Genomic DNA, 57,070 nt, shown 5'->3' with positions numbered 1-57,070 from the left:
TCGCCGAAGCCGGGCAACTGGTTCACCGGAACCGGCACGGCCAGTCGCAGCGCATCGGCGCTCAGCGGGCTGGCTTCGGCGGCAATGCCGGCCTCGGCCAGGGCCGCCATCATCTTGTCGCGCCCGCCCTGCTGACGGTTGGCACGCAGCCACAACGGCGCCGGCTGCAGGCTGGCAGCGAAGATCGCCTCGGCCTGTGCCGGCCAGTCGCGCTCGACAGCCTCGGCCAGCCACACCGGAAATGCGTCGCGTGCCGGTTGTTCGGGGAAACCCTCGCGCTGGGCACGGCGCAGGATCGCGTTGACCAGGCCCGCCTGGCGTTCACGGCCAAGTGCGCGCGCGGCATCGACCGTGGCCGACAGCGCCGCATGGGCGGGCAGTTCCAGCACATCCAGCTGGGCGAAGCCCACCATCAGCAGCGTGCGCAGGTCGGCATCGCGTGCAGACAGCGGCTTCTGCATCCATCCCTGCAGGGCGGCGTCATAGGTGCTGCGACGGCGCAGCACCGCAAAGCACAGCGCTTCAAGCAGCGCACGGTCGCGGGTGTCGGCCAGTTTGGGCAGCGCCCAGGCCAGCTCCGCCTTGAGCGAACGACCGCGGGTGAACACCTGCGCCAGCACGCGCGCCGCCAGCATGCGGGTGGCCGCGCCCGGTGCCGCCTTGGCGATGGAAAAATCGTTTGCCTTGCTCACCCGTCAAACCCCCACGCGCAGGTCACGGCGGGCATTGAGGTAGTCGGCGGCGGTGATCGCCTTGCCGCCTTCCCGCTGCAACACGCGCAGGCGCAACGCGCCCTGCCCGCAGGCGATGTCGATGCCCTCGCGGCCGGCGGCCAGCACCGTACCCGGCGCTTGGCCATGGGCCACATCCAGCGCCACGGCGCCATGGATGCGTACGCGCTCACCGGCCAGCAGTGCCTCGGCGATCGGCCACGGATTGAACGCACGCACCGTACGCGCCAGCGCTTCGGCGTCCTGCGCCCAGTCCAGCTTTGCCTCGGCCTTGTCCAGCTTGTGCGCGTAGGTCACACCCTGCTCCGGCTGCGGCCGCGCGATCGGCTTGATGCCGGCACGCAGCAGGCCCAGCCCATCGGACAGCACCTGCGCGCCGAGCTCGGCCAGCTTGTCGTGCAGTTGGCCACCGGTGTCGGTGGCGGCGATGGCCAGCTCCTGGTGCAGCAGCACCGGGCCCGTATCCAGGCCAGCTTCCATCTGCATCAGGCAGATGCCGGTCTTCTCGTCACCGGCCTGGATGGCACGCTGGATCGGTGCGGCGCCGCGCCAGCGTGGCAGCAGCGAACCATGCACGTTCCAGCAACCGTGGGTCGGGATGGTCAGCACCGCCTTGGGCAGGATCAGGCCATAGGCCACCACCACCATCAGGTCCGGCTGCAGGTCACGCAGCTGCTGCTGGGCCGCCTCGTCCTTCAGCGTTTCCGGCTGGTACACGGGGATGCCGCGGGCGACCGCTTCCAGCTTGACCGGCGAAGGCGCCAGCCCGCGGCCGCGACCGGCCGGGCGATCAGGCTGCGTATAGACAGCCACCACCTCGTGATGACGCGCGGCCGCGCGAAGCGACGACACCGCGAATTCCGGCGTACCGGCAAAGACAATCCTCATGGCAACCCCACTTGCAGGATGAAATCGTGCAGGAAAAAAAACGGCGCCGTCGGCCGGCGCCATGCAGCCCGCGCGTCACGCGCGGGCGCGGGCCACCCCGAAGGGTGGCCCACAACAGCCATCACGCCACGTGCTTGCGCTGTTTGGCCAGCTTCTTGCGGACCATCTCGCGCTTCAGCGGCGACAGGTAGTCGATGAACAGCTTGCCGTCCAGGTGATCCATCTCGTGCTGCACGCAGACCGCCAGCAGGCCGTCGGTGCTCAACTCCTGCGGCTGCCCCTGGCGGTCCAGGAACTTGACGGTGATGGTGTCGGCACGGGTCACGTCAGCGAAGATGCCGGGCACCGACAGGCAACCTTCCTGGTACACCTGGCCCCCGTCCTTGGCGACGATTTCCGGGTTGATGAAGACGCGCGGCTCGTTCTTTTCTTCGCTTACGTCGATGACCATGAAGCGCTGGTGCACGTCCACCTGGCTGGCGGCCAGGCCGATGCCGGGGGCGTCGTACATGGTCTCGAACATGTTGTCGAGCAGCTCCTGGAACGCCGGCGTGGTCACTTCGGCGGCATCGATCAACGCAGCCTTGGTACGCAGGCGCGGATCGGGGAACTCAAGGATGGGGAGTAAAGCCATGGCAGTTTCCGGGGTTGGGGCCGGGTTACGCCGGCATACGTCGCAGATTCTAGCTCCAACGCTTGCCTTGCGCCCCGGTTTCTGGACTATAGTGCGCGAACCTGTTGGGGAATCAGGGCTTCACACCTATGTTGCTTCGTTTTCGTACGGTCGTCGCCGCGGCGATGCTGACCGTGGCTGCCTATGCTACCGCCGTGGAAGTGAATGGCGGGCACCCGGACACCTATGTGGTCCGCAAAGGGGACACCCTGTGGGATATCGCAGGACGTTTCCTGCAGAAACCATGGCTGTGGCCGGAGATCTGGCAGGCCAATCCGCAGGTCGCCAATCCACACCTGATCTATCCCGGTGACGTCCTCAGCCTGGCCTACCTGGACCGTGTAACGGCCCAGCCCGGTCCGCGCCAGGAAGCCCCGGTGACCGGCGTGCCGCTGGCCCAGGTCGAGCCGTTCCTGAAGCAGCTCAGCGTGGTCGACAGCATCGAACAGCTGCCGTATGTGGTCGGCCTGGAAGACAACCGCCTGCGCGCCACCGGTGGGCAGACCGCCTATGTGCGCCTGGCCGACGCCCAGACCGGGCAGCGCTGGGCCGTGGTCCGCCCGACCGTGCGCTACGCCCAGCCCAAGCCCACCGAGGACCTGACCGCCAATGGCGATGTCACCCCGGGCAGCGGCAATCTTTGGAGAGCCTTCAGCGCGCCCAACCACCGCCGCGGCATTCTGGGTTACGAGCTGGCACAGGTCGGCACCGGCACCATCACCAAGGTGGCGGGCGGCAAGACCGAAGCGTCGACCCTGGCCCTGGACAACGCCAGCGGCGGCCGTGAAGTGCGTGCCGGCGACCGTCTGGTGCCGGTCGAGGCCACGCCGTACGACCTGCAGTTCTTCCCGCATGTGCCTGCAGCCGGCGTGGAAGGCATGGATGTGCGCGTACTGGCGGTCACCGACATGTTCAGCACCGGCGGTCCGCGCGATGTGATCGCGATTTCCGCTGGCCGCGCCCAGGGCGTGGACAACGGCACCGTGTTCTCGCTGTGGCGCCATGGCAGCCACGTGGCGCACCGGATGAAGTTCCCGGGGTCCTCGCGGATGGACGACTCGGTCAGCACGGGTGCCGGCCGGGTCAGCCTGCCGGATGAGTACGCCGCACATGCCATGGTCTTCCGCACCTTCGACAACGTCAGCTACGCGCTGGTGATGCAGGGCGTGAAGCCGGTACGTGTGGGCTACAGCGCGCTGCATCCGGACGCGAAATGATCCAGCGCCGGGCTCTGCCCGGGCTCGGCAGGGAGCGCCGGCCACATCGGCGGGCAACCTCCGGGATACCCTGACAGCAATACGCGAAGGCGCCCTAGGGCGCCTTCGTCGTGTGGGGCCGATAGTCGGGGGATGACTGAGAATGGACATGAAGCGCTGCTGCGCCTGTTGATCGCAGGGGGCTCCCTGGCACCCCGGCGCGCGCTGCTGCAGACCACCGGCAATGCGGAGGCCGCGTTGGCGCTGGGCATTGCAGGCTGGCGGGCCCACGGCTGCACGCCGGAACAATGCGCCGCGCTGGAGCGTCCCGACACCCGTGCCCTCGCGCTTGCGCAGCGCTGGCTGCAGCAGCCGGATCATCACCTGCTGGCCTGCAACGATCCTGCCTTTCCGCCCGTCCTGCTCGATGTACCCAATCCGCCCCTGGCGCTGTTCGCTGCGGGGGATCCGGCCATCGCCTGGCGCCCTGCGGTGGCCCTGGTCGGCAGTCGTTCACCCACCCCGGTCGGGCGTGCCCTCGCCGCCCGGTTTGCCACCTGTTTCGTCGAGGCCGGGCTGGCCGTCACCAGTGGGTTGGCGGCGGGCATCGATGCCGCCGCCCACCAGGCGGCGCTGGACGCAGGCGGTTGCACCGTCGCGGTGATCGGCACCGGCCCGGACCGTGCCTATCCCACCAGCCACGCCCGCCTGCAGGCCAGAATCGCGGCCGAAGGTGTGGTAGTCAGCGAATACCTGCCAGGCACGCCCGCACGGCCGGGCCACTTCCCCGCACGCAACCGGCTGGTGGCCGGGCTGGCCCTGGCCACGGTGGTGGTCGAGGCCGCGCAACGCTCGGGCGCCCTGATCACCGCCCGGCTGGCGGCCGAAGCGGGCCGCGAGGTCTGTGCGATACCCGGCTCGGTGCTCAATCCGCGCGCCGCCGGCTGCCACCGGCTCATCCGTGAAGGGGTTGCCCTGGTCGAACGCCCCGAGGAAGTGCTGGAACTGCTGGCCCCGGCGTTGCGCCACCAGCTTCCGGGCTTGCAAACCCGGCTTGCCACCCCCACTGAACAGGCAGCGCCGGCGGACCTGCCGGCATGCTGGGCGAACGACGCTGACTACCAGAGCTTGTGGCGGGCACTGGAGTACGACCCCATCAGTATGGATTCACTGATCACGCAGTGTGGATTGACGGCGTCGGAGGTGTCCTCCATGCTGCTGGCCATGGAACTTGCGGGGATCGTGGTGTGCGTACACGGCCGCTACTGTCGACGTCCCTAGTTTCTTCACCTCCACAGCGTCGCGCGACGCAGGCCGAGGGGCAATGAAAGAGAGCATCCTGGATGTACTGTTGTACCTGTTTGAACACTATTTCAGCGAAGATGCGGACCTGATCCGTGACCGCGACTCACTGCAGAATGGCCTGATCCAGGCCGGTTTCAGCCCCACTGAGATCAACAAGGCATTCGAATGGCTCGATGCCCTGGCAGCGCAGCGCCCAAGCGCGGCCCAGGCACGGGTCGATGGCCCGGTGCGCATCTATCACGGCCCGGAGCTGGACAAGCTTGATGTGGAATGCCGTGGTTTCCTGCTGTACCTGGAACAGCACGGCATCCTTGATGCCGGCCAGCGCGAGCTGGTGCTGGACCGGGCAATGGCCCTGGACCAGGACGAACTGGACCTGGACGACCTGAAGTGGGTGGTGCTGATGGTGCTGTTCAACCAGCCCGGCGCCGAGGCGGCCTACGCCTGGATGGAAACGCAGATGTTCGTGGACGAGCCAGAACCCCTGCACTGACCGTACACTTGGGGGCCGTGCGCATTCAGGAGCGTCCCCCGTGAGTGAGTGGTTCCATGCCGAAGGCAACCGCCAGCAAGGCCCGTTGCCCTCGGAACAGTTGATCGAGCTGTTCCGTAGCAACCAGATCACCCTGGACACCCTGGTCTGGCGCGACGGCCTGCCGCAATGGCAGCCGTTGCGCAATGTGGTCGACGAACTGGGCCTGATCGTGCCCGCTGTTGATGCCGCCGCCACTGTCGCTGTGGCGCCGCCACCTCCTGCCGCTCCTCTGCCGCCGACCCTGCCGCCTGCCTCGCCCTACGCGACCACGCCGATGGACGCTGCACCGGCCGCGAAGAAGGGCCTGTCCGGCTGCGCGTTGACCGCCATCATCGGCGGCGTTGCCCTGCTCGTGGTGGTGCCGATCCTGGCCATCCTCGCAGCTATCGCCCTGCCGGCCTACAACGACTACACCATCAAGGCCAAGGTCGCCGGCGCGATCACGGCGCTGCAGCCGCTGAAGGACAAGGTCCAGCATTTCGCCGATGACCAGGACCGTTGCCCGGGCGCCAACGACGCCGGCTTCCCGGCGGCGGACGAATTCGCAGGCCAGGGCCTGTCGGCCGTGCATATCGGCCGCTTCAACAATGGTCACTGCGGCATCGAAGCAACGCTGGCGGTTCCGGGCAAGAGCCAGGATGGCGACCTGCTGTGGCTCGAGTACGACCGTGACAGCGGACGCTGGGAATGCAGCGGCGAAAGCGACGACAAGTATCTGCCCACGCAATGCCACGGCTGAGCCGCGCATCGGGCAACCCACCAAGGACGACCCAACAGGGGACATGCAATGACTGAGTGGTACTACGCCGAAGGACAGCAACGCCAGGGCCCGTTGGAGGTCACCGAGATCCGCCAGCGTTTCCAGCGCGGCCAGTTGACCCTGGACACCCTGGTCTGGCGCGAAGGCATGGGACAGTGGGCACCGCTGCGGCAGATGGTGGACGAACTGGGGCTGCAGACCCTGGCCGATGCCAGCACCTCCACCGCCACTGGTGGCTTCGACCTGCGCAACGACTACGCCGCGATCGACAACGGCACCGCGCCCCTGCCCGGCACCGGCGCCCTCAGCAACTCGCCGTACAACGCGCCCGGCACAGCCGGCGGCGACTATTCGCAGCTGGTGCAGGGCGGCGAAGTGGTCTATGCCGGCTTCTGGAAGCGCTTCGCCGCTTACCTGATCGACTATTTCGTTCTGCTGATTCCCAGCGGCGTGGTCGGTGGCATCCTCGGCTTGGTGCTCGGCACCGGCATGGGGGCGGCCGGCAGCGGCGAAACAGCGGTGGAAGTGGTCAGCCAGCTGATCAGCGGTCTGGCTGGTCTGTTCATCGCTGCCGCCTACTACGGCTGGTTCCATGCCTCCCGTGGCGGCGCCACCCTCGGCAAGATGGCCATCGGCATCAAGGTCGTGCGCGGCAACGGTGATCGCCTGACCCTGGGTCGCAGCATCGGCCGCTACTTCGCCACCATCCTCAGTGGCCTGACCCTCTGCATCGGCTACCTGATGGCCGCCTTCACCGAGCGCAAGCAGGGTCTGCATGACCTCATCTGCGACACGGTGGTGGTCGACCGCTGGGCCTACACCGACCAGCCGCAGCTGCAGCGCCGCGAGCTGGGCACGGTGACCATCGTGATCCTGGTGCTGGGCGGCCTGCTGATGCTGGCCGGTTTCGCCGCAATCATCATCGCCGTCGGCGTCATCGCCAACATGGCGTCCTGATCGCGGATCGAGGGCCAATGCGCCGTCGCAGACGGCCATCCTCACGCCTCCCTGCTTGACAATGGCAGGCCGGGCGTGATTCCTCTAATAAGGTGAAACCTGAACGCCCGGCACAGTCCCGGGCGTTCAGTTTATTGATTTGCCCGTGGCCGCTTCACTAATGCGGCCGTTTGCTCCACCCTAGCGGCCCTTCCCCGCGGCTTACCCACAGACCCTGCTGCCATGCCCAAGCACCTGCTCATCGTTGAATCGCCGGCCAAAGCCAAGACGATCAACAAATACCTCGGCAAGGACTACACGGTCCTGGCCTCGTATGGGCACGTGCGTGACCTGATCCCGAAGGAAGGCGCGGTTGACCCGGACAACGGGTTCGCCATGCATTACGACGTGATCGAGAAGAACGAAAAGCATGTCGATGCAATCGCGAAGGCCGCAAAGGGCGCCGACGACATCCTGCTGGCGACCGATCCGGATCGCGAGGGTGAAGCGATCAGCTGGCATATCGCCGAGATCCTGAAAGAGCGCGGGCTGGTCGGGGACAAGCCGATGCAGCGCGTGGTGTTCACCGAGATCACGCCGCGCGCGATCAAGGAAGCCATCAGCCAGCCGCGCGAGATCGCCAGCGACCTGGTCGATGCCCAGCAGGCACGCCGCGCGCTGGACTACCTGGTGGGCTTCAACCTCTCCCCGGTGCTGTGGCGCAAGGTGCAGCGCGGCCTGTCCGCTGGCCGCGTGCAGAGCCCGGCGCTACGCATGATCGTCGAGCGCGAGGAAGAGATCGAAGCCTTCATCGCCCGCGAGTACTGGTCGATCGCCGCCGAGTGCGCGCATCCCTCACAGCACTTCAACGCCAAGCTGATCAAGCTGGACGGGCAGAAGTTCGAGCAGTTCACCGTCACCGACGGCGACACCGCCGAGGCCGCCCGCCTGCGCATCCAGCAGGCAGCACAGGGCGCCCTGCATGTCACCGACGTGGCCAGCAAGGAGCGCAAGCGTCGCCCCGCGCCGCCGTTCACCACCTCCACGCTGCAGCAGGAAGCCTCGCGCAAGCTCGGCTTCACCACCCGCAAGACCATGCAGGTCGCGCAGAAGCTGTACGAAGGCATGGACATCGGCGGCGAAGAAGGCACGGTCGGCCTGATCTCGTACATGCGTACCGACTCGGTGAACCTGTCGCAGGACGCGCTGGCCGAGATCCGCGACGTGATCGCCCGTGATTACGGCATCGCCTCGCTGCCCGACCAGCCCAATACCTACCAGACCAAGTCCAAGAACGCCCAGGAAGCGCACGAAGCGGTGCGTCCGACCTCGGCACTGCGTACCCCGGCCCAGGTCGCGCGGTTCCTGACCGACGACGAGCGCAAGCTGTACGAGCTGATCTGGAAGCGTGCAGTGGCCTGCCAGATGATTCCGGCCACGCTCAACACCGTCAGCGTGGATCTGTCGGCCGGCAGCGAACACGTGTTCCGCGCCAGCGGCACCACCGTGGTCGTGCCCGGCTTCCTGGCCGTGTACGAGGAAGGCAAGGACAGCAAGAGCGCCGAGGATGACGACGAAGGCCGCAAGCTGCCGGCGATGAAGCCGGGCGACCGCGTGCCGCTGGAACGCATCGTGGCCGACCAGCATTTCACCCAGCCGCCGCCGCGCTTCACCGAAGCGGCGCTGGTGAAGGCGCTGGAAGAGTACGGCATCGGCCGTCCTTCGACTTACGCCTCGATCATCCAGACCCTCCTGTTCCGCAAGTACGTGGAAATGGAAGGCCGCAGCTTCCGCCCGTCCGATGTCGGCCGTGCGGTGTCCAAGTTCCTGTCCAGCCACTTCACCCAGTACGTCGACTACGACTTCACCGCCAAGCTGGAAGACGAGCTCGATGCCGTCTCGCGTGGCGAGGAAGAGTGGATTCCGCTGATGTCGCGCTTCTGGGGCCCGTTCAAGGAACTGGTCGAAGACAAGAAGGAATCGGTCGACCGTGCCGAGGCCAGTGGCGCGCGCGAGCTCGGCACCGACCCCAAGACCGGCAAGCCGGTCAGCGTGCGTCTGGGCCGGTTCGGGCCTTACGCAGCCATCGGCAGCACGGCCGAGGATGCCGAGGACAAGCCCAAGTTCGCTTCGCTGCGGCCGGGCCAGTCGATGCACACCATTTCCCTGGAAGACGCGCTGGAGCTGTTCCTGATGCCGCGCGCGCTGGGTGAGGACAAGGGCGAGGACGTCAGCGTCGGCATCGGCCGCTTCGGCCCGTTCGCCAAGCGCGGCAGCACCTACGCCTCGCTGAAGAAGGAAGACGACCCGTACACCATCGACCTGGCCCGCGCCGTGTTCCTGATCGAAGAGAAGGAAGAAATCGCGCGCAACCGGATCATCAAGGAGTTCGAGGGCAGCGACATCCAGGTGCTGAACGGTCGTTTCGGCCCGTACATCAGCGACGGCAAGATGAACGGCAAGATTCCCAAGGATCGTGAGCCGGCATCGCTGACCCTGGCCGAAGTGCAGCAGTTGATGGAAGAAACCGGCAAGCCGGTGCGCAAGGGCTTCGGCGCCAAGAAGGCTGCCGCGAAGAAGGCCCCGGCCAAGAAAGCCGCAGTGAAGAAGGAAGCCGCGCCGAAGAAGGCCGCTGCCAAGAAGGCGCCGGCAAAGAAGGCAGCTGCGAAGAAGGCACCGGCGAAGAAGGCCGTGGCCAAGAAGGCACCGGCAAAGAAGGCGGTCAAGAAGGCTGCCAAGTAGATCCACGCCATGCGTGGATGAGGGCACTGGTAGTGCCGGCCGCTGGCCGGCCATTGCCACCCACCCCGAGGTTGCCGGCCAGCGGCCGGCACTACCGATAGGCGGCGCTCCACCCGTTGTGCACGCAGCGGGGGGATAATGAAGGCCCACGCCGGGCCCGGTCGCCGCCATGAAAGAACTCACACTGGACACCGCAGTCGCCACGCTCCGCAGTGGCGGAGTGATCGCCTACCCGACCGAAGCCGTCTGGGGGCTGGGGTGCGACCCTTCGCATGAGGCAGCGGTGCACCTGCTGCTGCGGCTGAAGCAGCGCCCGATCGAAAAAGGCATGATCCTGGTCGCTGCCGAACTGTCGCAGCTGCAGGGCTGGGTGCGCCTGCAGGCGCTGCCCGATGCACGCCAGCGCGCAGTGCTTGCCAGTTGGCCTGGCGCCAACACCTGGATCCTGCCCGCCGGCACCCGCGCCCCCGGCTGGATCACCGGCGAACACAGTGGTATCGCGGTGCGCATCAGCGCCCACCCGCTGGTCGCAGCACTGTGCCAGGCCTGGGGAGGCCCTCTGGTCTCCACCAGCGCCAACCTTGCCGGCGAGCCCCCCGCGCGCAGCCGCGAAGAGCTGGACCCGCGCCTGCTGCGCCTGCTCGACGGCATCCTCGATGGGCAGACCGGTGGGCTGGCCCAACCCACGCCGATCCGCGACGCGCTCAGTGGCAACGTACTGCGCTCCTGACAAGTCGATTGCGTCAGCGTTGCCGATCGCGCACGCTGCCCCCATGAGCCTGCTCCGCCCTGCCCTGTGCCTGGCCCTGCTGCTGCCGTTGCCGGCACTTGCCGCTGACGACGTGCGGGTCTACCGCTGCGTCGGCAGCAATGGTGCCGTCGCCCTGCAGGACAAGCCCTGCACGGCTGGCCGCCAGGAAGTGCGCGACCTGCAACGCCCACGCGACCCGCCGCCGCGGGTGGTCAGCACCGACGCCGCAGTGCCGTCACCGGCGCAGACACCGCCGATGCGCGAACGCGAGGTGCGCCATGTCTACGTCCAGCCGCCGCAGCCGATGTACGAATGCGTGAGTGAAGATGGCGATCGCTATACCAGCGACAACAACGAAGGGAATCCGCGCTGGGTGCCGCTGTGGACCACGGTCTGGTATCCGCATGGTCATCTTGGCGGCGGGCGACCCGGACCGCATCCAGGGCCACGCCCGGCCAGCAGTGGCACCACCATCGATGCCTCCATCGGTGGGGGACCGGTCTATCGTCCGCCGTCGGTGGGCGTCGGTGTCAACGTGCCTGCCGGCAACATCCTGGTCCGCGACACCTGCCACGCACTGCCCCCGCAGGAAGTGTGCGCACGCCTGCGTGATCGTCGCTGGGAACTGGACCGGCGTTACAACAGCGCGCTGCAGAGCGAGCGCACTGCGATCAGCAACGAGCAGCGCGGGATCGATGCACGGCTGGCGCAGGACTGCGGCGGCTGAGCCCGCGCTGGGGCCCCGCTTTGGTAGACGCCCACCTTGGTGGGCGCTGGCAGACAGCAGTGCCAACCAAGGTTGGCAGCTACCGGGGCATGTGAGCCTTGCTTTGGTAGACGCCCACCTTGGTGGGCGCTGGCAGACTGTGGTGCCAACGAAGGTTGGCAACTACCGGGGCACGGGCCACCGCTGTAGGCTGCTCGCATGAGAAGACTGATCTGGCTGGCCATGGGCCTGTTGCCCGGCAACGCGTTGGCCGATGACATGGTGATCTACCGCTGCATGGGCAGCAGCGATGTTCCTACGTTGCAACGCACCCCCTGCCCCGCTGGCACCCGTCAGGAAATCCAGCGTATCCCTGCGCCTGCGCCGACGGTACCGGGCGCACCGGTACAGAACAGCCCCGCTCCGACGCCTGCAGCGATACCGTCCGTGGACGTCGCCGCCGAGCCTGCAGCGAAGCAGCCACGTGAGGGCCGCACGATCATGGAAGCACGCATGGTCGAGGACGAAGGCGGAGACACCATCCTCGACAGCGCGATGCTGCACCATCGCGGTGATGGCCCTGTAGAGGACAAGGACGCGCCACCAAAACCTCCGTTGCCGGCGATCTTCCAGTGCGTTGACACGCAGGGCGGTTCTTACCTGCACGAGTACGAGGCCGCACCCGGTCGCTGCGAACTGTTGAACGTACAGGGCCTGGGCGGGGCAACACCGGTCAACGCCGCCAGTTGCGAGGTGATCAGTGACCGCTGCACTGAAGTGGAAGAAGCACAGCGCTGCGGCAGTTGGCAGCAACGCTTCCGCGATGCACGGGGTCGCGAGCGGTTCGCCGCACCGGAGAATCAGCAGACGGCGCGCGGCGAGCGCGAGCGCCTGCAGGTCGTGCTGGAAGCCAGCAATTGCCCGGTACCGCAGTGAGGGATCCACACAGCGCGCGGATCCCTCATCCGACTTGATCCGCCGCGATCAGAACCCGTAACGCAGGAAGCCGCCATCCACCGCGATGCATTCGCCAGTGACATAGCTCGACGCCGGCAGGCACAGGAAACCCACTGCCGAGGCCACTTCTTCCGGCTCACCGATGCGCCGCATCGGCGTACGTCCGATCACTTCCTCGTAGTAATCCGTATCGGACAGCGGGCCGGAGGTGCGACGGGTGCGGATGTACCACGGCGCCACCGCATTGACCCGGATGCCGTCCTCGGCCCACTCCACTGCGAGGTTGCGGGTCATCTGGTGCATCGCCGCCTTGGTCATGCCATAGACCACGCCACTGCGCACATGGGTCAGGCCGGACACGCTGCCGACGTTGACGATGGCCGATGACGCGTGGCGCGCGAGCAACGGATGCGCATAGCGCGACAGTTCGAACGCCGAGAACAGATTGGTCTCGAAAATGCCGCGCCACTCGTCTTCGGAGTACTCGGTGGCGGGCTTGGTGATGTTGCCACCGGCGTTGTTGACCAGGATGTGCAGGCCATCGGCGTGGTCCTCGACCCAGTCCAGGATCTGTCGGCGGTCTTCGTCATCGGACACATCGGCGGCCAATGCGTGGATCTGGTGCTGCGGATATACATCCAGCAGCTCATCGCGGGCGCTCTCCAGCATATCCAGGTCGCGGCCGACGATCATCAGATCGGCGCCGAAACCGGCCAGTTCATGCGCGATCGCCAGGCCGATACCGGCGCTGGCACCGGTGATCAGCGCCGTCTGCCCATCCAGGCGCCACCGTTGCTGGGTCATATGTCCTCCGGGGCCGCGCCCACTGTGTTTCGATGCGGCAAGGATACGCGCTCACGACCGCCCGCTGCCCGGGATGCGACACTGGCCGCACGCCCCTCGTGGAAAGCTGCCATGCGCCTCCTGATTCCCGTTGTGATGTCGGCCGCACTGCTGGCCGGGTGCCAGCGTCCCGCGCCGCCGAATCCGGAACGACCACCGGAACCGCAGGCAATGGCCAAAGCGATCAATCAGCCCCTGGACCGCGCCAAGGGCGTGCAGAAGACGATGGACGCGTCGGCCGAACGCGAGCGCAAGGCAGAGGCCGACGCGCAGTAGATGCCCGCATACAACAACGCCCGGCCAAGGCCGGGCGTTGTGCGTTCAGTAGATCCACGCCATGCGTGGATGGGACGTCAGAACCCGCAGAAGCAATACGCCAGCGACTTCACCGGTGCACCGTTGCCCTTCTCGCGCGCCGCATTTTCAACGAAGCGCAGCTGCGTATCGATTTCCGGCATCGTGCGCGCCAGCATCATCCGGCCCACGCCGGAATCAGCCAGCATCCAGGCACCGGCATGGCTGCCAGCAAAGCCGCTGACGAACTGCGCGAACGGCGTCGCCGCCTTCTCGATGTAACGCACACGGTACTTGTCGGTCGCACCCAGCTTGGCCCGACCGGCAGCATCAGCCACGGCGTCCTTCAGGCCACCGAAGGCATCGACCAGACCGCGCTCCTTGGCCTGCGCACCGCTCCAGACACGTCCGCGGGCCACTTCGTCGATCGCTTCGACCGGCTTCTTGCGGGCCTCGGCGACACGGCCGGTGAAATCGGCATAGCCCTTGTTGATCACCGACTGGATGACCTGGCCCACCGCCGGGTCCATCGGCCGGGTGACATCGAAGGCACCGGCAAAACGGGTGGTACCGACGCCATCGGTGTGCACGCCGAACTTGTCCAGCGCACGGCTGAAGTTCGGGATCATGCCGAAGATGCCGATCGAACCGGTGATGGTCGACGGATCGGCATAGATGCGATCGGCGTTCATGCTGATCCAGTAACCACCGGACGCAGCCAAGTCGCCCATGGACACCACCACCGGCTTGCCAGCAGCCTGCAGGGCCACCACTTCGCGACGGATCTGCTCGGAAGCGTAGACCTCGCCACCCGGAGAATCCACGCGCAGCACCACGGCCTTGACGTCGTCATCGTCGCGCGCCGCACGCAGCAGCGCCGAGGTCGATTCACCACCGATGCGGCCGGCCGGCAGATCGCCGCCGCTGATTTCACCGGAGGCCACAATCACGGCGACCTGCGGACGCGAATCAACCGGGTTGCGGCGCGCATCGAGCTGGGCCATGTAGGTGCCGAAATCGATGTTGCGGAAACCACCGTCGGCGTCTTCGTCGGCCACACCGCGCTCGATCATCAGATCCTCGAATTCCTCGCGGGTCTTCAGCGCGGTCACCAGCTTCTGCTGCAGGGCGAACTTGGCCAGGTCGCCACCAGCGGCAGCCACACCTTCAGGCAGGGTATCGATGCCGGCCGCCAGCTGTGCGGGATCCAGGCGGCGGGCCTTGGCGATATCGCCGAGGTAGCGCTGCCACACATCGTTCATCCAGAACAGATCGGCTTCCTTGGACGCCGGCGACGCCGCGTCGAGCACGTACGGCTCGGCGGCCGACTTGTACTCGCCCACCTTGAACAGGTGCACGTCCACGCCCAGCTTGTCCTGCAGGCCGGTGCGGAAGTACTGGCGGTAGCGGCCCAGGCCTTCCAGCACCACCGACCCCATCGGGTCCAGGTAGACCTCGTCAGCCTGTGCGGCCAGCAGATACTGCGACTGCCCCATGCTCTCGCTGAAGGCGACCAGCTGCTTGCCCGAGGCGCGCAGTTCCTGCAGCGCAGCGGACACTTCGCGCAGCGAGGCGAAACCGGACGGCTGCAGCTTGTCCAGTTCCAGCACCACGCGCTCGATCTTCTTGTCATCGCGCGCGTTCTCGATCACCCGGATCAGATCGCGCAGCTGCACTTCCTCGGCACCGTTGTCACCAACGGCCTTGGCCAGCGCGCGGCTGACCGGATCGGCGCTGTACTGCTCGACCAGGCGGCCTTCCGGCGCGATCACCAGGGTGGTGCGGTCCTGCAGCGCCTTGCTGGCGCCAGCGCCCATGCCCGCAGCGACGATGAACATCACCAGCACCAGCAGCAACAGGCCGAAGAACACCAGGTTGAGGATCAACCGGCGGGTGAAATTCATCACGTCCCACAGCCCGATGAAGAAGCTGGCGACAGGATTGCGGTTCGCCGGGGGCAGCGGCGGCACGGGTTGGTTCATGGAGCACTCCGGATGGCTTCTTGCCGTGGTACCAGCATAGCCGGTGCCGCGTGAGGCGGCATCGGACACAAGTCAGGGGATCGCCAGTCACGGTTGCCCATGACCGGGCGGGAATCAGGCCAGCGTGGACTGGCCCAGGCGTTTGCTGCTGCGGTTCAGGCGCCAGCCCATCAGGATGGCGGCGGCGGTCAGGCCGACGATCAGGCCGATCCACATGCCCTGCGGGCCCATGCCCAGGCCGAGGCCAAGCCCGGCACCCAGCGGCATGCCCAGGCCCCAATAGGCGAACATGGCAATGAACATCGGCACGCGGGTGTCCTTCAGTCCGCGCAGCGCGCCGGCCGACAACACCTGGATGCCATCGGGGAACTGGAAGGTGGCCGCGTACAGCAGCAGGGTCGAGGCCAGACCGGCCACGGCCAGATCATTGGTGTAGACGCCGACGATGGCATCGTGGCCGAACAGCAGCGCCGCCGCCGACAGCGTCTGCGTACCCATGACGATCGCGTAGCCTGCCCACACCGCACGGCGCACGCCGAAGCCATCGCCACGGCCAACCGCATGGCCGACACGCACGGTGGTCGCCTCGGCCACGCCCATCGGGATCATGAAGCACAGCTGCGCCACGTTGATCGCGATCTGGTGTGCGGCCGCTTCATTGGCGCCCAGGCGACCGATCAACAAGGCGGTGACGATGAACAGGCCACCTTCCATCAACACGGTGATGCCGATCGGCAGGCCGGTGCGCAGCAGGTCCCAGATCGCTGACCATCGCGGACCCTCGAAGTGCGAGAACAGCTGCAGGTGGGCAAAGCGCTTGGTGAACCACAGGTAGGTACCGAAGGCGATCGCCTGCAGCCACATCATCACCGCCGAGGCGATGCCCAGGCCTTCGGCGCCCATTTCCGGGAAGCCCAGCTTGCCGTTGGCCAGCACGTAGCCCATCGGCGCCAGCACCAGCAGGCCACCGAAACCGAGCAGCATGGTCGGCAACGTCCAATGCATGCCTTCACTGAGATAGCGCATGCAGAAGTACAGGGTCAGCGCCGGGCCACCCCAGCGCACCGCATGCAGGAACGCCGTTGCGCCGGGCACGATGTCCGGGGCGATGCCGAAGGCCGGCAGCAGCGGCGGCACCACGGTGAGGAAGGTGAACATGATCAGTCCCAGGCCCAACGCCAGCCACAGCGCCTGCCGGAACAGCGGGCCGATCTCGCGCTCACGGCCGGCGCCATGCAGCTGCGACACCGAAGCGGTGAGTGAGATCAGCGTACCGATCGGGATCAGCATCGGCAGCCACAGCAGCGCGGTGCCAATGGTCACTGCGGCCAGGGTGGATGTCGCATGGTGGCCGGCAATCACGTTGTCGACGAAGGAGATCAGACCGGTGGAGACGTGCCCGAGCACAAGCGGCAGGGCAAGCAGACCGGTGGCGCCGACTTCCTTGCTGAAGCGCGGCGTAGAGGTTGCAGTAGACATAAGGTGCTTGACGCGAACTACGGTTGCGCGCGAAGGGCACAGGCACCGGGTTGCGGCCGGCCATCTTACGCGTGCCGGGCGATCATTCCCATGACTGCCCCATAAAGGGGACGGAGGGGATTAAGTCGCATTCGGCACACTCGGGCCACAAACGACTTAATCCCCTCCGTCCCCTTTTCGCTTATTGGCCGGCCTGGCGCTTGAGCCAGGTGTCGCGTTCGGCGGCGGGGACGGTGAGGAATGCGCTGCGTACGCTGTCGCGTTCCTGTGGCGGCGTGCGCTGCGCGACCAGGGCCAACTGTGCCAACTGCGCAGGGCTCAGCTGGCGCAGCACGGCAAGGACCGCGTCGCGCTGTTGCGGCGGCACGAAACCGAACAGGCCGTGCAGCTTGGGGAATTCGGCGCCGAGTTGCGGGCCCAGTCGCCAGCCTTCGCGGAAGGCCTGGTCCTGTGCCAGGAACTGCGTGCGCAGGCGCTGCTGTTGATCGGCCGGCAACGCGGCGAAACGGCTGGCGGCCTGACGGATGCGTTCGCGCTCACCCTCTGGCAGGGCCCGCCACACGGCGTAGTCGCTGCGACGCTGGCGTTGCTGGGCGGGATCGAGTTGCGCGAATGCCGCCGCCGCGGTGGGCGCGACCGCCGACGGTGTTGCCGAGGGTGCGGGCAGCGGCACGTTCAACGATTGCGGCGCAGCGGCCAGCGACAGCGGCAAGGCCAGAAGCAGGCCGGCGAAGAGGAGCTTATTCATCGGCAGCAGAGGTTTCCAGCGCTGCGCCGACCGGTTCCGGGCGAGTCGGCTTGGGTTGTGACTCGTCCACCGGCAACGGGCCACCGGCAGCACTCCAGGCATGCATGTCGGCCTCGGCCAGCAGCGGGTAATCGCGGTCGGCCAGCATGGCGGCATCGTCACTGGCCTGCGCATCGCTGCCTGCAATGGGGCGGACATCGCTGGCGGGCAGCGCCTCGACGGTCACCGGCCCGGCCTCGCCCACCACGCCCTCGGGCAAGGGGCCATCGGCAGTCAACGCGCGGCCTTGCCAATGGCGCCAGCCCAGCGCAGCCATCAGCAGCACCGCCACGGTGATCAACAGGATCACCGGGCCACGCCAGCGCGGTTTCGCATTGGGGCGACGACGCTTGCCCGTGGCAGGCGCGCGTTCGTCACGCGGCGGCGCACGCCAACTGGACGCCGGCGCCTGGTTGTTGGCCGCTGGCGCGGACGGTTGCTGCAGTTGCTGCAGACGCTTGGCCGGCAGGTCGCGGATACGCAGTTGCACCTGTTCGGCCAACGTCCGCCATGCCGCGGCATCGGGCTGGCCATTGGCGTCGCGTGGGCAGGCCGCGGCCAGCAGGCGTTGGTAGCCCTCTTCGTCGACATCCAGAACGCGGGTGGCGATGCCCTCGTCCAGGCTGCCCCCCACCCGCAGCAGCAGGGCCAGCCGCGGCAAGGGTGCCATGTCGCCCAGCGCGGCCAGCGACGGCGGCCACTGGCCGGTGGTCGGCTCACGCAGCGCTTGGCGCTGGCCCAGCAGGGTCCAGAAGCGGCCGGGCCACTGCGCCATCGGCAGGTCGCTGGCGACGGCGGCGAAGGCGCGCATCACCGCCACCAGCGTTTGTTCGGCACGGGCGGGGTCGCCGCACTGCAGTTCGGCCACGACCAGGGCACGGCGTTCGACGCCACGCAGAAATGCCGACAGCGCGCCGGCCGCGGTCGAGGAAACAGGGGCGGGCACAGCCGTCATCGGTCACTCCAAAGGTCTGCCGGCATGATAGCGGCAGCCCATCGCTGCCCGGCAGGCTTGCGATTCCAGACACTTCATGCTGCAGGTTGTGCACAGCATCACGCCGGAACCGGGCGATTCCTTGGTGAATGGCTGAATTCACCCTGTTTCAGCAATGTTTCACACTTAAGTTATTGATTTTAATCTAATTTAAAGTGTGGCTATTTTTTGACCAACCCAAGCGTGAGGCCGTCGCCATCGGCCTCATGCGGCACCACGAGCCGCTAACGCACAGACTTATCCACAGAAGATGTGGATAAGACTGAATCTCCAATAGACACCGATATTTAGGTGACATTTATGATTCGCCAAAGGGCATGACAGTCGCATTTGCCGCTGCCATGCACCCTCGCAGGGGCCGTTACACTGACCCGATGCTCGTCCCCGATTCCGGCCCTGTCCCGACCCTGCAGGTCGCCCTGCCCGTCCCGCTGCCGCGCCTGTTCGATTACCTGCCGCCACCGGGCGAAGGCCCGACGGTGGCGGTCGGCTGCCGGCTGAAGGTCCCGTTCGGCAACCGCGAACTGATCGGCGTGGTGGCCGGCCACGGGCAATCCGAGGACAGCCAGGGTCTGCGCCAGGCACTGGCCTGGTGTGACGCGGCACCGCTGCTGCAGGGCGAGCTGTGGCAGAGCCTGCAGTGGCTGGCCCGCTATACCCACGCGCCCCTGGGCGAGGTGCTGAGCACCGCCCTGCCCGGCCCGCTGCGGCACGGCGAACCGCTGCCCGATACCCATCACTGGGGCTGGCAGCTGACACCGGAGGGCCACGCCCAGCGCGAAAAGCTGCGCGCCGGCAGCCGTCCACGGCAATTGGCCGAGCTGCTGGCCGACGCGGTGGTGGACGAAGATGTCCTGTCCGCGCGCATGCAGGACTGGCGGGTGGCCGCACGCAGCCTGGGCAAGCGTGACCTGGCCGAGCGCATCGCCCTGAGCGTGGCGCCGCAGCACGCTCAGCCCCTGCCCGGCCCCACCCTCAATCTGGAGCAGGCCGAGGCCGTGGCCGCGATCACCGCCGCCGACAGCTTCCAGGCCTTCCTGCTGGACGGGGTGACCGGCAGCGGTAAGACCGAGGTCTACCTGCAGGCGATCATCCATTGCCTGGCGCAGGGCAGGCAGGCCCTGGTGCTGGTGCCCGAGATCGGCCTGACCCCGCAGACCCTGGCACGCTTCCGCGGCCGTCTCGGCATTGCCGTGCACGCGCTGCACTCGGGGCTGACCGACAACGAGCGAGCGCGGGTCTGGGCTGCAGCCTCACGCGGCGAAGCACGGGTGATCGTGGGTACGCGTTCGGCGGTGTTCATCCCCCTGCCGCAGCCCGGCCTGCTGATCGTGGACGAAGAGCACGACGGCAGCTACAAGCAGCAGGACGGCATCCGCTACCACGCACGCGATTTCGCTCTGGTGCGGGCCAAGGCGCAGGGCGTTCCGGTACTGCTGGGCAGCGCCACCCCCTCATTGGAAACCCTGCACAACGCCTACGCCGGCCGCTATGCGCACCTGCGCCTGAAGCAGCGTGCCGGTGATGCCCGACCACCGCGCGTGCGCATCCTCGATGTCCGCAAGCGTCCGCTGCGCGATGGTCTTTCCGCCGACGTGCTGGCCGGCATCGGCGAGCACCTGCAGCGTGGCCAGCAGGTGCTGGTGTTCAAGAACCGGCGCGGCTATGCGCCGGTTCTGCTGTGCCACGACTGCGGCTGGACCGCGCCCTGCAACCGCTGCGACGCACCGATGACCGTGCATGGCGGTGGCCGTCGCCTGCAATGCCACCACTGCGGTGCGCGGCAGCCGGCACCACTGGCCTGCCCTGCCTGTGGCAGCCTGGCGCTGCAGCCGCAGGGCATCGGCACCGAGCGACTGGAAGAACACCTGGTCAGTGCCTTCGCCGATTTCCCGGTGGTGCGCATCGACCGCGGCACCACCGCACGGCGCGATGCGCTGGAGCAGCAGCTGGCCAAGCTGGGCAACGAGCCCGGCATCCTGGTCGGCACGCAGATCCTGGCCAAGGGCCACGACCTGCCCAAGCTGACGCTGGTAGTGGTGGTGGGCATCGACGAAGGCCTGTTCTCGGCCGATTTCCGCGCCAGCGAAAAACTGGCGCAGCAGCTGATCCAGGTGGCCGGCCGCGCCGGTCGCGCGCGCGATCCGGGCGAAGTGTGGTTGCAGACCCATCATCCCGGTCATCCGCTACTGGAGACGCTGGTGAACGGTGGCTACCACCCGTTCGCGCAGGCCGAACTGAACCAGCGCGAGGCGGCGGGTTTTCCACCGTTCGCGCACCTGGCGCTGATGCGCGCCGAAGCGCAGCAGCTGGAGCATGCCAATGCATTCCTGCTGGCCGCGCGGAAACTGCTGGGCGAGCAGAACGTGGTGGAGGCCTATGGGCCAATGCCCGCACCGATGCCACGCCGTGCCGGCTATCAGCGCACGCAGTTGTTGTTGTCGGCGGCGCAGCGGCCACCGCTGCATGGGGTGCTGGCACAGCTGGTACCGCAGCTGTACGCACTGCCGGAGGCACGCAAGGTGCGCTGGTCGCTGGATGTGGATCCGACAGATCTGTATTGATCTGGCAGAGCGCTGCCGAGCATGGCTCGGCACTACTGTAGAGCTCTGGATGGCTTGGGGTCGGATCCCTTTTCGCAGAACAGGGCTCTGACCCCGAACGTCGCCCCTTCGCCTACGTCATCGGTGACATCACGCCGCGCTGGTAGGCCGGACGCTCGCGCAGGCGCGCGTACCACTCGGCCAGGTGCGGCAGGTCCGGGCGCTGGATGGGCAGCTCGAACCACGCGTAGATCAACGAGCCCAGGGCGATGTCACCCATGGCGAATTTCTCGCCCGACAGCCACGGCTGCGTGGCCAAGGTCGCGTTGGGCAGGGCCAGGAAATCACCGGCGCGGACGATCGCCGCATTGATGCGCGCCTCATCGCGGTCAGCCGGCGCGGTGCGCATGATGCCCCAGATCAGTTCGGAGTACAGCGGCGCCATCCGCGAGGTGCTCCAGTCCATCCACTTTTCGGCCTGCGCACGCTCCATCGCGTCTTCCGCGTACAGCGTGCCCAGCGAATAGCGCGCACTGAGGTAGCGCACGATGGTGTTCGATTCCCACAGCGGCAAGCCGTGGTCTTCGATCACCGGCACCAGCCCGTTCGGGTTCATCGCCACGTACTCCGGCGACTGCGTTCCGCCGTGACTACCGCCCACCTCGATGGACTCGTACGGCAGGCCGATTTCCTCGGCACACCACAGCACCTTGCGGACGTTGCTGGAATTGCGGCGACCCCAGATCTTCAACATGCGGATTTCCTTGCTGGCAATGCGAGCGGCAACGATACGCCTGATCGGCTTGGGTGTGAGCGCAATGACTGCATTGGGCATCCGCCGGGCCATGCCCGGCGACGCTGCGTGGCCGCGCGTTACCGGTTCTTCTTCGGCAGCGCGCGCACGTAGGAGGATTTACCGTCCTTCTTCAGTTCGAACAGACCGATTGCGGCCAGCAGATCGCTGAGCTTCCCGTAACCGTAGTTGCGCGGATCGAACGAGGCCTGGTTGCCGATCTGGCTGCCGACCGGCCCCAGGTGCGACCAACCATCCTCGCCTTCTGCCGAGGACACCGCACGGCGCAGCATCTTCACCAGGCGCGTGTCGCTGCGCATTTCCGCGCCGCTCTTGCGTGGGCGCGCATCGTCGCTGGTCGCTTGTTCGCTGGGCGCTTGTTCGTTCGATGATGGTTCGCTCGATGCCTGCTCCACATCCTGCACGCTGGCGTGGGTCTGGCCCAACGCTTCGAGATAGGTGAACTTCGAGCACGCGTTGACGAAAGGTTCCGGGGTTTTCTTTTCGCCGAAGCCATAGACCTTCACGCCATCGGTCAGCAGGCGCATCACCATCGGGGTGAAGTCGGCATCGCTGGACACGATCGCAAAACCATCGAGGTTACGCGCGTACAGCAGATCCATCGCGTCGATCACCATCGCCATGTCCGACGCGTTCTTGCCCTTGCTGTAGGCGAACTGCTGGATCGGCCGGATCGCGTATTCGTGCAGCACCGCCTCCCACCCTTTCAGCCTTGGGCTCTTCCAGTTGCCATAGGCACGGCGCACGTTGGCCACGCCATAGCGGGCGACCTCGGCCAGGACTTCGTCGATCTTCGAGGCCGGCGCATTGTCGGCGTCGATCAACAGGGCGATGCGCTTTTCCGGTTCGCTCATGGACTCCTCACGGGCAGTTGCCTGAACCCGAGTATCGCTGATCCGGATGCACGCTGACGTGACAAGGACCGGCCATGCGAAGATGCCAGGCACTTCCCCCATGCCCCCCTGGAGTGAGTCGATGAGTCGTGATCGCGTCCCCCACCTGGTCGTTGTCGGCGGCGGTTTCGCCGGCCTGTGGGCCACCCGTGCGCTGGCCCGCGAACGCATACGCATCACCCTGGTCGACCGTCGCAACCATCACCTGTTCCAGCCGCTGCTGTACCAGGTGGCCACTGCGGGACTGTCTGCGCCGGATATCGCCGCACCGCTGCGCCACATCCTCGGCCACCAGCGCAACGTGGAGGTGCGGCTGGGCGAAGTGGTGGCCATCGACAAGGAAGCCCGCCAGGTGCGCATGGCCGATGGCAGCACGCTGGACTACGACAGCCTGCTGCTGGCCACCGGCGCCACCCACGCCTACTTCGGCCATGACGAATGGGCCGACGATGCGCCCGGCCTGAAGACACTGGACGATGCCATCGCCCTGCGCCGGAAACTGCTGCTGGCGTTCGAGCGCGCCGAGGCCGAGCCGGACCCGGCGAAGAAGGCCGCATGGCTGAGCTTTGCGGTGGTGGGTGGTGGCCCGACCGGCGTCGAGCTGGCCGGCACCCTCGCTGAAATCGCCCGGCACACGCTGCGCAATGAGTTCCGCCACATCGATCCGGCCAGCGCCAAGGTGCGGCTGGTCGAGGCCGGTCCGCGCGTGCTGTCGACCTTCCCAGAAGTGCTTTCGCTGAAGGCACGCCGGCAGCTGGAAAAGCTGGGCGTGGAAGTGATGACGGGCACGCCAGTCAGCCACATCGATGGACAGGGCTTCAAACTGGGCGATCAGTTCGTGCCCGCACGCACCGTGGTCTGGGCCGCCGGCGTGGCTGCCTCGCCGCTGGCGCGCACGCTGGACGTGCCGCTGGACCGCGCTGGTCGCGTGCAGGTGCAGCCGGACCTGACCCTGCCCGGCCATCCCGAATTGTTCGTAGCCGGCGACCTGGCCACGCTGAACCAGGCCAACGGCAAGCCGGTACCGGGCGTGGCCCCGGCCGCCAAGCAGATGGGAAAGTATGTGGCCGAGATCCTCCGCGCACGGCTGCACGACAAGCCCGCGCCGGGGCCGTTCAAGTACGCCGACTTCGGCAACCTGGCCACCATCGGCCGCATGGCCGCGATCGTGCACCTGGGCAAGCTGCAGCTGTCAGGTGTGCTGGCCTGGTGGTTCTGGTTGGCCGCACACGTGTTCTTCCTGATCGGTTTCCGCAACCGCGTCGTGGTGCTGTTGAACTGGGCGGTGGCGTACTGGAGCTACCAACGCAGCGCGCGGATCATTTTTGGCGATGACCGCGAAGACCGGCGGCCCCGACGGTAGTGCCGGCCGCTGGCCGGCTGCTGCGCGGTCGGATCCCTTTCCGCAGGAAGGGGCTCTGACTCTGTCAACGTCATCCACGCCTGGCGTGGATCTACCTCGGGCCGCCCGGGCCACGTGGGCGTGACCATACCTGGCAGACGTCTTCCTTTCTCGCGGTATCGGCAATCTGTGCGGCACTCCAATTCCGGGTGATCCAGATCGTCAACGCGGTGCTGCTCAGGTGCCAGCGCAGCATGTCGTGCTGCGGCTGCCGCATCAGGTGGCGGCGTGCAACCCAGAACGCTTCGCGCTCGATATCAGTCGCCTTCTTCAGCGCTCCAGGATCGAAGAACTGCGCCGCGAAGCGCCAAGGGTTCATCGGCTGGTATCCCGTTCGCAGTTCACTGCTGCATGCTGCCACACCGCTAGGCGCGCTGTCGGCCGGCTTCGGCCAGCCTTCCACCAGCGCCAGTCCGAGCAGGTACAGAAGGCCAGGCAGCAGCCCGATGCCGGCTGCCAGCACGACGACCGAGAGCCACGCTTTACCGGCGGCCCGCATCGCTCACTCCGCCTTCGGCTTCGGGTACCACAGCGCGTTGACGATGACCCAGCGCTGCTCGAAGCGGCCCATGTGGAAATAGTCGACGAACCACGGCGTTTCCAGCCGTACCGATGCGGCGTTGCCGGTCACGTCCAGCACCGTGCAACTGCGGTCCCATTGATCCTTCGGGGTCTTCAACGCGCCCTGCCTGGTCAGCGCGACCAGCTCTTCCTTCGACATCCGGCGCAGGCCGAGGCGTTCGTCGGGCGTATCACCGAGTACCGCGCGCTTGGCCAGGTCCGGGTGCAGGGAACGGGCGACGCGCTGCGGATTGGCTTCCAGTTGGCCGTCGACGTAGTCGTGGCAGGTCGCTTCAATGGCCGCGATCGTGGCGGCGTCGGCGGCAGGGCTTGCCGCTGCGGAAAGTGCGAACAACAGGGCAACGGCGGACATCCGGGTCTCCAGCGCTGAGGGCTGGGCGATCATGGCACGTTGATCCGGGGTACTGCTGGCCGCTGGCCGGCAACCGCAGGGTGCAACCAGGGTTCATGAGGTTGCCGGCCAGCGGCCGGCACTACCGCGCTTCATGCGTCGCGCGTGGTTCAGCCCTGTTCCTGCATCAGCCACGCCAGCTTGCGTTCGCGCGGCTGCTGCTTGAGCTCCCATTCGGCGCGTGAGGCCGCTGCCCTGTCCGGGTACTCGCGTATCGCCAGGACCCGCAGCGGCGGCCGCGATCGGGTGTAACGGGCGCCCTTGCCGGCCTGGTGGGCGGCAAAACGGGCCTGCACGTCGGTGCTGATGCCGGCGTAATAGCTGCCGTCTCGGCATTCGAGCAGGTACAGGAACCACGGGCGGGAAGGCGAAACCATGGCCGGATTATGCCGTGCTGCACTGCAGCGGATATACTGGCGCCCGAATGCAGGAGAGAGGCGCCGCGCTGGCGCCCGCCGAAGGCGCAGGCTCCCATGATCGCTCAGGCCGGTGGGCTGGAATCCCACCAACCATGCATTCGACTCGCCGAGCTGGAGAGAGGTCACCGGGCATGCCCGGGACGATCCGCCGAAGGGGCACGCGGCTCACGCCGCTGAACTCTCAGGCAAAAGGACAGCGGGAGCGGCACCGGTCATCGTCATCCCGTCATTGCGCAGGCAGTGGCGGTCGTCGCGCATGGCCGGCCCCACCGCGCCCGGAGCCTGTCCCATGTTGCTGTCCATCATCTACCTGATCGCCATTTCCGCCGAAGCCATGACTGGCGCCCTGTCTGCGGGCCGCCGCCGCATGGACCTGTTCGGCGTGGTCATGATCGCCTGTGTCACCGCGCTCGGCGGCGGCTCGCTGCGCGACATCCTGCTCGGCCATTACCCGCTGGGCTGGGTGAAACATCCGGAATACCTGGGCTTCACTGTGTGCGCGGCACTGATCGCCACCTGGGTGGCGCGCTGGATGCATCACTTCCGCCGCACCTTCCTGGTGCTCGATGGCCTGGGCCTGATCGCCTTCACCCTGATCGGTTGCTCGATCGCGCGTGAGGCCGGTCACGCACTGCCGATCGTGCTGATCGCCGGCATGCTCACCGGCGCCTTCGGCGGCGTGCTGCGCGACATCCTCTGCAACGAGGTGCCGCTGATCTTCCAGAAAGAGCTGTACGCGATCATCTCGCTGCTGACCGGTGCGGTGTATCTGCTGTTGCTGCACTGGGGCGTGGCCGATGCCACCGCGATCCTGTGCTGCCTGGGCGGTGGGTTCGCCGTGCGCCTGCTGGCGATCCACTACCGCTGGGAAATGCCGAAGTTCGTGTACCACGACGAAGTGCATTGATCGTTTGACGGTGATGCCGGCCGTCAGCCGGCATTTCCGGCTGCGTTGCATGACCAAGGTCACGCGGCGACGACCCGCGTAAACCGCTACCATTGGCGCCCCGTCGCACGCGCGACGGCATCCAGCCACGCCGCGTCCGCGGCCCCGCCAGACACTCCCCCTCCCCGCTGCCCGTGGCCCTTCGTGGTGCCGACGGGCCCGCATGACCCTGCGTGCACGCAGGGCGCAGGATGCCCCATGTCTGTCGCCGAAAACTCCCGCTTTCGCCGTGCCCGTCCGCTGCTGGTCGTTGCCGCTCTTGCCCTTGTTGCTGGCCTGGCGTGGTGGCTGTGGCCGCATGCCGAGGCGGGCGGTGGCGAAAAAGCGGGTGGCGGCAAGGCAGTGCCGGTACGCATCGCCCGCGCCAGCGCCGAACCGTTGGTGCTGCGGATGAAAGCGGTCGGTACAGTCACACCGCTGCACAGCGTGGTGGTGCGCAGCCGCGTGGACGGCGAACTGATGCGCCTGCATTTCCAGGAAGGTCAGCAGGTCAAGGCCGGTGACCTGCTCGCACAGATCGATCCCCGCCCCTACCAAGTGAAGCTTGCCCACGCACAAGGTACGCAGCAGCAGAACCTGGCCGAGCTGGAGAATGCCGAGCGCCAGCTGCAGCGCTACCGCGAACTACAGCGCCAGAACTACGTGTCCGCGCAGGAACTGAGCGACCAGCAGAGCAAGGTACGGCAGCTGCAGGGGCGTCGCCTCAGCGACCAGGCTTCGGTGGACGAAGCACGCCTGCAGTTGCAGTACACGCGCATCGTCGCCCCGGTCAGCGGCCGAGTTGGCCTGCGTCGATTGGACGTAGGCAACCTGGTGCACGCCAGCGATACCGAAGGCCTGGTCACGCTGGCGCAGACGGCGCCGATCAGCGTGCTGTTCACCGTGCCCGAACCAGAGCTTCCCGCGCTGCTCGATGCCGTACAGGCGCAGCCGGCGCTGGCGGTGGAAAGCTGGGACCGCGAAGAACGCCGGCAGCTCGCCAGCGGCACCCTGTCCAGCGTCGACAACCGCATCGATACCGCCACCGGCACACTGAAGCTGCGCGCGCAGTTCGACAACGCCGACCAGGCGCTGTTCCCCAACCAGTTCGTCAATGTGCGCCTGCAGCTGGGTGAGCATCCCGCGCTGCTGGTTCCCGATGCCGCCGTGCAGTTCGGCAGCCAGGGCAACTACGTGCACATCATCGACAAGGACAACAAGGCACAACGACGCACAGTGGTGCTCGGCCCGGCCGATGACGGTCGCGTTGCGGTGCGTTCCGGTCTGGTGGCCGGTGACAAGGTGGTGATCGAAGGCATCGACGGGCTGGAAGACGGCACCGCGGTGGAGATCATCACCGAGGAGGCATCGACCAAGGCCGGCGCATGAACCTCTCGCGCGCCTTCATCCTGCGCCCGGTCGCCACCACCCTGCTGATGGTGGCGCTGCTGCTGTCCGGGGTACTGGCCTATCGCCTGCTGCCGGTGGCGGCGCTGCCGCAGGTCGACTACCCGATCATCCAGATCACCACGCTGTACCCCGGTGCCAGCCCCGAGCTGACCACGCGCACCATCACCGCGCCGCTGGAGCGCCAGCTCGGGCAGATTCCCGGCCTGAAACAGCTGTCGTCCACCAGTTCCGGTGGCGCCTCGGTGATCACCCTGCAGTTCGGCCTGGAGGTGTCGCTGGGCGTGGCCGAACAGGACGTGCAGGCGGCGATCAACGCGGCCGGCAGCTTCCTGCCCGGTGATCTGCCGGTGCCGCCGGTGTACCGCAAGGTCAATCCGGCCGACACGCCGATCCTGACCCTGGCGGTGACCTCGCAAGGCCTGTCGCTGCCGCAGGTGCACGATCTGGTCGACACCCGCATCGCCCAGCGGTTGGCACAGCTGCCGGGCGTGGGCCTTGTCAGCCTGGCCGGTGGCCAGCGCCCCGCTGTGCGAATCCAGGTCAATCCGGGCGCACTGGCCGCCAACAACCTGGGCATGGACCACATCCGCACCGCGATCGCCGCAGCCAACGTCAATCTGCCCAAGGGCAGCTTCGATGGCCCGATCCGCGCGGTGATGCTCGATGCCAACGACCAGATGCGCAGCGTGGCCGAGTACCGCGCACTGGTGCTGGCCTGGCGTGACGGCGCACCGCTGCGGCTTGGCGACGTGGCCACCATCACCGATGGTGCCGAGAACCGTCAGCTGGCGGCATGGAGCGGCACCACCCCGGCGGTGCTGGTGAACATCCAGCGCCAACCCGGCGCGAACGTCATCGCCGTGGTCGAACAGGTACGTGCCTTGCTGCCGCAGCTGCAGGCCACGCTGCCGGCCGGCGTGCAGATGACCGTGCTCAGCGACCGCACCGAATCGATCCGCGCGTCCGTGCGCGGCGTACAGAAGGAACTGGTGCTGGCCATCGCGCTGGTGGTGCTGGTGACCTGGGTATTCCTGCGCAACCTGCCGGCCACGCTGATTCCCAGCATCGCGGTGCCGCTGTCGCTGGTCGGCACCTTCGCGGTGATGCTGCTGGCCGGCTATTCGCTCAACAACCTCACGCTGATGGCGCTGACCATTGCCACCGGCTTCGTGGTGGACGATGCGATCGTGATGCTGGAAAACATCGCCCGCCACCTGGAAGACGGTGAAAGCCCGCGCGAGGCGGCGCTGAAGGGAGCCAGCGAGATTGGCTTCACCCTGGTGTCGCTGACGGTCTCGTTGATCGCCGTGCTGATCCCGTTACTGTTCATGGCCGACCTGGTGGGTGCGCTGTTCCATGAGTTCGCGGTGACGCTGGCGGTGGCCATCGGCATTTCGCTGCTGGTGTCGCTGACCTTGACGCCGATGTTGTGCGCGCGCTTCCTGAAGCCACATGCGAAGGGGTCAGAGCCCCAAGGGGATCTGACCCTGGCCGAGGGGTCGGATCCCCTTGGGGCTCCGACCCCATCCCCTCCAAAGCCCGACATCTTCGACCACATCATTGCCCTCTACGACCGTCAGCTGCGCTGGGTACTGCAGCGCCAGCCACTGATGCTGCTGGCGACGGTGGCCACGCTTGCGCTGACGGTGGCGCTGTATTTCGCCGTGCCCAAGGGTTTCTTCCCGGTGCAGGATGCCGGCCTGGTGCAGGGCATCAGCGAAGCCCCGCAGGCGATCTCGTTCCAGGCCATGCGCGAGCGTCAGCTTGCCCTGGCCACGGCCATCGAACAGGACCCGGCCGTGGCCAGCCTGTCCTCCTACATCGGCGTGGACGGCAACAATGCCGCCCTCAACACCGGCCGCCTGCTGATCGAACTGAAGCCACATGGCGAGCGCGAGAGCGCCGACGTGGTGATGGCTCGGCTGCAGCAGCGCGTGGCCAGGATTCCCGGCATCACCCTGTACCTGCAACCGGTGCAGGAGCTGGGCATCGAAGACCGCATCAGCCGCAACCAGTACCAGTTCACCCTGACCACGCCGGACCTGCAGACGCTGGAAGCCTGGACACCGAAGCTGTTGCACGCGCTGCGCCAGTCGCCGGCGCTGCGCGATGTGGCCAGCGACCTGCAGATGCAGGGCCGACAGGCCAGGGTGAGCATCGACCGCGATGCTGCCGCACGTCTGGGCGTGAGCGTGGAAGCAGTGGCCGATGCACTGTACGACGCCTACGGGCAACGGCAGATCTCCACCATCTTCACCCAGGCCAGCCAGTACCGGGTGGTGCTGGAGGCCGATCCGGCACGACAACCGGGGCCGGAGGCGATCAGCGGCCTCCGAGTGCGCAGCAGCAACGGCCAGACCGTGCCGCTGGGGGCAGTGGCGCGCGTCGAGCAAGGGCCGACGGCACTGCTGCGCAACCATGTCGGCCAGTTCCCGGCGGCCACGCTGTCGTTCAACCTTGCCCCCGGCGCATCGCTGGGTGAAGCGGTGGATGCGGTGCATGCCGCGCAGGCGCAGGTGGCATTGCCGCAGAGCATCGAGCTGCGCCTGCAGGGCGCGGCGGCCGCCTTCAGCAGCTCGCTGTCGAGCACGCTGTGGCTGATCCTTGCCGCCGTGGTGGTGATGTACATCGTGCTGGGTGTGCTCTACGAGAGCTTCATCCACCCCATCACCATTCTCTCCACCCTGCCCTCGGCGACCGTGGGCGCCTTGGCCGCGTTGTGGGTGAGCGGACGCAGCCTGGACCTGATCGCGGTGATCGGCATCGTGCTGCTGATCGGCCTGGTGAAAAAGAACGCGATCATGATGATCGACTTCGCGCTGGACGCGCAGCGAACCCGCGGCATGAGTCCGCGTGAAGCGATCCACCAGGCGGCGCTGCTGCGCTTCCGGCCGATCCTGATGACCACGCTGGCCGCATTGTTTGGCGCGGTACCACTGATGCTGGCTAGTGGCTCGGGCGCCGAGCTGCGGCAGCCGCTGGGCTGGGTGATGGTGGGTGGCCTGCTGGTCAGCCAGGTGTTGACCCTGTTCACTACGCCGGTGATCTACCTGGCCTTCGACCGCTTGCAGCGCGGCCGCGCGGCGGCACCCGCGACGGCTGACGGGGCCGGCGCATGACCCCTGTGGCACGCCTGGCACAGGCCTGCGTGCAGCGTCCGGTGGCAACCATCCTGTTGGCGGTGGCGCTGGTACTGGCCGGCCTGCTGGCGCTGCGCCTGCTGCCGGTGGCACCGCTGCCCCAGGTCGACTATCCGGCCATTGAAGTCAGCGCCAGCCTGCCCGGCGCATCACCCGAGTCGATGGCGGCCACCGTCGCCACGCCGCTGGAGCGTGCGCTGGGCAGCCTGCCCGGCATCTCGCGCATCGACTCCGCCAGCACCCAGGGGCAGACCCAGATCGAACTGAAGTTCGTGCTCGGCCGCGATATCGACGAGGCCGCGCGCGAAGTGCAGGCGGCAATAAACCTCGCCCGCGGCCAGCTGCCCAGCGGCATGCCCGGCATGCCGCAGTACCGCAAGGTCAATCCCTCGCAGGCGCCGATCCTGGCGCTGGCACTCACCTCCAACACGCTCTCGCCGGGCCAGCTGTACGACCTCGGTTCGACCGTGCTGGCGCAGAAGCTGTCGCAGGTGCCGGGCGTGGGCGAGGTGCAGGTGGGCGGCAGCGCGCTGCCGGCGGTCCGCGTGTCGCTGGATCCGAACGCGCTCAATCATGCGGGTCTGGCACTGGAGGACGTGGCGCAGGCGATCAGCCGTGCCAACGCGGTGCGCCCACTGGGTGCGGTCGCAGGCGCGCAGCAGCACTGGCAACTGGAAGCACCGCTGCAGCTGCGCCAGGCCGCGCAATATCGCGAGCTGGCGCTGAAGGCCAGCGATGACCGTCTGCTTCGACTGGGCGATGTCGCCGCCGTCGCCGATGGCGTGGAAGACCGCTATGCCAGTGGCTTCCACAACGAACGCCCGGCCGTGCTGCTGATCGTCAGCCGCCAGCCCGGCGCCAACATCATCGCCACCGTCGATGCGATCCAGGCGCAGCTGCCGCAGCTGCACGCCCTGCTGCCGAGCACGGTGGACATGCGGCTGGTGATGGACCGCTCGCCGGTGATCCGCGCCACCCTGCACGAAGCCGAAGTGACCCTGCTGCTGGCGATCGCGCTGGTGGTGCTGGTGGTGCTCGGCTTCCTTGGCCACTGGCGTGCGGCACTGGTACCCAGCGTGGCGATTCCGGTGGTGCTGTTCGGTACGCTGGCGCTGATCGCGCTGATGGGCTTCTCGCTCAATACGCTCTCGCTGATGGCCCTGATCGTGGCGGCGGTGCTGGTGGTGGACGACGCCATCGTGGTGCTGGAAAACATCGCGCGCCATCGCGAGCTGGGGGCGGACCGCTGGCAGGCGGCGGTGCGCGGTGCATCCGAAGTGGGCGCTACGTTGCTGTCGATGAACCTGGCGCTGGCAGTGGTGTTCGTCTCGATCCTGTTCCTGGACGATTTCGTCGAGCGCCTGTTCCGCGAATTCTCGCTGACCCTGGTCGCGGCGATGACGGTGTCGGTACTGGTGGCGCTGAGCCTGGTGCCGATGCTGTGTGCGCGCCTGTTCGTCGATGACGCACAACTGCCCTCGCGCTGGCAGCGCGGCAGCAATGCGCTGTTCGAGCGCGTGCGTGGCGCCTATCTGCGCACCCTGCAGGCCAGCCTGCGGCAACTGCGCTGGCCGCTGCTCGTCTTCGTGGCGGTGATCGCACTCAATGCCTGGCTGTTCCAGCAGGTACCCAAGGGCATCGTTCCGCAGCAGGACACCGCGCAGCTGCGCGGCTTCGCGCGTGGCGATGACGGCCTGTCCTTCCAGGCGATGCAGCCGAAGATCGATGCCTACCGCAAACTGCTGCTGTCCGACCCGGCCATCGAGGACATCATCGGGTATATCGGTGGCAGCAACGGGGTCAACAACGCCTTCATCATGATCAAGATGAAGCCGCTGGCCGAACGCGGCGTCTCCAGCCAGCAGGTGATCGACCGCCTGCGCGCGCGCCTGCCCAAGTTGCCTGGGGGCAACCTCTACCTGTGGGTGGACCAGGACATCCGCCTGGAAGGCGCCGGCAGCAGCGGCAAGTACGAGTTCCAGTTGCTGTCGGCCGATACCGCGCCATTGCGCCAATGGGCACCGAAGGTCGCTGCTGCGCTGCGCGGCCTGCCGGAACTGGTGGACGTGGAAGCGCAGGGCGAGGCCGGCATGCGCCAGGTGATGCTGGACATCGACCGCGAGGCCGCCGCGCGCCACGGCGTGGACCTGCGCACCGTGGCCAACATGCTCAACAACTCTTTCAGCCAGCGCCAGGTCGCCACCCTGTACGACAGCCTCAATCAGTACCGGGTGGTGATGGAGCTGGACCCGAAGCACACCCAGGACCCGGGCACCCTGGCACGGTTGCAGGTGATCGATGGCAACGGCCAGCGCATTCCGCTGTCCAGCATCGCCAGCTGGCGCTACGGCATGGCGCCGGACCGCGTGTACCACAGCGAGCAGTTCGCCTCGATCTGGATCGAGTTCGCGCTGGCACCCGGCGTGGGCCTGGAGCAGGCCACGCAGGCCATTGATGCGGCGATGGCCAAACTGATGCTGCCGCGCTCGGTGCAGGCCAAGCTGTCCGGCGAGGCCGGTGGCCTGGAGCAGCTGCGTTCGCGCCAGTTGTGGCTGGTACTGGGTGCGACGCTAGCGGTGTACCTGGTGCTGGGCATCCTCTACGAGAGCTTCCTGCAGCCACTGGTGATCCTGTCCACGCTGCCGTCGGCCGGTATCGGTGCGCTGCTGGCGCTGTGGCTGTTCGGCAACGAACTGAACCTGATCGCGTTGCTGGGGCTGTTCCTGCTGGTGGGTGTGGTGATGAAGAACACCATCCTGCTGGTCGACTTCGCGCTGGCCGGCGAACGCCGCGGGCTGAGTGCGCAGGATGCGGTGATGGAAGCGGCACGATTGCGCCTGCGGCCGATCCTGATGACCTCGCTGGCGGCACTGCTGGGCACGTTGCCACTGATGCTGGCCAACGGCGAAGGCTGGGAGCTGCGGCAGCCGCTGGGTATCGCGATCGTGGGCGGGTTGCTGGTCAGCCAGTGGCTGACGTTGTACACGACCCCAGCGATGTATCTGGCGTTGGCGAGAGTGCGGGCGCGGCGCACTATGTAGAGTCGAGCCATGCTCGACTTGCGCGCGAAGCGCGGTGATTACGGCGAAGAGCAGTCGAGCATGGCTCGACTCTACAGAAGAGCAGCCTGCACCACCCCGGCGATGTACCTGGCGCTGTCGTACATACGCAGCGCCAGGCGCATCGCCGGTGCAGACGGGCCGGTCTCCAACTCCGACCGACCCTGATCGCGGCCGCACCCCCGCAGGCGCTGGCCGCCATCCACACACGTGCCGCAACTCAAGCGGCCTCGGACACCTTCACTTCGCGACGGGCGCGCACGGCCGCAGCCAGTCGCTCCAGCACCGTCACGGTGGTGTCCCAATCAATGCAGCCATCTGTGATGCTCTGGCCGTAGACCAGCGGCTGGCCTTTCACCAGTTCCTGGCGGCCACCGACCAGATGGCTTTCGACCATCACGCCGACGATGCGCTGTTCGCCGTCTTCCAGCTGGGTGGCGATGTCTTCAATCACCTTCGGCTGGTTTTCGTGGTTCTTCAGGCTGTTGGCGTGGCTGGCATCGATCATCAGGCGCGTCGGCAGCTTGGCCTTGGCCAGCGCCTGGCAGGCATCGGCCACGCTGGCCGCATCGTAGTTCGGCTGCTTGCCGCCACGCAGGATCACATGGCAGTCCGGGTTGCCGGTGGTGGAGACGATGGCCGTGCCGCCCTGCTTGGTGACCGACAGGAAGTGATGCGGATTCGAGGCGGCGCCCACGGCATCGGCGGCGATCTTGACGTTGCCATCGGTGCCGTTCTTGAAGCCGACCGGGCACGACAGCCCCGACGCAAGCTCGCGATGCACCTGGCTTTCGGTAGTACGTGCACCGATCGCGCCCCAGGCAACCAGGTCGGCGATGTACTGCGGCGAGATCACGTCGAGGAACTCGACACCGGCCGGCAGGCCGAGCTTGTTGATGTCGCGCAGCAGGCCACGGGCGATGCGCAGGCCCTTGTCGATCTTGAAGCTGCCGTCCAGGTCCGGATCGTTGATCAGGCCCTTCCAGCCCACCGTGGTGCGCGGCTTTTCGAAGTACACGCGCATGACGATTTCCAGCTCGCCCGCCAGCGCATCGCGCAGCGGCTTCAGGCGCTGGGCGTACTCGATGGCGGCTTTCGGGTCGTGGATCGAGCATGGCCCGACCACCACGGCCAGACGGTCGTCGCGGCCGTGCAGGATCTGGTGCAGGGCCGCGCGCGAGGCGCTGACGGTGTCGGAAGCTTCGTCATCACAGGGCAGCATCGCCAGCAGCTGGGCAGGCGGTGTCAGTGGTTCGATGGTACGGATACGCAGGTCGTCGGTGTGCGGGGGCATGGTGGGGGGTCTCTACGGAACGTTGGGGGTCCGCAGCGTGGCGACATGAAAAAAGCCGCCAGGTTCGCTGGCGGCTTTCGGGAATGCGTCTGAAGCTTTCTTCAGGGTGAGCGCAATCCTTCCTCCGCCGGGGGCTTCGGAAAGTAATACCAATAAAAGCTGGCGTGGGTTGCGTTCATGGGATCTATTGATAACACACGGTTTTGGCAGGTGCCAACTGTTTCATCCGCAACTGCGGGCGCGGTTCAGCGGACTATCGGCCGCCATGCACTTCCACGTCCAGCAACAGCGTCTCGTGGATATCCACCCAGCGCTCCACCACGCGGTCCAGTTCCCGCCTGGCCTCATCCAGCTGTTCGGGGTTGAGCATGGACCTGGCCGTATACAGATCGGACACCAGCTGCCGCAGGGTGGCTTCCTGGATGGCGACCGACGGTCCTTCGAGGCCCGGCAGCTGCAGCGCCGGGCTGTCACCAAGGGTTCCGTACAACGTCACCTGGATCTTGCTCTGCATGCTCGACTTCCCTGCGGATGGATACGGCCGAGCGCCATCTTTACCCGGAATGGATGACACGCGCATGTGCCACGGCTGTATTGGAGTGCACTCTGTTGAGCGGGTGGGACAGGGGGATTCGTTGAGGGTCATGGGGTTGCCGGCCAGCGGCCGGCACTACCGGGGTTCGGCGTGAGCGGTAACGCGTTACAGCGAACGCAGCGCGCGCTTGCGGATGTACGTATTGGCGACGCTGTCGTGCGTTGACTGCCACTGCCTGCACACAGCGCGCACCCAGTCGGGTTGGCTCTTGCCGGCGTCGTTGAGCCAGTTACCCACCGAGTCCTGCACGTAGCGCTCTGGATCGTCGGCGAGTGCCTCCAGCAAGGGCAGCACGTGTTCGGGTTGCTGTTTGAACAGCGCAATGTGCGTGGCCCAGACACCGCGGGGACGCAGCGTCTCACAGGCGAAGCGGCGCAGATGCGGCGAAGGCTGCTGCGCCCAGGGTTTCAGCAGGGCGAGCGCCTCAAGTGGTGCGTCGACGATCTCGCTGCGCAGCGCCAACCACGCCCATTCGCGTACACCGAAGTGCGGATCATCTGCCAGGGGACGCATCACCTGCAGCTTGTCGGACAACGTCGCCTGCGCGTCACCGCCAATCAGATAGCACGCCCAGCCCCGCACGGTGTCGGAGGGATGCGCCTGCCAGTGCTGCACGTCGCCCTGTCCTCCCTCGCGCAGAAGCGCTGCGGCCAAGGCCATGCGCTGGGTGATTCCCTTGCCTGCGGCGGCGTGCATGCGCTGTATCGAGGCCGGTGGCAAGGTCGGTGCCACTGCCTGCAGCAACGCAGCAAAGTCCACCGCCAGGCACTCGGCCAGATGCGTGCTGGCTGCGCTGCCCGCATTGAGTGCCTGCAGGCGTGCCGTGGCAATGTTAGTGCTCATGTACCTGTTTCCTGACCCGCGTCAGTGTGTCGCCAGACCTTTTCCAACAGCAGCGACAACTGCGCCTGTTCACCGGAATCAAGACCGTTGAACAGTCCACCGATCCATTGCGTGTGCTGGTCGAACAGATCGCCGGCCAGGCGCTTGCCGCGCGCCGTCAGCACGATCTGCAGACGGCGACCATCTTCGGCATCGCTGCGCCGCTGCAGCAGGCCGTCACGCTGCAGGCCATCGAGCAATCCGCTGATGGTGGCGCGGGTGACACCGGCCTGCTCGGCCAACTCGTGCGGCGGCAGCGTGCCGCCGGCGCCATGCAGCAGGAACAGCACGACGAAGCGGCCTTCGCTGAGGCCGTGCGGCGCCAGGCGTGCAGCGCAGTCACGGTCGATCGCGCTGGACAAGGCGAGCAGCTGGAAGCACAGGCGCAGCGGCGCGAGGTTTGCGTCACCACGGCGCTCCGCTTCGTTGATGAGGGCAAGGTGTTTGGCTTCCAGCACACGCGTCATCCATCATGATTAGCCGCCTAATCATATAATAAAAATAGATGCTCCGGATATTGCAGGAACCTTCACGGCGCCAGGATCAGCCTCGCCACAAGGCCGCCGTCTTCACGGTCCAGCAACTGCAGTTCACCGCCGTGACGGTGCGCCGCATTGGCGGCGACTGCCAGGCCCAGCCCGGCGCCTCCCGTATCGCGACTGCGCGAGGTTTCGCTGCGCTGAAACGGCTGCAGCAGGCGCTGCCGGTCTGCCGCTGCGATGCCGGGACCGCGATCCAGCACCTCCAGATGCAGCCTCTGTCCCACCTGTGCAACACGCAGCTCCACTGCACCGGCGTAGCGCGCTGCGTTGTCGATCAGATTGTCCAGCGCGCGCCTCAGCAGCAGCGCATCCGCATGCCACGACAGCTCGGCAGGCAATATGGCAATGATGACCACGCCACGCCCGCGCGCCGACTGCACGCAATCGTCCAGCAGCGCCGCGATATCCAGCGGCTGCAGCACAGGAGGTTCGAGCTCCCCACGGGCGTAGTCCAGAACCTGCTCGATCATGGCGTTCATGCGTTCGATGTCAGCCACCATGCGCGCTGCCTGCGCTGGCGGCGCGCTGTCGGCACGCAGGCGCAGGCTGGTCAACGGCGTGCGCAGGTCATGCGCTACGGCGGCCAGCATCCGGGTCACATCGTGGGCCTGACCGCGCAAGCGTTCGCGCGCAGCGTTCATCGCCGAGGCCAGCACCTGCACCTCGTGCGGGCCCTCCAGCGGCAGTCGAGCGCTGGATTGCAGCGACAGATCCGCACTTGCATCGGCCAGACGCCGCAACGGTCGCGTCAGACGCAGCGCCAGCCAGGCGGCCGGCGGCGCCAGCAGCACGGCCCCGGCCAGCAAGGCCAGAAGCACCTGCCTGCGCCACTGCAGCAGTTCGTTGTGGTTGGCGCCCACTACGCTCCACCGCCCATCCGGCTGCTGCACCGCCAGTTCGAAGGCGGGCCAGCGCAGATCCGGCAGCAGCAGGGCCTGCTCAACGGTAGCGCGTTGCTCGGGCCCGGTCTTCAGCAGCTGTCCTTGCTTGATTACCTGTACCTGCACAACGGCTGGATCGGGGGTGCGCAGCCAGGCTGTCCTTACCCGCTCGCGTGGCACCCGCAGCTGCGCGGCCGCCACAGCACTCATCCAGTCGTTGTCCAGGCCGGCCGGCGCGTTGGCCTGGCTCCAACGGCGCAGGCCCAGCGGCGCGGCAGCGCGTCCTTCCATGACCTGCACGGCATCAAGCAGACTCATCTGTGGCGCGGCCGGGCTGGGGACCGTCCAGACCACGGCGAAACTGACCAGTTGGGCCACCAGCAGGGTGGACAGGGTCAGCAGCGCCATCCAGGTCGCGGTCCGCCAAGGGCGCGTCATCGCCGGCTGACCTTGGAGGAGAACCGGTAGCCTTCGCCGCGCAGAGTCTGAACCAGTGCCTCGCCGCCGGTTGCGGACTGGGCGAGCTTGCGCCGCAGACGGCTGATGCCAAGATCCACGGCGCGGTCGAACGCTTCGCTGGCGTCGCCCTTGGTCAACCGCAGCAGCTGCTCGCGACTGAGTACACGGCCGGCACGCTCAGCCAGCGCCCGCAACAGCGCGAACTCGCCACTGGTCAGGCTGACCTCGGCCCCCGCTGGCGTGAGCAGGCGGTGTTGTTCCAGCTGCAGCTTCCAGCCATCGAAATACAGCACCGGGGCGCTTTCGCTGTCCGCCTGCTTCTGCGCGCGCCGCAGCAGCGCGCGCACCCGCGCCAACAGTTCGCGAGGGTCAAACGGCTTGGCCAGATAGTCATCAGCGCCCACTTCCAGGCCAATCACGCGGTCAGGCGTGCTTGCCATGGCGCTGAGCATCAGAATGGGGGTTCCCTGTGACTGCATCCGGCGGCATACCGACAGCCCGTCTTCGCCCGGCATCATCCAGTCCAGCACGATCAGATCGGTCCCCTGCTGGGCAAGCAGCGCGTCCAGCGCGGCGGCATGGGCGGCAACACGTACGTGGTAGCCGTGCGCGCGCAGGCAGTCGGCAATCGCATCGCGGATGCTGAGGTCATCGTCCACCACCACGATGTCGGTTGCTGCAGTCATGCGGTGATTATGGCGCGCGTTTGTATCGGGACTGTATCGGCGCGGCGCCTGGCTGGACATCTGCCGGATACGGGGGTGGGCTGCAATGGTCCCCCCGATGGAGACCTACACGATGCGTATCCGTACCCTGCTGGCGCTTGCCTGCATGACCAGCACGCCACTCATGGCCGCACCCGCCACCACGGAGACGCATGTGCTCCCCATGTGGATGCACGGTGGGCATCCCATCGTGGCGATGCAGCTGGGCGACAGCGTCGAGCCTTTGCACTTCGTGATCGACAGCGCAGCCGGGGCCACCGTGGTGGATGAGGCGACGGCCCGGCGACGCGGGCTGGAAGATACGGCCAGTGCCGAGACACGCGTGGAGGGGGCCACCGATCGCAGCACGATTCTGCGACGTACCCGCACGGCTGGCTGGCACCTGGGCACCTTCGCTTTCGATGCAGCGATGCTGCAGACCGATCTGAGCCGGCTCGCCGGCGACAGTGATCGCCGCATCGACGGCATTCTCGGAAACGATGTCACCAGTCGCTTCGACACGACCTACGACATCGCCGCACAGCAGGCGCTTCTGCAACCGCCCGGCTCGCTGGTGCACGATGACGCTTGCCTGCGCAATGCGCTGCCCCAGCGCGATACCAGCATGCAGCGTTTCGGCTTCGTGCCGATACGGGTGACCGGCACCGGCGTCGAGATGATCGGTGTTGTCGACACCGGCGCGGCACAGACGGTGCTCAATGGCGCCACCGCTGCAGCACTCGGTTTTCGCACCGACGGCAGCGATGCACGGGTGACGGTGCGCGCCAAAGGAACGCGGGGCCTCGGCGAGCGGGTGGTGGAAACCTGGCTGGCGCCCTTGCCGGGACTGCGCATGGGTAGCTGGGAACATCCGACGCTGGAAGTGCGCATCAGTGAACTGCCGGTGTTTGCCTCGCTGGGACTGAAAGAACGCCCCGCGTTGATCCTGGGCGCTGATGCAATGACTGATACCCGCGTGCAGATCGGCAGCGGCGCCGAGTGGATCTGCCTGCGTCGCAGCGAAGAGCGGCAACTGCAGGGCGCTCCGGCAGCTGACCGGTAGTTGCGCAGCGAACACCGATCATCGCCCACAAAAAAACCCCGCCTTGCGGCGGGGTTTTTCATTGCAGCAGGGAAGCGTGCCGACCTGGGTCAGCAGCTACCGGTGCAGCGGGACTTAGAAGTCCATGCCGCCCATGCCACCCATGCCGCCCATGCCACCAGCGCCACCCATGGCCGGCTCGTCCTTCTTCGGAGCGTCGGCAACCATGGCTTCGGTGGTGATCATCAGGCCAGCGATCGAGGCTGCGTTCTGCAGCGCCGAACGGGTCACCTTGGTCGGGTCCAGGATGCCGAACTGCAGCATGTCACCGAACTCGCCGGTGGCGGCGTTGTAGCCGAAGCTGCCGGTGCCTTCCTTGACCTTGTTGACGATGACCGACGGCTCTTCGCCAGCGTTGGCGACGATTTCGCGCAGCGGGGCCTCCATCGCGCGCAGGGCGATCTGGATGCCGTGGTTCTGGTCTTCGTTGGCACCCTTCAGGCCAGCCAGCGCGGAGACCGCACGGACCAGGGCAACGCCGCCGCCCGGAACCACGCCTTCTTCAACGGCCGCACGGGTCGCGTGCAGGGCGTCGTCGACGCGATCCTTCTTTTCCTTCATTTCGATTTCGGTCGAAGCGCCGACCTTGATCACTGCAACGCCACCGGCCAGCTTGGCCACGCGCTCCTGCAGCTTCTCGCGGTCGTAGTCCGAGGAGGTGTCTTCGATCTGGGTCTTGATCTGCGCAACGCGCGAATCGACCGCAGCCTTGTCACCCACGCCATCGATGATGGTGGTGTTTTCCTTGGAAACCTGCACCTTCTTGGCGCGGCCCAGGTCCTTGATGGTGGCCTTTTCCAGCGACAGGCCGACTTCCTCGGAGATCACGGTGCCGCCGGTCAGCACGGCCATGTCTTCCAGCATCGCCTTGCGACGGTCGCCGAAGCCCGGAGCCTTGACGGCCACAACCTTGACGATGCCGCGGATGGTGTTGACCACCAGGGTCGCCAGCGCTTCGCCTTCGACTTCCTCGGCCACGATCAGCAGCGGCTTGCCGGCCTTGGCGACGCCTTCCAGCACCGGCAGCAGGTCACGGACGTTGGAGATCTTCTTGTCGTGCAGCAGGATGTACGGGTCATCCAAGTCAGCGGTCTGCGACTGCTGGTTGTTGATGAAGTACGGGGACAGGTAGCCGCGGTCGAACTGCATGCCCTTGACCACGTCCAGCTCGTTGTCCAGGCCCGAGCCTTCTTCAACGGTGATCACGCCTTCCTTGCCGACTTCCTTCATCGCATTGGCGATGATCTGGCCGATCGACTCGTCCGAGTTGGCCGAGATCGTGCCGACCTGGGCAATGGCCTTGTCGTCAGCGGTCGGCTTGGAGATGTTCTTCAGCTCGGCGACGGCGGCCACGACGGCCTTGTCGATACCGCGCTTCAGGTCCATCGGGTTCATGCCGGCAGCAACGGCCTTGGCGCCTTCGCGGATCAGGGCCTGGGCCAGCACGGTGGCGGTGGTGGTGCCGTCGCCGGCGTCGTCGTTGGTACGCGACGCGACTTCCTTCACCATCTGCGCGCCCATGTTCTCGAACTTGTCAGCCAGTTCGATTTCCTTGGCGACGGAGACGCCGTCCTTGGTGATGGTCGGGGCGCCGAAGCTCTTCTCGAGCACGACGTTGCGGCCCTTCGGGCCCAGGGTGGCCTTGACGGCATTGGCGAGAACGTTGACGCCGCGCACCATGCGCGAACGGGCGTCTTCACCGAAACGAATATCCTTGGCAGCCATTGCGATTACCTCGTTGATTGCGCCGGGCCAGGCCCGACGACGAAAGGGGATGTCTTACTGGAAAGCAGGTCGCGCCGACGCTCAGCCGATGACGGCGAGCACGTCGTCTTCGCGCAGGACCTTGTACTCGACGCCTTCGCTCTTGTACGAGCTGCCGGCGTACTGGCCGTAGATGACCTTGTCACCGACCTTCAGCGACGGAGCGCGCACGCTGCCGTTGTCCAGCGGCTTGCCCGGGCCCACGGCCACGACTTCACCCTTGGTGGACTTTTCCTTGGCGGAGTCCGGGATCAGGATGCCACCGGCGGAAACTTCGTCGGCTTCGATCGGCTTGACCACAACGCGGTCGTGCAGCGGCTTGATGCTCATGTGGGACCTCTTAAGTTATTGATTGGTCTGAAAAAGTCCGGCGATGTTAGCACTCACACCAGGTGACTGCCAGCAACGCGCGTGAAAAAGCCCGACAGGTCGGGAGCAGGACAGAGATGGAGACCCCCGGGGACCTTTCAAGGCCCGGCCGGCAAATTTTTATCGACGCGCCGCGACAGCCCGATGTCCGGGGATCCGGTATTTTGGTGATGGGCGTCTCACTGTCAGATATCTGGCGTTCATTTACGACAAAGTGTCACCAGATCGGCTTTAGGGTGGCCCGGCATTCCCAATCACAAGGAGTAGTCGATGCGATTGCTGTCCCCGCTCGCCGCCGCCTGCCTGCTGGCACTGGCTGCCGCGCCGGCCCAGGCCGAGGTCTTCATCAACGAACTGCACTACGACGACAGCACCGCTGCCGGTGACGTCGGCGAAGCCATCGAAGTGGCCGCCACCGCCGGCGAGGACCTGTCCGGCTACCGCCTGTACCTCTACAACGGCAGCAATCCGTCGGCCGCCACGGTCTACGCCAACAACGCAGTACCGTCGGGAACCGCGGCCAGCTGCGGCAGCGCCACCCTGGCCGTGGTCACCTACCCCACCAACGGCCTGCAGAACGGCCCCAACGACGGCATCGCCCTGGTCGACGCCAGTGGCAAGGTGGTCCAGTTCCTCAGCTACGAGGGCGCGATCACCGCCTCCGGTGGCCCCGCGGCCGGCATGACCAGCCAGAACATTCCGGTTGCCGAAACCAACAGCACCGCGGCGGGTACGTCGCTGCAGCTGACCGGCAGCGGCAGCCAGTACGCGCACTTCACGTGGGCCGAATCGGCCAAGCAGACCTTCGGCAGCTGCAACAACAACCAGACCTTCAGCGGCGGTGGCACCCCGGGCCCGAACACGCCGCCGTCGGTGTCCACCACCACGCCGGCACAGGGCAGCAGCACCTTCCCGGCCGCCGCCGACCTGGAAGTGGTGTTCAGCGAGACGGTCAACCTCGCCAGCGGCGCCTTCGCATTGACCTGCGGCACCTCCGGCAGTGTGCCGCTGACCTGGCCGGCCAGCGGCAAGAGCGTGAAGCTGTCGACCAACACCGCGCTGGTCGCCGGTGAGGCCTGCCGCTTCGACATCCGTGCCGCACGCATCACCGACGCACAGGGTGCCCGTCCGGCGACCGACAGCCGGATCGCCTTCACCGTGGCCACCACCACCGGCAACCCGGATCCGGGCAATCCCGGCGGCCCGGCGGGCTATTACTCGAAGGTCAATACCAGCAGCCCCAGCCAGCTGCGCTGCTCGCTGCACGCCACCATCAAGGGCCACACCGCGTATCCGTACAGCGGCTCGGGCACCAGCACCTGGACCATCCTGGAGATCGCCGACGAAGATCCGAACAACGCCGGCAAGATCCTCGACGCCTACCGCAACCGCAGCTACACCAAGGTGACCGACCGTGCCGGCAGTGGCGGCGGCCTGAAGTACAACCGCGAGCACACCTGGCCCAATTCGCTGGGCTTTGCCAGCACCACCGGCGACAAGGGCCTGCCGTACGCGCCCTACACCGACACCCACATGCTGTACCTGACCGACGCACAGTGGAACGCCGACCGCGGCAACAAGCCGTTCGGCAAGTGCGACGCCAACTGCGGCGAGCGCGCCACCGAGGCCAACAACGGCCAGGGCGGCGGCAGCGGCGGCTACCCGGGCAATTCGAACTGGGTACGCACGCCGGATGGCAACGCTGGCACCTTCGAAGTCTGGGGTGCGCGCAAGGGCGACATGGCACGCGCGGTGATGTACATGGCCATCCGCTATGAAGGCGGCAAGGATGCGGCCACCGGCCAGTCCGAACCGGACCTGGAACTGACCGACGACCGCAGCAAGATCGTCAAGACCAGCAGCTCGCCGGCCTACATGGGCCTGCTGTCGACCCTGATCGACTGGCATCTTGCTGATCCGCCGAGCGCTGCAGAACGTGCCCGCAATGACGTGATCTACAGCTTTCAGGGCAACCGCAACCCGTTCATCGACCACCCCGAGTGGGCCACCCCGGGCCTGTTCACCTCGGCCAAGCCGGCGACCTGCCAGCTGGCCAACTGACTCCGTTTGAAGAAAGTTGTATTTCCCCTGTCCGATCCTGACCCGGTCGGACAGGGGCCCTATACTCGACGGTCATGTCGACCGTCGATCCCGTCCTGCTGCTGTTGACCACCTGCCCGGACCGGGCCAGTGCCGAGCGCATCGCGCACGCGCTGGTCGCCGAGCACCTGGCTGCCTGCGTCACCCGTCTGGACGGCGCACAGTCGACGTACCGCTGGCAGGGCGAGGTGACCACCGACGCCGAACTGCAGCTGCTGGTGAAGACCACCGCAAGCCGTGTCGATGAAGCCATCGCCCGGATCGTCGAACTGCATCCGTATGAACTCCCGGAGTGCATCGCGGTCGAAACCCGGGCCGGCCTGCCGGCGTATCTGGACTGGATCCGGGCACAGACCCGGGAGGACACTGATTGAAGACTCTGTTTGCGCGTGGCGCCGCCTTGTGCGCCCTGTTGTGGCTTTCGTTGCCGGCCTTCGCGCTGGATGAAAAAGATCTGCTGCCGGTGGACCAGGCGTTCGCGCTGACTGCCAGCGCGCCCGAGCGTGGCCAGATCCAACTGCAGTTCAAGATAGCCCCCGGCTATTACCTGTATCGCCACCGCACCACGGTGAAGGCCGATCCTGCCTTCAATGCCGCTGCGCTGCAGATGCCCGCAGGCAAGAAGCACCACGACGATTTCTTCGGTGAAGTGGAGACCTACCGCGAGCGTCTGCAGGCCACCCTGCCCGGCGCGCCCACCGATGCCGCCGGCACCATCAGCCTGGAAGTGCGTTACCAGGGCTGCGCCGATGCCGGTGTGTGCTACCCGCCGCAGAAGCGCGTGGTGCAGGTGACCCTGCCCGGCGCGGGTGGTGCACCTGCCACGCTGCCGACCGCACGCGCCACCGGCGCCAGTGCGTTCAACAACCCGTTGGCCGGTGCCGGTAGTGGCGGTGGCCTGCGGCTGCCGGGCACCAGTAACAGCCAGGCATTGCCGCTGCCGTCGGAACAGGCGTTCGGCTTCGATGCCATCGCCAGCGATGGCAACACCGTGCTGCTGCGCTTCAGCCCGGCACCGGGCTATTACCTGTATCGCGACCGCACCTCGCTGAAGCTGGAGGGCAGCGCCGGAGTACTGGCCGACAAGCCGCGTTGGCCGACGGCGCAGTCGCACCGCGACGAGCACTTCGGTGATGTGGCGGTCTATTTCAACCAGGTGGAAGTGCCAGTGCCGCTGCGCCGCAGCCGCGCCGAGGCCGTCGACAGCACGCTGGTGGTGACCTTCCAGGGCTGCCAGACCGATGGCATCTGCTATCCGCCGATGACCCGGCGGGTGAAGCTGTCGATCCCCGCCGGCAAGGTCAACGCCACCGGTGATGCACCGGCTGCACGCGACGAAGTGATCCGCTCGCTGCCGCCTTCGGCCGCTGCCAGCACCCGCGAGGGCGCCAACGGCACGCCACTGCGCCTGCTTCCGACTGTGCCCAATGACGCGCCCGCCACCACGGGCGGTGCCGACGCCAGCAGCGGCGCGCGCGATGCATTCGCCGCTGATGCGCAGCAGGACAATGCACTGCGTACCAAGGCCCCCAGCCGCGTGCCGAAAACCGACAGCTCGCTGCTGTGGGTGCTGCTGCTGGCGCTGGGCGGAGGCCTGGTGCTGAATCTGATGCCCTGCGTGCTGCCGATCCTGTCGTTGAAGGTGCTGAGCCTGGCGCAGAGCGGGGAAAGCCCCGAACGCGCCCGCAGCCATGCCATGTGGTACACGCTGGGCGTGCTGGTTGCCTTCGCGGTGATCGGCGCGCTGATGGTCGGCCTGCGCATGCTGGGCAACGCAGTCGGCATCGGTTTCCAGCTGCAGCATCCAGGCGTGGTCGCGGCGTTGGCCTACATCATGTTCGCGGTGGGCCTGAGCCTGTCCGGCGTGTTCACCATGGGCGGCGGCATCGGCAACTTCGGCCAGTCGCTGGCGCGACGCAGTGGCCCGGCCGGCGATTTCTTCACCGGCGTGCTGGCCTGCGTGGTCGGCAGTGCCTGCGTGGGTCCGTTCTTCGGCCCGGCGGTGGCCTATGCCTTTGTTGCACCGCCGGTGGCGGCGATGCTGGTGTTCCTGTTCCTGGGCCTGGGCCTGGCCCTGCCGTTCCTGCTGATCGGCTTCGTGCCGGCGCTGGCGCGTCGCCTGCCCAAGCCGGGCCAGTGGATGGAAACCCTGAAGCACGTGCTGGCCTTCCCGATGTACGCCGCCGCGTTGTGGCTGCTGTGGGTGCTGGGCAAGCAGCGCGGTGTGGATGGCATGGCGCTGGCGCTGGGTGGCCTGCTGCTGCTCACCGGTGGCCTGTGGCTGTTCGAGCGCAGCCGCTGGCGCAGCCAGCGCGCGGCCGGGCTGCTGGGCGTGCTGCTGGTGATCGCGGCGCTGGTGCCGGTGTGGGCCGTGACGCAGCTGGCACCGCCGGCACGTGCCGCGCAGGCGAGCAGCGAGAACGTGGTGGAGTATTCGCCGCAGATGCTGGACCGCCTGCGCGCCGACAACCGCGTGGTGTTCGTCAACATGACCGCCGACTGGTGCGTGAGCTGCAAGGCCAACGAACGCGCGGTGCTGTCGCGCCCGGAGTTCAAGGAACTGCTCAAGCGCACCAACGCGGTGTACATGCGCGGCGACTACACCAATGTGGACCCACAGATCACCGCCTTCCTGGATGAGCACAAGGCCGTGGGCGTGCCGCTGTACGTGGTGTACGGCCCCGGCGCACCGCCGACGGTGCTGCCCACCCTGTTGACCCAGGCGCTGGTGGAAGAAGCGCTGCTGCGCACCGCACGATGAAGTGGCAACGGCCAGCACTGCTGTGGACAGCGGTGCTGGCTGTCGGGCTTGGCCTGTGGGCCGGCAATCGGCTGACGCCTGGGCCGGCGGCGGAAACCGCAGCGCCTGCTGCCGCGTTACCGCCAGCGTTGCCGATGCTGCGGCCCGGTGATCCGCTGCCGGCGCTGGTCCTGCCCGATGCTGAAGGTCACGCGCAGGATATCCGCGAACGCTTCAAAGGCCGGCCGCTGCTGGTCAATGTGTGGGCCAGCTGGTGCGGCCCGTGCGTGGAAGAAATGCCCGAGCTGGCCCGCTTTGCCGAGGGCCAGGGCACGCGCGGTGTGCAGGTGTTGGGCCTGGCGCTGGATACGCCGGACGGCGTGCGCGATTTCCTGCAGCGGGTGCCGGTGACCTATCCCATCGTGCTGGATACCCCGGGCCCACGCGATGCCAGCGTGCAGTTGGGCAACGCGCAGGGGCTGCTGCCCTACAGCGTGCTGTTCGATGCGCAGGGACGGATGGTGAAGGCCAAGCTCGGCCCGTTCGCGCACGGCGAGATCGAAGGCTGGGCGAAGTAAGGTCGGCAGGGCTGCGCCCTGCACCTGCCTAAGCAACGGCAACGGCCGAAGCAACGGCAACAGCGGGCATTCCGTGGGATGGCGGGGCGGTGTCGGATTGCGGGGACGCCGTAAACCCATCCGTGGGGGCTTGGCAGCCGCATCCATGCGGCTGACACCCCGCAATCCGACACCGCCCCACCTTCGACAGTTTCCCGGTGTTTGATGGATCCACGCCATGCGTGGATGAATCTCCACTGGAATCGAATATTTCGACAATGGAAAGAAATGCATCCACGCGTGGCGTGGATCTACGTGTCGACCAAGGTCGACACCCACCAAGAGCAGGCCATGCCATTCCGACAGATCGCGGAAATCTGTCGAAGACGGGGTGGGTCCGGTTGCGGGGGCGTGAGCCGCATGGATGCGGCGACCGAGCTTACATGGACGTACTTGCAGCGGCCCCCGCAACCGGCCCCACCCCGCCTACCCTCAGGAAACCAGCTTCTGCTGTTGCTTCGGCTGTTGCTGTTGAGGTTGCCGGCCAGCGGCCGGCACTACCGCTTCGGCGGGTGCAGGGCGCAGCCCTGCCGGCAAACCCTTCTTGACCGCAGCGGCTCGGGCCCCGGAGAATTACGAGATTAATTCTCATTTGCTGTTGCGCAGGATGCGGGCGGCAGCCTCGACGGCCCTCGATCCCGATGTTCAAGAACGTCCTGTTCCAACTGCACTGGCTGCTGGGCATCAGCGCGGGTGCCATCCTGGCCGTGATGGGCCTGAGCGGTGCGGTCCTGTCGTTCGAGGATGAGCTGCTGCGCGCGGCCAATCCCGGTTTCGCCGCCATCGCCGAACACCATGCCGACAACCAGCAACCGCTCGCCTTGAGTGAACTGGTGCCGTTGCTGCAGGCGGGCAGCGAGCGGCCGCTGCAGCGCCTGCGGGTGGATGCCAGCGGCCAGCGCCCATCGGTCGCACGCTTTGCCGATGGCAAGGACCACTGGGTGTATTTCGACCCCTACAGCGGCGAGCGCTTCAGCGCGCTGCGCGGACAGGCGTTCTTCGATTTCGTCGAGGACCTGCACCGCCACATGGTTGCCGGCGAGCGCGGTTCGTGGATCACCGGCAGCTGTGCGATCGCCCTGCTGTTCTTCACCCTGTCCGGTCTCTACCTGCGCTGGCCGCGTCGCTGGTGGCACTGGCGCAGCTGGTTGGCGGTGGAGTGGGGGCGCAAGGGCCGCGGCTTCCTCTGGAGCCTGCATTCGGTGATCGGCACCTGGGTGCTGCTGATCTACCTGATGAGCGCGCTGACCGGGTTGTGGTGGTCGTTCGACTGGTACCGCAACGGGCTGACCCAGCTGCTGGGTGTCACGCCCCCCGCCAAGCACAAACTCGCCACGGATCTTCCCCTGGATCTGCGCAACATCGAGGCCACGCTGTATGCGCTGCCCGGTGTGCGCCAGGGCTTCATCGACCTTCGTCTGCCGGAGAAGCCCAGCCAAGCGCTCAACGTACGGGTGATGTCGGCGGATCCCGCTCAACGCGGCGGCCATCACGATCGTGCGCACGACCTGCTGCAGCTCGACCCGGCCACCGGCGCGGTTCTCGACGCGCGCCCGTATGCGCGCCAGGGTGCCGGCGGCCAGCTCACCGCCAGCATGTTCGCCCTGCACTCGGGCAGCTTCTTCGGCATGCCCGGACGTATCGTGGTGATGTTCAGCAGCCTGGGTATGTGCCTGTTCTTCATCACCGGCTGGCTGTTGTACCTGGACCGCCGCCGCGGCCAGCACGCCGCGCGCGCACTGCGGCAGACCGTTCCGGAAGCAACACCCCTCGCCGCAGGCACACCGTGGCTGGTGGTGCATGCCAGCCAGAGTGGCCTCGCCGAACAGTTGGCCTGGCGTGCGGCGGCACAGCTGCAGGCGGCAGGCCACGGGGTGCAGGTGCTGCCGCTTGCGCGCGTGACTGCCGCGCAACTGCAGGCCACCACACAGGCGCTGTTCGTGCTCAGCACATTCGGTGATGGCGAACCACCGGACAACGCACGGCGCAGCGCGCGCCAACTGCTGGCACAGCTTCCGGACCTTTCCGGGCTGCGTTACGGCATGCTCGCGCTGGGTGACCACCAGTACGCACGGTTCTGCGGGTTCGGCGTCCAGATCGATGACTGGTTGGCGCGTGCGGGCGCGCAGCCATTGTTCGCCCGCATCGACGTCGATGCTGCTTCGGTGGTGGCGCTGCGCCAGTGGCAGCTGCAGCTGACCGGGCTGACCGGCATCGACACCGATGACAGCGTGCTGCCAGCGGCGACGGTGATGCACGACTGGCGCCTGCTCGACCGCACCCTGCTCAACGCCGGCAGCGTCGGTGGCCAGATCTGGCAGATCCGCCTGGCACCGCCGGCCGATGTCGATTGGCAGGCCGGTGACATCCTGCATATCGCAGCACGCCACGACGCGCTGCATGTACACGCGGTGCTTCGAGCGCATGGTCTGGATCCCCTGCAACCGGTGCTGCTCGACGATGGTACGAAAACGCTGCTGGAACTGGCCAGCGAACGCGTGCTGCCCGAACCCGACAGTGCATTGCAGGTGCGGGATGCAGGCCTGTGGTTGTCAGGTCTGCCATTACTGCCTGGGCGTGAGTACTCCATCGCCTCATGCGCCGCCGATGGCGATGTGGAACTGGTGGTCCGGCTGGTTCACGACGCAGCCGGCCGCGCGGGCCTGGGCTCGGGCTGGCTGGCCCTGCATGCGCCTGTGGGCGGTGCGGTTGCCGCCCGCGTGCATCGCAATCCGGGCTTCCATCGGCAGCCGGGTACGCCGATGGTGCTGATCGGCAACGGCACCGGCATCGCCGGCCTGCGCAGCCTGCTGCGCGAAGCCGCGCATCACGGTGAGCACGGTCATTGGCTGCTGTTCGGCGAGCGTCAGCGTGCGCACGACTTCCTGTTCGCCGACGAGATCATCCGATGGCAGGCTGACGCGCACCTGCTCCGCTTGGATACGGTGTACTCGCGTGATGTGGACGATGGCAGCTACGTGCAGCATCGCCTGCACGCTGTGGTGGATGAACTGCACGCGTGGCTGGCACGTGGTGCGGTGATCCATGTGTGTGGATCGCTGCACGGCATGGCCGAAGGTGTGGACCAGGTGCTGCGCGAAGCACTGGGCGATGACGCGGTGGAGACGCTGCTTGAGAACGGACGTTACCGGCGCGACGTGTATTGAGTCCGTTCGCCGGGCATGGCCCGGCGCTATCCGTCATGGGTTTCAACGGTAGCGCCGGGCCGTGCCCGGCGAAGGTGATCAGGCCATCACGCCGCTGCCCGCGCCCGCCGCTCGGGCTGCAGGCGGAACGCCGCCACCGCTTCGGCCAGCGCCTGCACCTGGGCCTGCATCTGCGCGGTCGATGCGCCTGCTTCTTCCACCAGGCTCGCATTGCGCTGCGTGCTGGCCTCCATCTGCACGACGGTCTGGTTCACCTGGGCGATGCCCGCATGCTGTTCATGCGAGGCACTGCGGATGCCGGCCAGCAGCCCGGCCAACTGCTGCACGCTGCTGACGATCTCGTCCATCGTCGTGCCCGCCTGCTCGGCCTGCGTACTGCCCTGGCCTACCCGCGCCACTGAATCCTCGATCAGTCCCTTGATCTGCTTGGCCGCATCCGCGCTGCGCTGGGCCAGCAGCCGCACCTCGGCGGCCACCACCGCGAAGCTGCGGCCCTGCTCGCCTGCACGCGCAGCTTCCACTGCCGCGTTGAGGGCCAGGATATTGGTCTGGAAGGCGATGCCATCGATCAGCTGGATGATGTCGCCGATGCGCCGCGATGCCGTGCTGATGCCCTGCATGGTCGCCACCACCTGGCCAACAGCGGTGCCGCCGCGCTCGGCCACCTTGGCGGCGTCGCGTACCAGTCCATCGGCCAGCCCCGCCGCGTCGGCGTTGCGGCCGACGGTGTCAGTCAGTTCGTGCATCGATGCCGCCGTTTCCTCCAGATTGGCCGCCTGCTGCTCCGTGCGCTGGGAAAGATCGTGATGGCCGGCAACGATCTCGCCCACGCCTACGTCCAGGCGGACCGTGGCCTGCTGGATACGGGTGACGATGTGGCCCAGCTGCGCGACCGTGGCGTTGGCATCGTCACGCATGCGGGCGAACACGCCCTGCAGGTCACCTTCCATGCGCACGCTCAGGTCGCCACGTGCCAATGCGGCCAGCAGCGCCTGCAGGTCGCCCAGGTTGGTCTCGAAGGTGGACAGCAGGCGGTTGATGCTGGTCGACAGCGTGCGCACGAACCCCTGCTTGCCCTCCAGCGCGATGCGCCCCTGCAGTTCGCCATGCGCCGCCGCGTCGACCAATGCCGCTACTTCAGTTTCCAGCAGCGTTTCCAGCGCGCGGCTGCGCCATTCCACCGCGACACCAAGGAAGTGGTCGTCCTCGACGATGGCATTGGCGATCAACTGATATCGGGTACCGGCGTGGCCGATCTCACGCACTTCGCGCTGACGGACACCGATCAGTCCTGCCAGCGCCGGATGCAGGCGGACCGCGTCGCTACCGAGCAATGTCTCTGCGGGAAGCGCCAGCAACTGCAGCAGCGCCGGATTGGCGTAGGCCACCTGCCCTTCCGCATCAACCACCATCAAGCCGGTCTGGGCACTATCCAGCGCCTGCCGCACGCGCGTGTTGCCGCGCGCCACCGCGCGTTCGGTCTCGGTGCGCGCGCGCAGGCGTTGCTGCATGTCGACCAAGCGCTGCGCGAGCTGGCCGATCTCATCATTGGCATTGTGCACGCGCAGCGTGGTGTCGAGCCGATCATCCGCGATATCGCCTGCAAAGCGCAGGGTGTCCTGGATCGGTCGACGCACCGCGCGCACCACCAGTACCAGGCTGGTGATCAGCACACCGGCCACCAGCAGCAGGGTGACCACGAACACTACGCTGGCCATCCTTGCACCCGACCGCTGGCGCAGTTGTGCCTGTTCCAGTGCTGCAACCTGGGCCTGCTGGAACGCGGCCAATGCCGGGCCCACGGCCGCCGCGGCCTCCAGCAGTGACTGCGCCTCCACATCCAGGCCGACGCGCGCGGCGGTATAGCCCAGCAACGCGGCCTGGTACGCTTCCATGCCGTTGCGCACGCGCTCCTGCACGTCGGCTGGCAGGCCGGCCAACGCCAGATCGAAGGGCAGCTTTTCTTCGCTGGCACGATCGGCGTGGGTGGAATCACCATCGAGCAGCAGCAACGCTTCCTGACGTCGCATCCGCTGCACATGCAGGGACAGCGCTGGGCGCTCCAGCGCATCCACCTGCGTCTGCAGTGCGTCGGCGGCCTGCTGCAGCTGTGCGGCCAGACCAGCGTCGCCGCGTCCCATCTCATCTACGCGCTCGAACAACGCGGCGATGCCCTGTGAGAATGCATCGACGGCCTCGGTCATCGCCTGCAGCACCTTGCGCCGGCCCGCGTCCATCGGCATGCCACGCAACGCCTGCAGGTCCTGCTTCAACATCTGCTGCGTGGCCAGCAACTGGCTGCGGTCCGCATCATCGAAACTGCGCGCATACTGGGTCTGCAGGCGCCGGGCCTCGGCCACCCGGGCCGCCAGCGATGCAACGCGGTCACTGCCGTGCTGGTAGCTGGCCTGGTCACGGGCCGACTGCGTACTCGCATGGCTGGTCCAGGCGTGGACGGCGGCGATGGCCACCAGGCCCAGGCTGCAGACCACCAACGTCGCCTTGAGCTTGTCGGCGACGCTGAGCCGATGGGGCTGCAGCCAGCGCAGCAGGCCAGGGAAACGGGAACGCAACCCGACAACGCGGCTACGCAGGGACCGAAGGTGGGGAACGACGGCCGACATGACAGACTCCAGGCGGAAGGACGCACCTGTATCGACCGGTTGCAGCAGAACTTTAGCGCCGGACTGAATCCTGCCGCGAATGATCGGCGGTCGTCGCTGTTGTACCGGCCGCAGGCGACCGGGGGATGACACCGGCGAGGCACACTTGACCTCAACCCCGGTTGCGGTAGCACAGTGGTGCCCCCCGCCCGTGGTGCCTGCCATGTCCATCGACGTCCCCCGCTACCTGCAGCGCCTGCAGCTGGATGCCCCGCCACCGCTCACTCTGGCCGGGCTGACCCTGCTGCAGCAGCGCCACAACGCCCTGCTGCCGTTCGAAACCCTGACCAGCCTGCTGCGCGACGCGGTCGCCATCGACCTGGACAGCGTCCAGCACAAGCTGCTGCACGCGCAGCGCGGGGGGTACTGCTTCGAACTCAATGGCGCGTTCCTGGCCCTGCTGCAGGCCTTGGGCTTCGATGCGCAGCCGCTGAGCGCTCGGGTGCTGCTGTCAGCGGCCGAGGGCGAGCTGACCGCGCGTACGCACCTGCTGCTGCGGGTGCGTCTGCACGACGAGGACTGGCTGGTCGATACCGGCTTCGGCAGCCTGACCCCGACCGTGCCACTGCGCCTGCATGAGACCGCAGTGCAGGACACACCGCATGAGCGCTACCGTGTGCGGCGGCTGGACGATGGCGACTTCATGCTCGCCGCCGAGGCAGGGGATGACTGGCGGGCGCTGTACCGCTTCGATCTGCAGCCACCGGCGCCGATCGATAACGAAGTGGGCAACTGGTACGTGTGTACGCATCCGCAGTCGAGCTTCCCCGGCCAACTGCGTGCATCACTGACCGGGCCGGATTGGCGACGCACCATCGGCAGCGGCAACTACACCGAGTACCGCCCCGGCCAGGTACCGGCCAAGCGCCCGCTGCGCGATGTGCAGGACGTGCGCGAGGTGCTGCAGCAGGGCTTCGGCATGCGCCTTCCGGACGATCCGCGATTGGATCCGGTCATTGCCGACTGGCTGCAGCGATCGCGCGCCGCGTCCGTGTAGAGCCACGCGATGTTCGGCTGCTGACCTCAGGACTATGGGGTGGCGGGCGCCTGCAGGGCGATCCGGTTGCCCTCGCTGTCGCGGATCTCAGCCACCCGCCAGTCACCGGCCACGTCCGGGCCAAAGCACAGCAGCGCGCCCGCCTGAAGGGCACGCTGCAGACTCTCATCCAGATCGTCCACGCCCAGGTAGATGCGCGGTCCCTGCTCCGACGGCAGGTAATGCGCGCCGTGCACCAATGCCATGCTGGCGCCCGTGTCTGCATCGTTGAATGGCAGGTACGCCATGCGGCAGTCATGCACGTTGACCGGCGTGGCGATGTCCACCTGCAGCCATTGCTGGTAGAACGTGATGGCACGGTCCAGGTCGGCGACGGGAACTTCAACGTGCAGGATGGGATTCATGGTGATCAGGCTGGGCGCGCAGGCGGATGAAACACAGGATCGCAGCTCCGCACACCACACGATACGGCCACAGCTGGCATGCTGGGCAGCCCGACACCGAGCTGGAACCGCGCATGTCCCTGGCCGATCACCGTCATGCGTTGGCCCCGCAGGGCTTCCTGCGCATTGCCATCAACCTCGGCAACCCGGTGCTGGCCCAGGGCGACGCCGATGCACCACGCGGGCCATCGGTGGAACTGGCCACCGCGCTGGCACAGCGGCTCGGCGTGCAGGCCCGCTTCAGTTGCCACGACGCGGCCGCATCGGTGGTGGCAGCGGCGAGCGATGATGCCTGGGATCTGGCCTTCCTGGCGGTGGACCCGGCACGCGCCGACCGCATTGCCTTCAGTGCGCCGTATGTGGAGATCGAAGGAACCTACTTGGTGCGCAATGACAGTCCAGCGCGACAGGTGGCAGATCTCGATTGCAACGGGCTGCGCATCGCGGTGGGCCGCGGCGCCGCCTACGATCTCTTCCTTAGCCGTGCACTGCGTCAGGCCACGATTGAACGCGCCGATACTTCGGCCGCCGCCATCGCACTTTTCGACCAGCAGCGGCTGGATGCAGCGGCCGGCGTACGCCAGCCCCTGCAGGCCTGGGCACAGGCGCATGCCGGCCATCGCGTGCTGGCCGATCGCTTCACCGTCATCCAGCAGGCGGTCGCGGCGCCCATTGCACGGCCCGCGGCGGCGTTGCAGGCACTGTTCGCGGAAGTGGAAGCGATCAAGGCCGGGCCGCTGCTGGGCGAGGCCTTCGCACGTGCCGGGCAGGCAGTCACGCTGGTGCGCTGACGCACACGCCACAGCATCGCGCCTGCGCGACGGGCGCTATCCCGCGTCTGCGGCCTGCATGTGCCGCACATGCTCGGCGGCCTGCGCGTGCAGCCATTCGCGGAAGGCCAGGAAACCACGGTGCCGTACGGAGCGCTGTGGGTATACCAGCCAATGGGGCCATGCGGTTTTCAGGCGTCGGTCCGACAACGCCACCAACTGGCCGGAATCCAGCAGCAGCCGCGCCCGCGTGACCCGCCCCAGTGCTACACCGACGCCATCCAGTGCAGCGCGATGGTGGGCTTCGGAATCATCCAGCACCGCCACGTACCGCGCCGGTGGGCGCTGCCCGATCAGCGCGAACCATGCGCCCCACGCACCGTCGGGGTCTCCCAGCAGCGGCCATTGCGCCAACGGCAGGTGGTCGATGCCGCCCATGCGCTCGATCAGTGCCGGGCTGGCCATCGGCAGCAGCCATTCGTCGAACAACGGCTCCACCACCAGCCCCGGCCATTGTCCGGTGCCCAACCGCAGCGCCGCATCGAACTGCAGTTGCCGATCGAAGTCGATCAGTCGCTCGCTCGATTGCAGATTGATTTCGATCTGTGGATGCGCCGCCACGAAATTGCCCAAGCGTGGCACCAGCCATGCGCTGGCCATCGACGGCACGGCGCTGAGGGTCAGCACATGCTCGGGTCGCGCAGCGTAGGGCTGAAAGGCGTCGTTGATCGCATCCAGGTGAGGTCCGACCTGATCCAGCAGGCGCTGTCCCTCCAGGGTCAAGGCCACACCGCGTGCCTGCCGGATCAGCAGCGGCTGGCCCAGGCGCTCCTCGAGCTGGCGC

Annotated in this window: 48 protein-coding genes and 2 riboswitches (2 of these 50 only partly in view); of the genes, 24 read left to right on the top strand and 24 right to left on the bottom strand. The window is 67.0% G+C overall.

The window, feature by feature from the left end; translation table 11 throughout:
* From rsmB to def, 3 genes are all read right to left on the bottom strand, one after another.
* A protein-coding gene (rsmB, locus tag ACQ5SA_RS15230; protein WP_353098776.1) for a 16S rRNA (cytosine(967)-C(5))-methyltransferase RsmB crosses the window boundary here: on the bottom strand, positions 1-692 show its 5' portion. 640 nt of this gene lie to the left of the window's left edge; 692 of the gene's 1,332 nt are visible here — the first part of the coding sequence; the start codon lies at positions 690-692; its stop codon lies beyond the left edge, outside the window.
* 3 nt (positions 693-695) lie between these two features.
* Positions 696-1,619: a methionyl-tRNA formyltransferase gene (gene fmt / locus ACQ5SA_RS15225; RefSeq protein ID WP_229979347.1), complete on the bottom strand. Its 924-nt coding sequence runs from the start codon at positions 1,617-1,619 to the stop codon at positions 696-698.
* Between the two features lie 121 nt (positions 1,620-1,740).
* Positions 1,741-2,253 carry a peptide deformylase gene (gene def, locus ACQ5SA_RS15220; RefSeq protein ID WP_154881125.1) on the bottom strand — a complete coding sequence of 171 codons (513 nt, stop codon included), beginning with the start codon at positions 2,251-2,253 and terminating at the stop codon, positions 1,741-1,743.
* Positions 2,254-2,381: 128 nt separating this feature from the next.
* On the opposite strand from def, the gene ACQ5SA_RS15215 reads away from it, so the two are divergent.
* From ACQ5SA_RS15215 to ACQ5SA_RS15175, 9 genes are all read left to right on the top strand, one after another.
* On the top strand, positions 2,382-3,509 hold the full coding sequence (locus ACQ5SA_RS15215; RefSeq protein ID WP_353098774.1) for a LysM peptidoglycan-binding domain-containing protein: 1,128 nt from the start codon (positions 2,382-2,384) through the stop codon (positions 3,507-3,509).
* Positions 3,510-3,641: 132 nt separating this feature from the next.
* Complete coding sequence (dprA, locus tag ACQ5SA_RS15210) at positions 3,642-4,769, top strand: DNA-processing protein DprA (RefSeq protein ID WP_353098773.1); 1,128 nt, start codon at positions 3,642-3,644, stop codon at positions 4,767-4,769.
* A gap of 43 nt (positions 4,770-4,812) precedes the next feature.
* Positions 4,813-5,286, top strand: coding sequence for a DUF494 family protein (locus tag ACQ5SA_RS15205; RefSeq protein ID WP_025879062.1), 474 nt, complete (start codon positions 4,813-4,815; stop codon positions 5,284-5,286).
* 40 nt (positions 5,287-5,326) lie between these two features.
* On the top strand, positions 5,327-6,067 hold the full coding sequence (locus tag ACQ5SA_RS15200) for a GYF domain-containing protein (RefSeq protein WP_353098772.1): 741 nt from the start codon (positions 5,327-5,329) through the stop codon (positions 6,065-6,067).
* A gap of 48 nt (positions 6,068-6,115) precedes the next feature.
* A complete protein-coding gene (locus ACQ5SA_RS15195; protein WP_499314769.1) occupies positions 6,116-7,045 on the top strand; it encodes an RDD family protein in 930 nt (309 codons plus the stop codon).
* Between the two features lie 222 nt (positions 7,046-7,267).
* Positions 7,268-9,766: a DNA topoisomerase I gene (locus ACQ5SA_RS15190; protein WP_100553742.1), complete on the top strand. Its 2,499-nt coding sequence runs from the start codon at positions 7,268-7,270 to the stop codon at positions 9,764-9,766.
* A gap of 169 nt (positions 9,767-9,935) precedes the next feature.
* Positions 9,936-10,496 (top strand): L-threonylcarbamoyladenylate synthase type 1 TsaC, encoded by a 561-nt coding sequence (gene tsaC, locus ACQ5SA_RS15185; RefSeq protein WP_108266987.1) that lies wholly within the window; start codon positions 9,936-9,938, stop codon positions 10,494-10,496.
* Between the two features lie 43 nt (positions 10,497-10,539).
* The gene (locus ACQ5SA_RS15180) at positions 10,540-11,244 is read left to right on the top strand and encodes a DUF4124 domain-containing protein (protein ID WP_499314766.1); all 705 of its coding nucleotides are present in this window, start codon (positions 10,540-10,542) and stop codon (positions 11,242-11,244) included.
* Positions 11,245-11,442: 198 nt separating this feature from the next.
* Positions 11,443-12,159 (top strand): hypothetical protein, encoded by a 717-nt coding sequence (locus ACQ5SA_RS15175; RefSeq protein WP_353098768.1) that lies wholly within the window; start codon positions 11,443-11,445, stop codon positions 12,157-12,159.
* Between the two features lie 48 nt (positions 12,160-12,207).
* Here ACQ5SA_RS15175 and ACQ5SA_RS15170 read toward each other — a convergent pair whose 3' ends face one another.
* Positions 12,208-12,984, bottom strand: a complete 777-nt coding sequence (locus ACQ5SA_RS15170) for an SDR family oxidoreductase (protein ID WP_100462256.1) — start codon at positions 12,982-12,984, stop codon at positions 12,208-12,210.
* A 111-nt stretch (positions 12,985-13,095) separates the two neighbouring features.
* Here ACQ5SA_RS15170 and ACQ5SA_RS15165 point away from each other — a divergent pair, with 111 nt between their 5' ends.
* Complete coding sequence (locus tag ACQ5SA_RS15165; protein ID WP_499314764.1) at positions 13,096-13,299, top strand: hypothetical protein; 204 nt, start codon at positions 13,096-13,098, stop codon at positions 13,297-13,299.
* Between the two features lie 77 nt (positions 13,300-13,376).
* Here the strand turns inward: ACQ5SA_RS15165 and sppA are convergent, their stop codons facing one another.
* The 4 genes from sppA to ACQ5SA_RS15145 all read right to left on the bottom strand — a co-directional run bounded on the left by sppA (position 13,377) and on the right by ACQ5SA_RS15145 (position 18,520).
* Complete coding sequence (gene sppA, locus ACQ5SA_RS15160; protein ID WP_100553746.1) at positions 13,377-15,299, bottom strand: signal peptide peptidase SppA; 1,923 nt, start codon at positions 15,297-15,299, stop codon at positions 13,377-13,379.
* Positions 15,300-15,413: 114 nt separating this feature from the next.
* Entirely contained in the window at positions 15,414-16,778 is a 1,365-nt protein-coding gene (locus ACQ5SA_RS15155; protein WP_108266977.1) for an MATE family efflux transporter, read from the bottom strand.
* Positions 16,779-16,959: 181 nt separating this feature from the next.
* Positions 16,960-17,526, bottom strand: a complete 567-nt coding sequence (locus ACQ5SA_RS15150; RefSeq protein ID WP_499314762.1) for a DUF3106 domain-containing protein — start codon at positions 17,524-17,526, stop codon at positions 16,960-16,962.
* Positions 17,519-18,520: a hypothetical protein gene (locus tag ACQ5SA_RS15145; protein ID WP_499314760.1), complete on the bottom strand. Its 1,002-nt coding sequence runs from the start codon at positions 18,518-18,520 to the stop codon at positions 17,519-17,521. Before ACQ5SA_RS15145 ends, ACQ5SA_RS15150 begins: the two co-directional genes overlap by 8 nt.
* 413 nt (positions 18,521-18,933) lie before the next feature.
* Here ACQ5SA_RS15145 and ACQ5SA_RS15140 point away from each other — a divergent pair, with 413 nt between their 5' ends.
* Entirely contained in the window at positions 18,934-21,123 is a 2,190-nt protein-coding gene (locus ACQ5SA_RS15140; protein ID WP_499314758.1) for a primosomal protein N', read from the top strand.
* A gap of 112 nt (positions 21,124-21,235) precedes the next feature.
* Here ACQ5SA_RS15140 and ACQ5SA_RS15135 read toward each other — a convergent pair whose 3' ends face one another.
* Positions 21,236-21,856 (bottom strand): glutathione S-transferase family protein, encoded by a 621-nt coding sequence (locus tag ACQ5SA_RS15135; RefSeq protein ID WP_100462250.1) that lies wholly within the window; start codon positions 21,854-21,856, stop codon positions 21,236-21,238.
* A gap of 119 nt (positions 21,857-21,975) precedes the next feature.
* Complete coding sequence (locus ACQ5SA_RS15130; protein ID WP_230109856.1) at positions 21,976-22,770, bottom strand: NYN domain-containing protein; 795 nt, start codon at positions 22,768-22,770, stop codon at positions 21,976-21,978.
* A gap of 121 nt (positions 22,771-22,891) precedes the next feature.
* Between ACQ5SA_RS15130 and ACQ5SA_RS15125 the strand changes: the two genes are divergently transcribed.
* A complete protein-coding gene (locus ACQ5SA_RS15125; RefSeq protein WP_499314755.1) occupies positions 22,892-24,172 on the top strand; it encodes an NAD(P)/FAD-dependent oxidoreductase in 1,281 nt (426 codons plus the stop codon).
* Positions 24,173-24,263: 91 nt separating this feature from the next.
* Here ACQ5SA_RS15125 and ACQ5SA_RS15120 read toward each other — a convergent pair whose 3' ends face one another.
* The 3 genes from ACQ5SA_RS15120 to ACQ5SA_RS15110 form a co-directional block, all read right to left on the bottom strand.
* Complete coding sequence (locus tag ACQ5SA_RS15120) at positions 24,264-24,710, bottom strand: hypothetical protein (protein WP_442244499.1); 447 nt, start codon at positions 24,708-24,710, stop codon at positions 24,264-24,266.
* Between the two features lie 3 nt (positions 24,711-24,713).
* Complete coding sequence (locus ACQ5SA_RS15115; RefSeq protein ID WP_442244498.1) at positions 24,714-25,145, bottom strand: nuclear transport factor 2 family protein; 432 nt, start codon at positions 25,143-25,145, stop codon at positions 24,714-24,716.
* 149 nt (positions 25,146-25,294) lie between these two features.
* The gene (locus ACQ5SA_RS15110) at positions 25,295-25,561 is read right to left on the bottom strand and encodes a GIY-YIG nuclease family protein (protein ID WP_499314753.1); all 267 of its coding nucleotides are present in this window, start codon (positions 25,559-25,561) and stop codon (positions 25,295-25,297) included.
* Positions 25,562-25,601: 40 nt separating this feature from the next.
* A riboswitch (glycine riboswitch) is annotated at positions 25,602-25,691 on the top strand.
* Positions 25,692-25,704: 13 nt separating this feature from the next.
* A riboswitch (glycine riboswitch) is annotated at positions 25,705-25,810 on the top strand.
* 82 nt (positions 25,811-25,892) lie between these two features.
* Between ACQ5SA_RS15110 and ACQ5SA_RS15105 the strand changes: the two genes are divergently transcribed.
* From ACQ5SA_RS15105 to ACQ5SA_RS15090, 4 genes are all read left to right on the top strand, one after another.
* Positions 25,893-26,510 (top strand): trimeric intracellular cation channel family protein, encoded by a 618-nt coding sequence (locus tag ACQ5SA_RS15105; protein WP_032952083.1) that lies wholly within the window; start codon positions 25,893-25,895, stop codon positions 26,508-26,510.
* A 237-nt stretch (positions 26,511-26,747) separates the two neighbouring features.
* Positions 26,748-27,917: an MdtA/MuxA family multidrug efflux RND transporter periplasmic adaptor subunit gene (locus ACQ5SA_RS15100; RefSeq protein WP_499314750.1), complete on the top strand. Its 1,170-nt coding sequence runs from the start codon at positions 26,748-26,750 to the stop codon at positions 27,915-27,917.
* Positions 27,914-31,057 (top strand): multidrug efflux RND transporter permease subunit, encoded by a 3,144-nt coding sequence (locus ACQ5SA_RS15095; RefSeq protein WP_499314748.1) that lies wholly within the window; start codon positions 27,914-27,916, stop codon positions 31,055-31,057. Before ACQ5SA_RS15100 ends, ACQ5SA_RS15095 begins: the two co-directional genes overlap by 4 nt.
* The gene (locus ACQ5SA_RS15090; RefSeq protein WP_499314746.1) at positions 31,054-34,119 is read left to right on the top strand and encodes an efflux RND transporter permease subunit; all 3,066 of its coding nucleotides are present in this window, start codon (positions 31,054-31,056) and stop codon (positions 34,117-34,119) included. The genes ACQ5SA_RS15095 and ACQ5SA_RS15090 overlap by 4 nt, the downstream gene beginning before the upstream one ends.
* A gap of 238 nt (positions 34,120-34,357) precedes the next feature.
* Here the strand turns inward: ACQ5SA_RS15090 and ACQ5SA_RS15085 are convergent, their stop codons facing one another.
* From ACQ5SA_RS15085 to ACQ5SA_RS15060, 6 genes are all read right to left on the bottom strand, one after another.
* Positions 34,358-35,431: a 3-deoxy-7-phosphoheptulonate synthase gene (locus ACQ5SA_RS15085; RefSeq protein WP_499314744.1), complete on the bottom strand. Its 1,074-nt coding sequence runs from the start codon at positions 35,429-35,431 to the stop codon at positions 34,358-34,360.
* A gap of 253 nt (positions 35,432-35,684) precedes the next feature.
* Complete coding sequence (locus tag ACQ5SA_RS15080) at positions 35,685-35,945, bottom strand: hypothetical protein (protein ID WP_312110277.1); 261 nt, start codon at positions 35,943-35,945, stop codon at positions 35,685-35,687.
* A 186-nt stretch (positions 35,946-36,131) separates the two neighbouring features.
* Positions 36,132-36,869 (bottom strand): DNA alkylation repair protein, encoded by a 738-nt coding sequence (locus tag ACQ5SA_RS15075; RefSeq protein ID WP_499314742.1) that lies wholly within the window; start codon positions 36,867-36,869, stop codon positions 36,132-36,134.
* A complete protein-coding gene (locus ACQ5SA_RS15070) occupies positions 36,866-37,366 on the bottom strand; it encodes a MarR family winged helix-turn-helix transcriptional regulator (RefSeq protein WP_312110282.1) in 501 nt (166 codons plus the stop codon). Before ACQ5SA_RS15070 ends, ACQ5SA_RS15075 begins: the two co-directional genes overlap by 4 nt.
* Before the next feature lie 71 nt (positions 37,367-37,437).
* A complete protein-coding gene (locus tag ACQ5SA_RS15065; protein ID WP_499314919.1) occupies positions 37,438-38,733 on the bottom strand; it encodes a sensor histidine kinase in 1,296 nt (431 codons plus the stop codon).
* A gap of 32 nt (positions 38,734-38,765) precedes the next feature.
* Complete coding sequence (locus ACQ5SA_RS15060) at positions 38,766-39,476, bottom strand: response regulator (RefSeq protein ID WP_312109908.1); 711 nt, start codon at positions 39,474-39,476, stop codon at positions 38,766-38,768.
* A 112-nt stretch (positions 39,477-39,588) separates the two neighbouring features.
* On the opposite strand from ACQ5SA_RS15060, the gene ACQ5SA_RS15055 reads away from it, so the two are divergent.
* On the top strand, positions 39,589-40,557 hold the full coding sequence (locus ACQ5SA_RS15055) for an aspartyl protease family protein (protein ID WP_499314740.1): 969 nt from the start codon (positions 39,589-39,591) through the stop codon (positions 40,555-40,557).
* Positions 40,558-40,671: 114 nt separating this feature from the next.
* On the opposite strand, the gene groL is transcribed toward ACQ5SA_RS15055, so the two are convergent.
* Entirely contained in the window at positions 40,672-42,321 is a 1,650-nt protein-coding gene (groL, locus tag ACQ5SA_RS15050) for a chaperonin GroEL (protein WP_025878650.1), read from the bottom strand.
* A gap of 81 nt (positions 42,322-42,402) precedes the next feature.
* Positions 42,403-42,690 (bottom strand): co-chaperone GroES, encoded by a 288-nt coding sequence (locus tag ACQ5SA_RS15045; protein WP_176019429.1) that lies wholly within the window; start codon positions 42,688-42,690, stop codon positions 42,403-42,405.
* Between the two features lie 309 nt (positions 42,691-42,999).
* Here ACQ5SA_RS15045 and ACQ5SA_RS15040 point away from each other — a divergent pair, with 309 nt between their 5' ends.
* From ACQ5SA_RS15040 to ACQ5SA_RS15020, 5 genes are all read left to right on the top strand, one after another.
* On the top strand, positions 43,000-44,790 hold the full coding sequence (locus ACQ5SA_RS15040) for an endonuclease (protein ID WP_499314738.1): 1,791 nt from the start codon (positions 43,000-43,002) through the stop codon (positions 44,788-44,790).
* A gap of 74 nt (positions 44,791-44,864) precedes the next feature.
* Positions 44,865-45,203 (top strand): divalent-cation tolerance protein CutA, encoded by a 339-nt coding sequence (gene cutA / locus ACQ5SA_RS15035; protein WP_025878647.1) that lies wholly within the window; start codon positions 44,865-44,867, stop codon positions 45,201-45,203.
* Entirely contained in the window at positions 45,200-47,590 is a 2,391-nt protein-coding gene (locus ACQ5SA_RS15030) for a protein-disulfide reductase DsbD family protein (RefSeq protein ID WP_499314736.1), read from the top strand. Before cutA ends, ACQ5SA_RS15030 begins: the two co-directional genes overlap by 4 nt.
* The gene (locus tag ACQ5SA_RS15025) at positions 47,587-48,147 is read left to right on the top strand and encodes a TlpA family protein disulfide reductase (protein WP_499314734.1); all 561 of its coding nucleotides are present in this window, start codon (positions 47,587-47,589) and stop codon (positions 48,145-48,147) included. Before ACQ5SA_RS15030 ends, ACQ5SA_RS15025 begins: the two co-directional genes overlap by 4 nt.
* A 680-nt stretch (positions 48,148-48,827) precedes the next feature.
* On the top strand, positions 48,828-51,353 hold the full coding sequence (locus tag ACQ5SA_RS15020; RefSeq protein ID WP_499314733.1) for a PepSY domain-containing protein: 2,526 nt from the start codon (positions 48,828-48,830) through the stop codon (positions 51,351-51,353).
* A gap of 86 nt (positions 51,354-51,439) precedes the next feature.
* On the opposite strand, the gene ACQ5SA_RS15015 is transcribed toward ACQ5SA_RS15020, so the two are convergent.
* Entirely contained in the window at positions 51,440-53,977 is a 2,538-nt protein-coding gene (locus ACQ5SA_RS15015) for a methyl-accepting chemotaxis protein (protein WP_499314731.1), read from the bottom strand.
* 202 nt (positions 53,978-54,179) lie between these two features.
* On the opposite strand from ACQ5SA_RS15015, the gene ACQ5SA_RS15010 reads away from it, so the two are divergent.
* Complete coding sequence (locus ACQ5SA_RS15010) at positions 54,180-55,013, top strand: arylamine N-acetyltransferase family protein (RefSeq protein WP_499314730.1); 834 nt, start codon at positions 54,180-54,182, stop codon at positions 55,011-55,013.
* A gap of 32 nt (positions 55,014-55,045) precedes the next feature.
* On the opposite strand, the gene ACQ5SA_RS15005 is transcribed toward ACQ5SA_RS15010, so the two are convergent.
* A complete protein-coding gene (locus tag ACQ5SA_RS15005) occupies positions 55,046-55,417 on the bottom strand; it encodes a VOC family protein (protein ID WP_499314728.1) in 372 nt (123 codons plus the stop codon).
* Positions 55,418-55,530: 113 nt separating this feature from the next.
* On the opposite strand from ACQ5SA_RS15005, the gene ACQ5SA_RS15000 reads away from it, so the two are divergent.
* Positions 55,531-56,247 (top strand): transporter substrate-binding domain-containing protein, encoded by a 717-nt coding sequence (locus ACQ5SA_RS15000; RefSeq protein ID WP_499314726.1) that lies wholly within the window; start codon positions 55,531-55,533, stop codon positions 56,245-56,247.
* Positions 56,248-56,283: 36 nt separating this feature from the next.
* Here the strand turns inward: ACQ5SA_RS15000 and ACQ5SA_RS14995 are convergent, their stop codons facing one another.
* A protein-coding gene (locus ACQ5SA_RS14995) for a LysR substrate-binding domain-containing protein (protein WP_499314724.1) crosses the window boundary here: on the bottom strand, positions 56,284-57,070 show its 3' portion. 116 nt of this gene lie beyond the right edge of the window; the window shows 787 of its 903 coding nt (coding positions 117-903); its start codon lies beyond the right edge, outside the window; the stop codon is at positions 56,284-56,286.

The organism is Stenotrophomonas indicatrix (assembly GCF_050573115.1).
GTDB classification, from domain to species: domain Bacteria; phylum Pseudomonadota; class Gammaproteobacteria; order Xanthomonadales; family Xanthomonadaceae; genus Stenotrophomonas; species Stenotrophomonas lactitubi_A.
Note: the sequence above shows the minus strand (reverse complement) of the source record. Positions and strands in the feature narration are given on the sequence as shown.

Coding starts and splice junctions, on each gene's coding strand:
- ACQ5SA_RS15195 (WP_499314769.1), top strand. CDS start 6,116: ATGACTGAGTGGTACTACGCCGAAGGACAGCAACGCCAGGGCCCGTTG.
- ACQ5SA_RS15140 (WP_499314758.1), top strand. CDS start 18,934: ATGCTCGTCCCCGATTCCGGCCCTGTCCCGACCCTGCAGGTCGCCCTG.
- ACQ5SA_RS15000 (WP_499314726.1), top strand. CDS start 55,531: ATGTCCCTGGCCGATCACCGTCATGCGTTGGCCCCGCAGGGCTTCCTG.
- ACQ5SA_RS15175 (WP_353098768.1), top strand. CDS start 11,443: ATGAGAAGACTGATCTGGCTGGCCATGGGCCTGTTGCCCGGCAACGCG.
- ACQ5SA_RS15005 (WP_499314728.1), bottom strand. CDS start 55,417: ATGAATCCCATCCTGCACGTTGAAGTTCCCGTCGCCGACCTGGACCGT.
- ACQ5SA_RS15055 (WP_499314740.1), top strand. CDS start 39,589: ATGCGTATCCGTACCCTGCTGGCGCTTGCCTGCATGACCAGCACGCCA.
- ACQ5SA_RS15095 (WP_499314748.1), top strand. CDS start 27,914: ATGAACCTCTCGCGCGCCTTCATCCTGCGCCCGGTCGCCACCACCCTG.
- ACQ5SA_RS15115 (WP_442244498.1), bottom strand. CDS start 25,145: ATGTCCGCCGTTGCCCTGTTGTTCGCACTTTCCGCAGCGGCAAGCCCT.
- ACQ5SA_RS15100 (WP_499314750.1), top strand. CDS start 26,748: ATGTCTGTCGCCGAAAACTCCCGCTTTCGCCGTGCCCGTCCGCTGCTG.
- ACQ5SA_RS15105 (WP_032952083.1), top strand. CDS start 25,893: ATGTTGCTGTCCATCATCTACCTGATCGCCATTTCCGCCGAAGCCATG.
- ACQ5SA_RS15090 (WP_499314746.1), top strand. CDS start 31,054: ATGACCCCTGTGGCACGCCTGGCACAGGCCTGCGTGCAGCGTCCGGTG.
- groL (WP_025878650.1), bottom strand. CDS start 42,321: ATGGCTGCCAAGGATATTCGTTTCGGTGAAGACGCCCGTTCGCGCATG.
- ACQ5SA_RS15075 (WP_499314742.1), bottom strand. CDS start 36,869: ATGAGCACTAACATTGCCACGGCACGCCTGCAGGCACTCAATGCGGGC.
- dprA (WP_353098773.1), top strand. CDS start 3,642: ATGACTGAGAATGGACATGAAGCGCTGCTGCGCCTGTTGATCGCAGGG.
- ACQ5SA_RS15155 (WP_108266977.1), bottom strand. CDS start 16,778: ATGTCTACTGCAACCTCTACGCCGCGCTTCAGCAAGGAAGTCGGCGCC.
- sppA (WP_100553746.1), bottom strand. CDS start 15,299: ATGAACCAACCCGTGCCGCCGCTGCCCCCGGCGAACCGCAATCCTGTC.
- tsaC (WP_108266987.1), top strand. CDS start 9,936: ATGAAAGAACTCACACTGGACACCGCAGTCGCCACGCTCCGCAGTGGC.
- ACQ5SA_RS15045 (WP_176019429.1), bottom strand. CDS start 42,690: ATGAGCATCAAGCCGCTGCACGACCGCGTTGTGGTCAAGCCGATCGAA.
- ACQ5SA_RS15010 (WP_499314730.1), top strand. CDS start 54,180: ATGTCCATCGACGTCCCCCGCTACCTGCAGCGCCTGCAGCTGGATGCC.
- ACQ5SA_RS15190 (WP_100553742.1), top strand. CDS start 7,268: ATGCCCAAGCACCTGCTCATCGTTGAATCGCCGGCCAAAGCCAAGACG.
- cutA (WP_025878647.1), top strand. CDS start 44,865: ATGTCGACCGTCGATCCCGTCCTGCTGCTGTTGACCACCTGCCCGGAC.
- ACQ5SA_RS15145 (WP_499314760.1), bottom strand. CDS start 18,520: ATGACGGCTGTGCCCGCCCCTGTTTCCTCGACCGCGGCCGGCGCGCTG.
- ACQ5SA_RS15080 (WP_312110277.1), bottom strand. CDS start 35,945: ATGCAGAGCAAGATCCAGGTGACGTTGTACGGAACCCTTGGTGACAGC.
- ACQ5SA_RS15120 (WP_442244499.1), bottom strand. CDS start 24,710: ATGCGGGCCGCCGGTAAAGCGTGGCTCTCGGTCGTCGTGCTGGCAGCC.
- ACQ5SA_RS15125 (WP_499314755.1), top strand. CDS start 22,892: ATGAGTCGTGATCGCGTCCCCCACCTGGTCGTTGTCGGCGGCGGTTTC.
- ACQ5SA_RS15205 (WP_025879062.1), top strand. CDS start 4,813: ATGAAAGAGAGCATCCTGGATGTACTGTTGTACCTGTTTGAACACTAT.
- ACQ5SA_RS15130 (WP_230109856.1), bottom strand. CDS start 22,770: ATGAGCGAACCGGAAAAGCGCATCGCCCTGTTGATCGACGCCGACAAT.
- def (WP_154881125.1), bottom strand. CDS start 2,253: ATGGCTTTACTCCCCATCCTTGAGTTCCCCGATCCGCGCCTGCGTACC.
- ACQ5SA_RS15060 (WP_312109908.1), bottom strand. CDS start 39,476: ATGACTGCAGCAACCGACATCGTGGTGGTGGACGATGACCTCAGCATC.
- ACQ5SA_RS15170 (WP_100462256.1), bottom strand. CDS start 12,984: ATGACCCAGCAACGGTGGCGCCTGGATGGGCAGACGGCGCTGATCACC.
- ACQ5SA_RS15180 (WP_499314766.1), top strand. CDS start 10,540: ATGAGCCTGCTCCGCCCTGCCCTGTGCCTGGCCCTGCTGCTGCCGTTG.
- ACQ5SA_RS15135 (WP_100462250.1), bottom strand. CDS start 21,856: ATGTTGAAGATCTGGGGTCGCCGCAATTCCAGCAACGTCCGCAAGGTG.
- ACQ5SA_RS15110 (WP_499314753.1), bottom strand. CDS start 25,561: ATGGTTTCGCCTTCCCGCCCGTGGTTCCTGTACCTGCTCGAATGCCGA.
- ACQ5SA_RS15025 (WP_499314734.1), top strand. CDS start 47,587: ATGAAGTGGCAACGGCCAGCACTGCTGTGGACAGCGGTGCTGGCTGTC.
- ACQ5SA_RS15215 (WP_353098774.1), top strand. CDS start 2,382: ATGTTGCTTCGTTTTCGTACGGTCGTCGCCGCGGCGATGCTGACCGTG.
- ACQ5SA_RS15015 (WP_499314731.1), bottom strand. CDS start 53,977: ATGTCGGCCGTCGTTCCCCACCTTCGGTCCCTGCGTAGCCGCGTTGTC.
- ACQ5SA_RS15165 (WP_499314764.1), top strand. CDS start 13,096: ATGCGCCTCCTGATTCCCGTTGTGATGTCGGCCGCACTGCTGGCCGGG.
- ACQ5SA_RS15150 (WP_499314762.1), bottom strand. CDS start 17,526: ATGAATAAGCTCCTCTTCGCCGGCCTGCTTCTGGCCTTGCCGCTGTCG.
- ACQ5SA_RS15040 (WP_499314738.1), top strand. CDS start 43,000: ATGCGATTGCTGTCCCCGCTCGCCGCCGCCTGCCTGCTGGCACTGGCT.
- ACQ5SA_RS15085 (WP_499314744.1), bottom strand. CDS start 35,431: ATGCCCCCGCACACCGACGACCTGCGTATCCGTACCATCGAACCACTG.
- ACQ5SA_RS15020 (WP_499314733.1), top strand. CDS start 48,828: ATGTTCAAGAACGTCCTGTTCCAACTGCACTGGCTGCTGGGCATCAGC.
- fmt (WP_229979347.1), bottom strand. CDS start 1,619: ATGAGGATTGTCTTTGCCGGTACGCCGGAATTCGCGGTGTCGTCGCTT.